Here is a 53,581-nt window from a genome sequence, read left to right as displayed (position 1 = left end):
AACGTGCCCATGCTCGTGGGTGCGACCCGCGACGAGCACAACAGCTTCGTCGGGCTGTTCCGGCCGGAGCCGATGTCCACTGAGGACTACTCACGGCTCGTGCGGGAGGCATTTCCCGACCGCGCGGCCGAGATCGAGCGCGAGTACCCGGCCGGCGCGTTCGCGTCGCCGAAGCAGGCGTGGGCGACGGTGCTGACGGATCGCGTGTGGGCACGTGCGACGTTCCGGCAGAACACGCTGTACGCGAAGAAGGCGCCCGTCTACGCGTTCGAGTTCGCTGACCGCAACGCGGCCACGAACCCGGAGTTCCCCAAGGAACTGCACGGCGCGAACCACTCGTCGGACATCGACTACCTGTTCCCTGACGAGGACTTCACGAAGGACCGCGGCCTGTCCGACCACATGATCAAGACGTGGACGGACTTCGCCCGCACCGGGACGCCGGGGTGGCCGCGGTTCTCGGAGGGGCAGTACGTGCAGTCACTGGCTCCGGGCGCGATCGGGCGCGTCGACTACGCGGCCGAGCACAGGCTGGCGTTCTGGCGCTAGGCGAGCGGTCTGTTTCATGCGGCTTCTCCCCCGTCCGCACGAGCCGGGAGCCGAGGTGGCTACCCTGGATCACGTGCCCGGCACCCGCAGCTCGCGAACCCGCGCGTATCTCGCGCGGGTTTTCGCCGTGCTCGCGCTGGTCGCCGGGATCGCGATGATGCAGGGCACGCCGTGCGAGACGGAGTTCGCCTGGACCGCGCAGTGCCCGACGTCGAGCACCCACGCGGTCGCCCACTCCGACCTGACCGACGACGGCGGGCTGGTCGAGGGCCTCCTCGTCGCCGGCGCCTGCCTGGTGGTGGCGCTCGCCGTGCTGATCGGGTTCGCCGTGTTGCGGCGGTCCGGCTCGTTCCAGGTGCTCTCGGTGCGCCTGCCTTCCGTCCTGTCTCCCCCTTCACGCCGGCTGGAAGTGCGGCTGACGCAGCTCTGCGTACTGCGCGCGTAGACCGAACCCGTTCTGCGGGTCCGTCTTCCTTCGCCACACGTGGAGTTCTGCCATGTCCAAGAACGCTCGTCTGTCCCTGATCATCGTCGCCGTCGTGGCGGTCGTGGTCGCCGGCTTCTTCCTGTTCAGCCGCAACGACACCACCGCGGCACCCCAGTCCGCCGACGGCAGGGTGACCGTCGTCGAGTACCTCGACCTCTCGTGCCCTGCCTGCGCCGCCACCTATCCCGGTGTGGAGAAGCTGCGGGCCGAGTACGGCGAGCGCGTGACGTTCGACGTGCGGCACTTCCCGATCCCCAGCCACCGCCACTCCGAACTGGCCGCCGTCGCGGTCGAGGCCGCGGGCGCGCAGGGCAAGCGGGACGACATGTTCCGGCTGATGTTCGACGCGCAGCAGGAGTGGGCCGGCCAGCAGACGTCGCAGCGCGCGGCGTTCACCGGCTTCGCCCAGCAACTCGGCCTCGACCAGGCCGCGTTCGACAAGGCCCTGGACGACCCGGCGCTGCGCGACCGCGTGCTCGCCCAGCGCGCCGAGGGCAGCAAGGCCGGCGTCACCGGCACGCCGACGTTCTTCATCAACGGCACCAAGTTCAAGGGCACGCCCTCCTACGACGGCCTGAAGGCCGCGATCGACAAGGCGCTTTCGTGAACCGGATCGTCGCCTGGGTCCTCGCGGTCGGCGGGTTCGTCGGCCTGGCCGCGTCGTTCGTGCTAACGCTCGAGAAGATCGCGCTGCTCAAGGACCCGTTCTACGTGCCGACGTGCAGCATCAACCCGGTGCTGAGCTGCGGCTCGATCATGAAGACCGCCCAGGCCGAGCTGTTCGGGTTCCCCAACCCGTTGCTCGGCATCGCGGGCTTCGCGGTGGTGACGACCCTGGGCGTGCTGCTGCTGGCCGGGGTGTCGCTGCCGTCGTGGGTGTGGATCGGGCTGCAGGTCGGTGTCACGTTCGGCGTGCTGTTCGTGCACTGGCTGATCGTCCAGTCGCTGTACGAGATCGGCGCGCTGTGCCCGTACTGCATGGTCGTGTGGGCCGCGATGATCCCGATCTTCTGGTACACGACGCTGCGCAACATCAGGCCTGGGTTCCAGTTCCACAGCGTGGTGCTGATCCTGTGGTACCTGGTGATCGTGGCCGGTGTGCTGCAGGCGTTCTGGTTCTACTGGTCGTCGCTCGTCTAGCACCGGCGGTCCCAGCCGGCGTTCGCGGAGAACGTCAGGCTGGGACCGCACTAGCCGTCCTTGGCGGCACCGAGCAGCGCGCGCAGCCCGTCGATCCCCGTGAAGTGGTGCCCGCGCATCCCGGCCAGCTCCGCGGCCCGCACGTTCTCCAGCCGGTCGTCCACGAACAGGATGTCGTCGTCGCCCAGCGCGTGGCGGCACCATTCGAAGGCCGCGCGGTCCGGCTTGGCGTGGCCGATCCGGCAGGAGAACGCGCGCAGCTCGAACAGGTCGAGCCACGCGTAGGTGCGCTCGAAGTTCCGGGCGTGGTCCTCGGGGATGTTGGACAGCAACGCGATGCGCCGGCCCGCGTTGTGCAGTTCGTGCAGCAGCGCGACCATCTCGTAGTCGACTCGGTTCCAGCTGGCCACGTCCTTCTCGACCAGCGGCGGGTGGCCCACGAGGGCCCAGTACTCGCTCGCCGTCACGTCGCCGCGGTCGTAGGCGGGGCGGTGGGCCCAGTAGGCGTCCCAGAACTCCGGCGCGGTGCTCATCGTGGCCATGACCTCGGGTGACTGGTCGCGGGCGATCACGCCGAACATGTCGAACAGCACGATCATGCCGTCACCACGGCGACGCCGGCGGCGGTGAGGCCCTCGGCGCTCTCCGCGTCGGTGACCACTGCGTCCAAAGAGGACACGGGTGCCACATGGGCCAGGGCGGTTCGGGTGAGTTTCGAGGCGTCCACGGCGGCGATGACGCGGCGGGCCGAGGTGATGGCGGCTCGTTTCACCGCGGCGTCCTCCAGGTCGAAGGCGGTCAGGCCGTGTTCGGCGGAGAGGCCGCAGCAGCCGATGACCGCGGTGTCGAAGCGCAACGACTGCAGCGAGGCCAGGGTCAGCGGGCCGGTGAGTGCCAGCTCGCCGAGGCGTGGGCGGCCGCCGGGGACGAGCAACGTCAGGGTCGAAGAAGAAGACAGGGCGTTCACGGCGTGCAGGGACAACGGCATGACGGTCAGGCGTCGGTCATGCAGCAGGCGGGCCACTTCGAGGCACGTGGTGCCGCTGTCCAGGACGACCGACTCGCCGTCCGCGATCAGGGCGGCCACGGCGGCGGCGATGCGGCGCTTGGCGGTCGTGTTCTCGTCCGAGCGCAGCGCGAACGGGGGTTCGGAACCGCGCAGGAGCAGGCTCCTCGCGCCGCCGCGGTAGCGTTCGAGGACGCCCTGAGCTGCGAGGACCTCCAGGTCGCGGCGGATGGTCATCTCGGAGGCGCCGGTCAGTGACGCCAGGTCCGCCACACCGAGCGAACCGGCGTCGCGGACCGCCTCGGTGATCTGCTTCAGTCGGGACACGATCGTGATTGAACAACAGTGATGTTCGAAACTCAAGCTTTCGAACACGCGAATCGTTCGTTAGCGTGAGGCAAGTGAACGCTCTCAAGGCCGCGCGGGTCGCCACCTTCACGTACTTCGCCCTCAACGGGTTCCTGCTCGGGCTGTGGCTCGTGCACATCCCGACGGTCGAGGACCGCACGGGCATCAACCACGCCGAGCTCGGCCGGTTGCTGCTCCTGCTCGGGCTGGGCGCGTTCGTCGGCATGCGGCTCGGCGGCAAGTTCACCGACCGCGTGGGAGTGAAGCTGGTCGTGCCGCTCGCCGGTGTCGTGTGCAGCGTGACGACGTTCTTGCCCGGTGCGGCGGTCAACCAGTGGACGCTCGGTGCGGCGCTGCTCATCTTCGGCATCGGCAACGGGCTGATCGACGTCAGCATGAACGCGCACGCCGTGGTGGTGGAGCGGCACTACCAGCGTCCGGTGATGTCGGCGTTCCACGCGACGTGGTCGCTCGGCGGTGTGGCCGCCGCGCTGACCGGTGCGCGCACGCTGAGCTGGGAGCTCTCCCCCGCCACGACGCTCGGCGCCGCGGCCGTGCTCGGCGTCGTCGTCAGCCTCGTGACCGCCCGGTTCCTGCTCGACGAGAAGGAGTCGCAGCACGCCACCGAGCAGACCGGCAAGCGCAAGGCCCCTCGCCGGATCTGGGTCATGGCGGTGCTCGCCCTGCTGGTGATGCTGAGCGAGGGTGCCGCGAACGACTGGAGCGTGCTGCACCTGCGCGACGTCCTCGACGCGTCCCCGCAGATCGCGGCGCTCGCCTACGGCGCGTTCGCCACGACGATGACCATCGGGCGGCTGCTCGCGGACCGGGTCTCCGCGAAGACCGGGCCGATGGCGGTGCTGCGCTGGGGTTCGGTGATCGGTGCCGCCGGCATCGCGACGGCCGCGCTCTCGCCGTGGATCTGGCTGGCGCTGGTGGGCTGGGCGATCGCCGGGATCGGCCTGTCGGGCACGGTTCCGCAGTTGTTCAGCGCGGCCGGGCACGCCGAACCGGGTGCCGCCGCCGCCAACGTCTCGCGCGTCGCGGGTCTGGGCTACCTCGGTGTGCTGGCCGGACCGGCGGTGATCGGCTGGCTGACCCACGTCGTGCCGCTCAACATCGCGTTCCTGCTCCCGGTGGCGCTGTGCCTGGTCGCGGCGCTGTCCGCGGGCGTGTTGCGCACCGATACCGCCGAGGAGAAGGTCTCGGCGTAAGAATTGCGAGCATGGATCTCGTCACTCTGGATCTCACCACCGCACACCTCGCCGACGCGTGCATCCGGGCGGACATCCCGGTCCGCACCGTCTCCCTGACACCGGTCATCCCTGGCGCGAAGACCAGCGGCCGCGTGCTGCCCGCCCGGCACGCGGGCAGTGTGGACGTCTTCCTGGAGGCCATCGAACGCAGTGAGCCCGGCGACGTGCTGGTCGTCGACAACGACGGCCGCACGGACGAGGCCTGCGTGGGCGACCTGATCGTGCTCGAAGCGCGGAAGGCGGGGCTCGCCGGCGTCGTCATCTGGGGCCTGCACCGCGACACCCAGGACATCAGGACGATCGGGCTGCCGGTGTTCAGCCTCGGCGCGAACCCGACGGGGCCGCTGAGCCTGCGTGACCGTGCGCCCGAGGCTCTCTCGACGGCCGAGATCGGCCAGTGGACCGTGACGTCCGACGACATCGTGTGCGGTGACGACGACGGCGTGCTGTTCGTGCCGGCGTCCGATGCCGGTGCGCTCATCGAGAAGGCGCGCGGCATCCGGGACGTCGAACGAGCGCAGGCGGAGCGCTTGCGGCAGGGTGAGTCCCTGCGCGGCCAGCTGCGGTTCAGTGAGTACCTGGAGAGCGGGCTGACGTTCCGCGAACACCTGCGCAAGATCGGCGGCGCCGTCGAGGAGTGAGGCCATGACATCGATTTCGGCGAGATACCGGGCTCGTGCGGAGGCGTTCGAGGCGAAGGTCGCCCACGTGAAATCCGACGCGTGGGACAACCCCTCACCGTGCGCGCAGTGGACGGCACTTGAGGTCGTGGACCACGTCATCGACATGCACGGCGTCATGCTCGGCCATCCGATCCCACGCACCGAGGACCCGCTCACGGACTTCCGCGAGGCCCGGCGCCAGGTCCAGGAAGCTTTGGACTCCGACCGCGCCCACAGCGAGGTCTCCACGCCTGCCGGCCCGATGACGCTGGAGGACCACGTCGACCAGGTCGTCAGCGACGACCTGGTGCTGCACGGCTGGGACCTCGCCCGCGCCACCGGCCAGGACGAGACGATCCCGGCGGCCGACGTGGAACGCCTCTGGGCAACGGCGACGTCGGTGCCCGCCGAGCTGATGGAACGCTTCCGCACACCCGGCGCGTTCGGTCCCGGCATCGAGGTCTACGGCGCCGAGATCCCGGTGCCCGGCGACGCTCCGTTGCAGGACCGGCTGCTCGGGTATGTGGGCCGGGACCCCATGTCGAAAAGTTCCTGAGCGCTTCGACGGGTGCGTGAAGGACAGCCGCTGAGAGGAATGACATGGACTGGACCCTGGAAGTCATCGTCGTACCGGTGTCGGACCTCGACCGCTCGAAGCGCTTCTACGAGGAGCAGCTCGGTTTCAAGGTCGACCACGACACGACGTTCAGCGAGGACGCGCGCGTCCTGCAGCTCACCCCGCCCGGCTCCGGCTGCTCGATCGTCATGGGCAAGGGCATCGTCAAGGGCGAGCCGGGGACGTTGAAGGGTGTACAACTCGTCGTGTCGGACCTGGAGAAGGCCCGCGCGCAGCTCGTGGAGCGCGGCGTCGAGGTCGGCGAGATCGTGCGCATGAACGAGGCGGACGGAGGGTCGTTCATCTTCTTCGACGACCCGGACGGCAACAGCTGGGCCGTGCAGGAGATCAAGGCCCGCGCTACCGGTGGGGAGTGGAAGTGAAGTACATGCTGGTCAGTTACGGCGGCAGCCAGGAGGACTGGGAGGGTCTCGCCGCCTGGTCCGACGAGGACATGCACCGCATGATCGCCTACATGCGCGACCTGGACGCCGAGCTGCGCGCGTCGGGTGAGCTGCTGCAGTCCGAGGGCCTGAGCGGTCCGGCGCGGGCGTTCGTGGTGCGGGGCAGCGACGCCGGGCCGGTCGTGGTCGACGGTCCGTTCGCGGAGTCCAAGGAGGTCATCGCCGGGTACTGGGTGGTCGACGTCGCCAGTGAGGAACGGCTGCTGGAGATCGCCCGCAAGGCCTCGGCGTGCCCTGGGCCGGGCGGGAAGCCGCTGAACCAGCCGATCGAGGTGCACCCGATCATGGGCGCGCCCGACGTGGACCAGGAAACGCTGGCGCCGTACCAGAAGTAGCGGTGAGGGGCCGGCGCGAACCGGCCCCTCACGCGGTCACCTCAGGTCGTACGCGCGGATGATCGTCTGCTGGACGTCACCGCCCGCGTCCGCCGCCCGAGCCTTGAACGACACGTTCTTGGCCCCGTGCGGGTGGATCAGTGTGACCTGCCAGCCCGCCCGCGTCTTGCGCAGCGGTACCGGCTTCCACGTCTTGCCCTCGTCGTAGGACACCTGCACCGCCGGGTCCTTGATGTCGGTGACGGTGCCCGTTCCGTTGCGCTCCACCGTGATCGGCACGGTGACGACGCGTCCGGCGCGGTTGTTCTCGTCCAGCGCGGGTGCGAACCGGACGGCCAGCAACGGCACCGGCTTGTACTCCTCGCCGGGGACGTTCTCCGAGTAGAACGACCAGTCGGCGCTGACCTGCGACGAGAACGAGTCGCGGGTCGCCTCGGTGTGGACGGTGTAGCGCTTCTTCTCCGCCGGCAGGTTCGGGAGGTAGGCATATCCGGGCGAGGGCTGCTCGGAGATGACCTTGCCGTCCAGCGTGACGGTGGTGCGGCCGGTGCTCGGGGAGGAGTACCCGTACATGCCCTGCGCGCTGTGCACGGGCAGGTCGAGGCGCAGCAGGTTGCCCGCGCGTCCGGCGAAGCGCACGGCTCCTGGGGAATGCGGCACGCCGGGGCCGTAGACGGCGCTGTTCCAGTGCTCGGTGGTGGTGCGGCCGAGCGTGAACACGCGCGGCGTGGCCGAGCCCTGGTAGCCGAGGCTGGGCCACTCGCCGAGCTTCGTGAACTCCGTCAGTGAACCGAACCACTCGACGCCCGGCGTGTAGAACTCCTTGAGCCGCAACGGCAGCGGGCCGGAGGCGCCGTTCTCGCGCTGGCCGATCGAGCCCGGCACGCGGGCGTGCGTGACGGAGTTGACGCGGGCCAGTTCGCGGTCCTTCACGGAACGCTGGAGGTTCGCCGGCACGCGGGTCTTCTCGCTGATCCGCACGTGGTACTGGTATGGGCTGCCGTCGAACTTGCCGCCTGCGTCCGGCTTGGCGAGCACGGACTCGGCGTAGAAGTCGAACTTCGGCCACGACGTCTTCGACGGGCGGACGCGGACCGAGTCGAAGTTGTTGAGGTGCCAGGTTCCGCCGGTCGCACCCCAGTTGGCCTGCATCAGGAAGCCGAGGCCCGCGGTCGCCGGCTTGGCCTCCTTCGGCTCGACCGCGATCACGGGCTGGATGCCCTGCCGTGCGTCGAACACGATCTCGGTGTTGCCGGTGACGTCCAGCGCCGGTTCCGTCAGCGTGGTGATCAGGCCGCCCTTGGTCGGGTCGGGGTCACGGGTGCTGATGGTGCCGTCGAGGAAGAACCTGCCCTTGGGCAGGCGCTGCACGAGCGTGCCGGACGGGTCGTGGCGGAAGTGCGCCTGCGCCTGGTCGACGTTGACGAACCGGTAGTTGTAGTACTGCGTCGCCGCGCCGTTGTGGTCGAGGAACGTGAGCTTCACGTCGTAGCTCTCGACCTCCTTCACGACGCCGATGGGCACCCGCACGCCGTCGGAGGACAGGACCACCGCGCCGTAGACGCCGTCCGCGATGGCGGCCTTGGTGTCGGCGGTGACCGTGGCGTCGGCCGTGCCACCGGCCGGGATGGTGAGCTTCGCCGGCGAGACGCTGAACAGGCCGGCTCCGGCGGGCTTGACCTCGGCGACGCTGAGGTCGATCGTCACGTCGGACGTGCCGTTGTTGCGGTAGGTCAGCTTCTGCGTGATGGGCTTGTCGTCGTCGTGCGGCCACTGCGCGGTGCCCAGCGAGACGCTGCCGTGGTTCGTGGAGACCTCGGCGGACGCGGCACGGCCGACGTCGAGACGTCCGGCGCCCTGGTCGTAGATGGTCAGCGACGGGTTGGGCTTGGCGCTGTTCATCAGCGCGGCCTTGATGTCCTCGGCCTTCCACGCCGGGTTCTTGGCCGCGAGGATCGCCGCGGCTCCCGCCACGTGCGGGGTGGCCATCGACGTGCCGGACAACGCGACGTGCCCGTCGCCGACCGGCGTGCCGATCTGGCCGTTCTTGGCCTTCGCGGCCACGATGTCGACGCCCGGCGCGGTGATGTCGGGCTTGACGGCGTTGTTCACCCAGCGCGGGCCGCGCGAGGAGAACTCGGCGAGGGTGTCGTCACGGTTCACGGCGCCGACGGTGAGGGCCGCGTCGGCGGATCCAGGTGAGCCGATGGTGCCACCGGAGTTGCCCGCGGCGACGACGAACAGCGCGCCGGTCTGTTCGGTGATGCGGTTGAGCGCGAGCGACATCGGGTCGGTGCCCTCGTCGGGCCACGAGCTGCCGAGGCTCATGTTGACGACCTTGGCCAAGGCCCCGGCCCACTCCATGCCGGCGATGATGTCGCTTTCCCGGCCGCCGCCGTGGTCGCCGAGCACCTTGCCGTTGATGAGCTTCGCGTCGGGCGCGATGCCCTTGTACTTGCCGTCGCCGGTGACGGTGGACGCGACGTGCGTGCCGTGGCCGACCCGGTCGTCGGTGGTGTCGCTGTCGGAGAAGTTCTTCGACTCCACGACGGCGCCCGCGAGGTCCGGGTGGGTCTCGTCGACGCCGGTGTCGAGGATGGCGACGGTGACGTCCTTGCCGGTGAAGCCCTTCTCCCACGCCTGGGGCGCGCCGACCTGCGCGGCGCTGCGGTCCAGTGACGCGGTGACCTTGCCGTCGAGCCAGATCCTGCCGGTGCCCGCCGCCCGGGCACCGGCCCAGAACGAGCCGTCCTTGCCGACCGTGATCGCGTGCGCGCCGATGCTCGGCAACGACTCGGCGTTCGCCGCGCTGATCCCCTGCCCCTGCACGATCAGCGGAATCGTCTTGCTCGCCGCGTCGTCGTAGCCGGATCTGGCGAGCAGCGAGACGTCGAACAGCCGCTCGTCCAGCTCGCCGGAGTTGAGCCTCGCCTGGGCGTCGAGCGGGACGACGTGCAGGTCGCCGCGCGGGTCCGTGAACGAGCGGAACCCGACGTTCTCCCTGCCCTTGGCGCCCCTGGCCTGGACCTTGCCGTTGTGGACGATGACCTCGTCACCGGTGACGAGCGTGACCTTCGTGGTCAGCCCGCCGGCACGCACCTGCTGTTCCTGCGGTGCCGCTGAAACAGGAACGGCTGCCGTGGCGGCAACCACGACAGCCGTCAGCCCTGCGGCGATGTGTGATCGTTTCAACGCGAACTCCCCTAGTTCACTGAAAGAGGAATAGCCCTCAGTGACTAAGACACTTCGTACGGTGGCCGAGTTGCGCCTGGATCACATCACTTGTTCACAGAGTTGTCTGGATCGCCCGTTCGACGGCCGCCCCGACATGCAGGCGGGTCGTCGGGAACACCGGAAGCGGCACGTCAGCCTGGGTGATCAGCAGTTCGATCTCGGTGCAGCCGAGGATGACGCCCTGCGCCCCGACGAAGCGTGCGATCACGTCTTGATAGGCGCGGCGGGACTCCTCGCGCACGACGCCGACGCACAGCTCGTCGTAGATGATCCGGTGCACGGTCGCGCGGTCCTCGGAGGACGGCAGCAGCACTTCCAGGCCGTGCGACTCCAGGCGTTCGCGGTAGAACGGCTGGTCCATGGTGAAGCCGGTGCCGAGCAGACCGACCGTCGTCAGCCCGGCCCGCTTGATCGCCAGGGCCGTCGTGTCGCCGAGGTGGATCACCGGGATGTCGACGGCGGCCTGCACCTGGTCGAACACCTTGTGCATGGTGTTGGTGCAGATCAGCAGGAAGTCGGCGCCGCCGGCCTGGACGTGTGCGGCGGCTTCGGCGAGCGCCTTGCCCGCGTCCTCCCACCGGCCCTCGACCTGCATGCGTTCGATCTCGGCGAAGTCGACGGAGTGCAGCACGACCTTCGCCGAGTGCAGCCCGCCGAGCCGTTCCCGTACGAGCACGTTCGCGAGCCGGTAGTACTCCGCGCTGCTCTCCCAGCTCATCCCGCCCAGCATCCCGATCGTCAGCATGGCGCCAGTCAAGCACTCCAGCGCGGGTCGCGGCCGGTGGTGGCCAGCAGCTGCTCGAACGGCGACGCGTCGGCCGGTGCCTCGGCGGATTCCTTGAAGACCTTCCACTCGACGGCCATCGGTCCCATCTGGGCCACGAGGCCGGCGACCTCGGCGAACACCTCGGGGTCGGGCTCGAAGCGCTGGCCGGTGGCCTGGGCGAGGTCGGAGGCGTGGACGGTGAGGTCGAGCAGCGCCATTCCGCCGACCGTCTGCGCGGGCATCTGCATGCTGCCGGAGATGCCCTCGGTCGCTCCGGGCTGAGCCCAGGCGTCGACGAGCTTCGCGGACTCGGCCGGGTACTGGCTGCGCCAGTCGGGGTAGGACGGGGTGTGGCTGAAGTCGGCGTCCTGCTTCGCGGCGAGCTTCTGGAACTCCACGATGACGTGCAGCAGGTGGTCGAGCAGGGCGCGGACGTCGTAGTCGGCACACGGGGTGGGCTTGGCCAGGTCGTCGTCGGTGATGTTGGCGATGACGGGCAGTGCGTGGTCGCGGGCTCGGTCGAGCAGAACACTGAGCTTCATGATTCGAGCCTATTTCCGGGCGACTCGTCCTTCTTGAAGAAACGCGCCAACTTAGGGCCGCGACCGGCAACCTTCGCCGCGTCTTCGACGCTCAGCAGGGCGCCTCGCGGCACCGGCCCCACGCCCACAGCCGACCAGGATGAGGACGTGGGGCCGGCACCACGATGCACCCGTCTGACCGCCGAATACGGGGCAAAGGCTGCCGGTCGCGGCCCTAGGATTCGCACTGTGCAGGGGCCACGTCGTGACACTCGGGGAATCGTGGACGCGCGCGAGCTGTTCGCCCGCGTCCGGTTCCGCCGTCGCATGCCTTGCTTGGAGTTGCGGCCGTACCTCGAGCACTACTGGCTGATCGACGGACAGCTCGATGCGCCGTACACCACGCACGTCGTGCCGCACCCGTCCGTGAACATCGTCTTCGAGCGTGGATTCGCCCAGCCGGAGATCGCGGGCGTGGGACTGGGGCTGTCCAGCCGGATGCTCGACGGGCGGATCCGGGTGGCGGGCGTGCAGTTCCGGCCCGGTGGGTTCCGGCCGTTCCGCGCCGAGCCGGTGTCGGAGTGGACCGGGCGGCATGTGTGCCTCGACGTCCCGTCGGCGCTGGTGCTGGACGTCGAGGACGAGGACGAGCGGGTGGCCGCGCTCGACGCGTTCCTGCTGGGGCTCGGTCCCGTGGCCGATGCCCAGGCGACGCTGGCGATGGAGCTGGTCCAACGGATCCGGGACGACCGGGAGATCCGGCGGGTGGCGGACTTCGCGCGGGACTGCGGTGTGGCGGTGCGGACGATGCAACGGTTGTTCGCGGATTACGTCGGGGTGAGCCCGAAGTGGGTCATCCTGCGGTACCGCATCCACGAGGCGCTGGAACGGGCCGAGGCGGACGTCGAGTGGGCGCATCTGGCCGCTGACCTCGGCTATAGCGACCAGGCCCATCTCGTTCGGGACTTCACGCAGACTGTCGGTGTCTCGCCCACGGCGTATGCGCGGGCTCTCACGTGAGGTACTCGCACAGTTCGATGAGGATGCCCTCGGGGCCGCGGACGTAGCAGGTCCTGAGGAGGTTCTCGTACGTCTCGACGTTCTTGACCAGCTCGGCGCCGTGCGGTTCGAGGCGGGCGAGGGTGTCGTCGAGGTCGTCGATGGTGAAGGCGATGTGCCGCAGGCCCAGGGCGTGGATCGGCGCGCGGGAGCTGCCGTCGATGCTCTGCGGGGCCCGGAACTCGCTGAACTCGATCCGGTACTGGCCGTCCGGGGTCTTCATCATCGCGATGTCGCTGTTCGAGCCCTCGAGTCCGATGACACCGTCGACGAACGCGCCCTCCATGTGGGCCTTGCCTTCGAGCTCCATGCCGAGCTCCTCGAAGAACTCGACGGCGGCCGCGAGGTCGGTGACGGTCATTCCGACGTGGTGCATGCTCTTGATGCTCATGCCCAGGGGACGGAGCCGCCGCCGGGTTCTCGACACCGGAAGTGGTCCAACTTCAAGAGCGATTTGTGGCTCTGTCAACTGGACCGGTTGCGCGGCAGAGTTCACCGCATGAGCCTCGCATTCCTGATCACGACGTTGATCGCGGTCGCCACTCCGGGCACCGGTGTGCTGTACACGCTGTCGGCCGGTCTCGCGCACGGGCGCAAGGCGAGCGTGATCGCCGCGTTCGGCTGCACGCTGGGGATCGTGCCGCACGTGCTGGCGACGGTGACGGGGCTGGCGGCGTTGCTGCACGCGAGCGCGCTGGCGTTCGAGATCGTGAAGTACCTGGGTGTCGCGTACCTCGTCTACCTGGCGTGGTCGACGTTGCGCGACAGGAGCGAACTGGTCGTGGACACCGCGGTGGCACCGGCGTCGGCGCGCAAGGTCGTGGTGTCGGCGGTGCTGATCAACCTGCTCAACCCGAAGCTGACGATCTTCTTCGTGGCGTTCCTGCCGCAGTTCGCGACCGGGTTCGGGCAGATGGTGACGCTGAGCGCGGTGTTCATGGCGCTGACGTTCGTGGTGTTCGCCGTGTACGGGGTGTTCGCGGCGTCGATGCGCGACCGGGTGCTGGCGCGGCCTCGGGTGATGGTGTGGCTGCGGCGGTTCTTCGCGGCCTCGTTCGCGGCGCTGGGCGTGAAGCTCGCGCTGACCTAACAGGCGGCGGCGCGTTGCAGCAGCAGGGTGCGTTCGCGTTCGTTGCGGGTGAGCGCGGCCGCCTTCTCGAACTCGGCCTTGGCCTCGGCGTTGCGCCCGAGCTTCATCAGGAAGTCGCCGCGCACGCTGGGCAGCAGGTGGTAGCCCTGCAACGCCTTCTCGCCCGCGATCTCGTCGACCAGCGCGAGGCCGGCGGCGGGCCCGAAGGCCATCGACAACGCCACGGCGCGGTTGAGTTCGACGATCGGGGACGGCGAGATGCTCGCGAGCACCTGGTAGAGGGTGGCGATGCGTTGCCAGTCGGTGTCCTCCGCCTTGCGCGCGCGGCCGTGACACGCGGCGAGGGCGGCCTGTACGTAGTAGGGGCCGGGTGGCTGGTTGAGGGCTTCGGCGCGTTCGAGGGCCTTGAGGCCACGGCCGATGAGCAGCCAGTCCCAGCGGCCCCGGTCCTGTTCGAGCAGCAGCACGGGTTCGCCGCCGGGGCCGGTGCGGGCCTTGGTGCGGGAGGCCTGGATCTCCATCAGCGCGACCAGGCCGTGGACCTCGGCCTCCTTGGGCGCGAGTTCGGCGAGTACGCGGCCGAGCCGCAGCGCTTCGGCGCAGAGTTCCGGGCGCAGCCAGTCGTCGCCCTGGGTGGCGGAGTAGCCCTCGTTGAAGATCAGGTAGATGACCTCCAGGACGCTGGCGAGCCGGGTGGCGAGTTCGGGGCCTTCTGGCACCTCGAACGGCACCCCGGCGTCGGCCAGTGCCTTCTTCGCGCGCACGATGCGCTGGGCCACGGTCGCGTCGCTGACCAGGAACGCGCGGGCGATCTCCTCGGTCTTGAGGCCGCCCAGCATCTTCAGCGTGAGCGCGACGCGTGCCTCGGTGCCCAGGACCGGGTGGCAGGCGGTGAACATGAGGCTCAGCAGGTCGTCGCCGATCTCGTCGTCGACGCCCTCGCTGGCGTCCGGCGTGGCCTCCTGGACGTCGCGGCCGATCTCCTCGACCTTGCGGTTGAAGTTCTCGCGCCGGCGGATCTGGTCGATCGAACGCCGCTTCGCCGTGGTCATCAGCCACGCGCCGGGGTTGCGTGGCACGCCTTCCGCCGGCCACTGCTCCAATGCCGCGACCAGCGCGTCCTGCGCCATCTCCTCGGCGAGCCCGACATCGCGGGTGTACCGGGCCAGGGCGGCGATGACCTTCGCCGACTCCATCCGCCAGACCGCGTCGATGGTGCGGTGCACCGAGGTAACCCCCATGGGGGAATCAGACCACAGCCACCTGACGTATTTCCACGACGCACGCCGGGAGCGCGATGCGCTTCATCCGCTCGACCGCTTCCTCACGGTCGCGCACGTCGATCAGCCAGTACCCCGACACCCCGCACGCGTCCGGGACGAGATCGCCCGCGTCGAGCAGCACCCCCGCGCGCAGCAGCGCGTCCCCGTGCAGTGCCGTCAACGGACTTGGGCTCCTGACCAACACCATGAACCGCATCGGACCTCCTCGTTCGCCGTCTACCAGGACGTCGAACGAGGAGGTGCCGAATCGACGCGGTGATCAGCCTCGGAAGTCCGCCGCGTGATCACGCGCCCACTGCGCGAAGCTCCGGTACGGCCTGCCCGTGAGCTTCTCGTAGTCCGGCGACACGACGAACTCGTAGTCGGTGAAGTCGTCGGGGTCCCCGCCCTCGTAGCCGCCGAGGCCGAGGATGTAGCGCGCGATCTCCTCGGGCCAGCCGACGCTCACGTAGTAGGCGAGCGCCTCCTCCACGGTGACGTCCTGGAACGTCAACGAGCGGCCGATCGCGGCACCGATGTCACGCGCCATGTCCCGCTGGGTGAGCTGCGGCGGGCCGGACAGGTTGTAGGCCTTGCCCGCGTGGCCGTCCTCCTGCAGCACCTTGATCGCCACGTCGGCGATGTCGGCCTCGTGGATCGGCTGCCCGAACGCGTCCGGTTCGGGGTGCACGATCGTGCCGTCCGCGCGGATCGACGGGCCCCAGAGGTCGATCTTGTTGACCGCGAACTCGCCCGGCCGCAGGTGGGTCCACTCGGCACCGGACGCCTCGACGGCCTGCTCGACCGGTAGGTGGTGGCTGGTGTCGTAGCCGTAGGTCACCGCGCCCGAGGACAACGTGACGATCCTGCGCACGCCTGCCCGCACCGCGCGGTCGACCACCTCCTGCGCGGTCGGCGGGTGCACGAACAGGTAGAGCTTCTCCACGCCGTCGAACGGAATGCTGTCCGGGTCGTCGAGGTCTGCCTTCACCGTCTCCACGTGGGCGGGGAAGCCGGCCTTGGCCGGGTCGCGGGTGATCGCCCGCACCTGACCGCCCAGACCCCGCACCACCAACCGGCCGACGTTGCCCGTCGCGCCCGTGACCAGCGTTGTCATCGCATGCCCCCTTCGATGCCGTCCAGCAACCTGTCGAGCCCGTAGTTCCATGAGTGGTGCATGTTCTGCGCGAGCGTGCCCTCGGTGTCGTAGGCGCCGGCGTTCCACAGCGCCGTCATCGCCGGGTAGCGCTCGACGTCGAAGTAGTCGTCCCAGAACACCTGCCGCGCGCCCCACCACGAGTCACCCGACTCGCCGGTCGACGCCGCGAGCTGTTGATCGTCCACTTCGGACGCCGCGGCGCCGTGCACGAAGCCCTCGACCGCGACGTGCGCGACGGTCACCTGTCTCGGTTCCAGCCCGGAGTCGGCGAGTGCGGCCAGCAGGAACTCCTGGCCGTCCATGAGTCCCGGCCCGAGCGGCGGCCGCACCATCGACACGTCCCGCATCCACGGATGTGCCTGGTAGACCGCACGCGTGCGGTCGGCGTAGTGCTTGACGCGCTCACGCCAGGTGCCCTCGGGCGTGAGTTCGCGTTCCTGCAGCACCGCGTCGGTCATGAGGTCGATCAACTCGGCCTTGCCGGGCACGTGCGTGTAGAGCGACATCGTGCCGACGCTCAGTTCCTGCGCGATGCGGGCCATCGACATCGCGCCGAGCCCCTCGCGGTCGGCCACCGCGATCGCCGCGGTGACGATCTGGTCGACGCTCACCTTGGGCTTCCTGCCGACCGGCTTCGGCTCCTGCGGCGTGCGCCAGAGCAGCGCGAGCGTCCTGGCCGGGTCTCCCCCGCCGCTGCGTTCGGCGGCCATCCGTCCACCCCATTTCCGTAGGCCATACGGAAACAATACCGTATGACGTACGGAAATGGGCGCTAGTTGACGTACCAGGTCACTTCGACCGTGTCGGCGGAGATCGTCTTCGGCTCCGCGCACACCTCGTGCGTGAACACGACTCCGACCTCCCGGCACATCCGCTCCGGCGTCCGGGCCGTGTACCCCCGGGATTCGAGGTGCCCGCGCACGACCTCGGGCGCGCGGTCCCCGGTCATGGTCACCTCGCGCGAGCAGTTGCCGGAACCGCAGTAGCCGGGACCCTCGACCACCTGCAGCCCAGGCGGCCCTGGAAGCACACCCTCGTCACGGGGCTTGGCCTCCAGCTCGTCGAACAGGACGACCCCGGTGATGAAGAAGCCCATTCCGACCATCGCGAACAGCCACCCGGCACCGGCCAGGAGCCGGCGTTGGACGGCCAGGCCGACGGCGCAGACGAACGCCGTGACCAGCGCGTAGAGCCAGAACCTCTCGACGTACGAGGGCACCCACGGCCCGGACCACCCCAGCTGACGCGGCACGACGAACCACACGTGCAAGGCCGCCAGGGTCATTCCTACGGCCAACCCCGTTCGCCAGGTGCGGGCGAGCAAGCACCACAGCACGATCGGGACCATTCCGAACAGGCTGATGCCCGACGCCAGCACGCTCACCGACAGCCCCGCGACGAACGGCATGATCCGCCACCAGTGCGCCCCCCAAGTCGACATGCCGCCAGTAAAGCGGAAACGCCGCCCCGAAGATCGGGACGGCGTTTCCCTGTGGTGGGAGCGGGGTCTTCTAAGCGCGCAAAGCGAGCAAGGCGAGCATCTCCTTGCCGCGTTCGGCGCTGCGCGGGTGGCTGAGCACGTCGTAGCGGCCGGCCACGAGCTGGGTGACCGAGGCGAAGTCGCGGCGGCCGCGCGTGGCGGCGTACCGGGTGGCGGCGCTGGCCAGGCCGAAGACCGTACCGACGACGAGACCCGTGATGATCGGGGCGAGGGCGCCGCCGGTCGAGAACAGGCCCAGCAGCAGACCGACGAACAGACCGAACCAGGCACCGGACGCGGCGCCTCCGCCCAGGACGCGGCCCCAGGTCAGACGACCGGTGACGCGTTCGACGATCATCGGGTCGACGCCGACGATGGTGACGTCCGCGACCGGGAAGTCGTTGTCCGCCAGGTGGTCCACGGCTCGCTGGGCCTCTTCGTAGGTCCCGTAGGACCCGATGGGCCAGCCCGTGGGCGGGGTGGGCAGTGCGTTGGCGCCCGTGGAATTCGTTCCCGTGGCGAACGGAGTCGCGGTGGTCATTTCCAACACCTCCGAATTGCTGTCCCTACACCAGGTATTACGAACGCGCTCCCACCTTTGTTCCCAAAGTTGAGCTGATGTGACTCAGCTCCCTGCCGGTAAGTGTGATGTCCAGCGATTCCAGAGTTTTCCCGAGGTCTTCTACCTGAGAATTCTCAGGTTTCTCCCCTGGGCGTTCGACGGTGAACTGCGTGCCGACAAGACGGCGGCTCAGACCCGGTTCGAGACGCATGACGACGAGCTGGCGGCTGAACGGCGACCGTTCGTGCGTGGCGACGTAGTAGTTGGCGGCCAGATAGTCGACGGGGCGCTGCTCGATGCCGGTCTCGAACGCGTGCTGCAGGTCCCAGCCGTCCGCCGACTGCTTCTCCAGCACCCAGCGGCCGTCCTCGCGGCGCAGGCGGTACGGCCATCCGGCCTGGTCCACGATCGCGCCGTCGGCCAGCGGCATCGGGTGCAGCATTCCGGCGCCGAACCCGACGTCGACGAGCTGGTCGTCGACGATGGACATGAAGTGCGTGCGCGGCCCGGTCATCACACGGCTCATCTGCCTGCTGACGGTGTGGCCCAGGCGTTCCAGCACGGCCGTGAACAGCAGTTGGTGCTCGTAGCAATAGCCGCCGCGACGCCGTCCGAGCATCTTGTCCTGGATGTCGCCGAGGTCGAGTGACGGCACGCGGCCGAGCATCACGTCGATGTTCTCGAACGGAATGGCGCGCACATGCGCTTCGTGTAACTCCGTCAGCGAACTCGACGCCGACGCCCCCGTACGCGCGAAGTACGCGCCTAAGTCAACTGATTCCGTCTGCCACATGCCGTTCCCCCTGGGCTCGCTGCCATTCCTCCTTTGTCAGCGCGTACTCGACCTCTCCGTATTCCGTGCCGGGCAGCGGATCGGGAAAGTCGGCGTGGAACGTGCGGACGTGGCGCAGCCCGCACTTCTCCATCACGCGCCGCGATCCGGCGTTGACGAACATCGTGGTGGCGACGACCCGCTGGACATCACCGGCGGTGAAACCACGTTCGATCAGGGCTTTCCCGCCCTCGGTGGCGTAGCCGAGGCCCCAGAACGCGCGGTGCAGCCGGTAGCCGAGCTCGACCTCGGTCGTGCCCTTGAACTCGAACCAGCCGGCGAACCGGCCGGTCGCCTTCTCGACGGCCGCGTGGAAGCCGTCGCCGAGGTAGTTCTCGACCGGTGCCGGGTCGAGGTACCGCATGACCTCGGGGTCGGCGTGCAGCGCGCGCAATGAGTCCTCGTCGGACCGGCCGATGGGCCGCAGCGTCAGGCGTTCGGTTTCCACGAGAAGATCCTGACGCTGCCGTCCACCGCTTTACCGCTGCCCGGCCTGGTTACGACGGGTTCTGCGGTGTGATCGTCTCCAGGACGGTCCCGGTGGCGTCCCGCACGACCACGCGGGCGTCGGGATGCCGGTCGGACAGCCGCGCTGCCAGCACGAACGTGCCGTTGCCCATGGTGGCGGGCACGTCCGCAGCGCCGGGGCTGGTGTAGGTGACCGACGCCGCGCGGGGGTCGAGGACCAGGCCTACCGCCGCGGCACTGGTGCTGCCGCCCTCGTAGTACTCCCCCTGCTCGTTGACCTTGAACGGCTTGAAGTCGTAGAACACCGACATCGCCGCGACGGTCGTGCCGCGGATCTCCGTCAGGTCGTCGAGGTCGTACACCGATCCGGGCGTCGGGTCGTTGTCCGCCTCGCGGCAGTAGAGCAGCAGGTCGCCGAAGCGGCCGGTGATGATCGTGTCGGTGGCGCTGACCTTGGCGGTGAGGCCGTGCGCGAACTGGTCGGCGTCGGGGACCGCCCGGTTTTTCAGGCAGGCGCCGAACCGCGCGGTCTCGGGTGTGTCGCGGGCGGCGGGCGGCAGTGGCCGGTCGACGACGGACGCGGTGGGCCTCGGCACGCCCCGCACGGCGGACTCCTCGCCGTTGACGAGCGCCTTCGTGCCGTTCTCCGCCTTCTGGAACCCGCTGGGCGCCAGGAACAGGCCGTCCACCAGCGCGGGCATTGTGTTGCTCAGCCCGGAGTCGGCGATCTGGGACAGGCTCAGGAACCTGACGTCCGGCGAGACCAGGCCGGCCAACGTGCCGGACGGCGTGGTGAACAGGATCTTCACCTTGCGGCGGCCGTCCTCGATCCGGACCGGGTCGGGCGCGGAGATCGTCGTGGTGGTCGCGGTGTTCGCGCAGAAGAACACACCGGCCGGAGCGCGGAACGCGGTGAGCACCGTGCCGTTCTTGTTGCCGGTCGCGATCGGCCGCCACTGTTCGGCGGGCGGGTGCTCCTTCGCGGCTGCGACGCAGCGGGCCAGCGCCTCCGGGGCGACCTTGCCGGTTTCGATGTGGTTGACGAGCTTGCGGTCCTTGCCGACGAACTCGCCGTTGTACTGCATCGGCGGGGCCGCCGTGTCGGCCGAACTGCCGAGGAGGGCCTGGCTCGCGAAGACCGCTCCGGCGGCGAGCATGCTGACGCCGGCGGCGATCAGGATCGGCCTGCCGGTGCGGGCGGGCGGGCTCATGCCCTCGGACAGGCGCCGGCGGGCCCGCATGCGGACGTCGTCGGGCATGGTGCGGTGTTCGGGCAGCTGGTCGATCATCCGTTGTCCTCGGGGGTCAGGTCGCGCAGCCGGGCGCGGGTGCGGGAGACGCGGGCGCGGACGCTCGACTCGGCGATGCCGAGGAGCGCCGCGGCGTCGGCGGTGGACATGTCGCCGAGCAGGCAGAGCTGGGCGATCTCGCGTTCGGAGGCGGGCAGCTTCACGATGGCGGCCACCACCTCGGCGAGTCTGCGCTGGGCGTCGGTGCGGGCGGCGACCTCGTCGGCGTGGTCGCGTTCGTCCTGCGGGGTCAGCTTTGTGACCAGCCGCAACGCTCTGCGCGAGGCCCGCCATTCGGTGCGGGCGCGGTTCGCGGTCACCGTGTAGAGCCACGGCAGCGCCGAGTCGCGCACCAGCTGGGCGTCGCCGCGCTTGCGCCAGGCCGTCAAGAACGTCGCGGAGAGCAGGTCTTCGGCCTGCGACCAGGACGCGGTCAGGCGGTAGGCGTAGTTCCAGACCGCTTCGGCGTGGCGTTCGAACAGCTCGGTGAACGCGGCGTGGTCGCCTTTCGCGATCTGTTCCCAGAGGCGCGTGTCGGGCGGCCCGACGTTCGCGCGCTCGGTCGTCTCAGTCATCACACTCCGCCTGGGGCCGTCACAGGCCAGTGTGCTGCGTGACGCGCGTCACCCGACGGGGAGGGAGCCGCCCCTCATTCGAGGCGTGAATGGCGCCGATGGCAAGATCTTCGGCGTGCCGATCGAGCAGAAGCAGCCCGGCAATGTCGAGGCGGAGACCCAGGTGTTCGCGAGGATCACGATCCCGGAGCAGGACGCGGCGACGATCCCGGGAGTTTCCCCGGTGACACCCGCACCCGCGGCGGCCACTCCACCAGCACCCGCACCAGCACCCGCTCCCGCGACGACTTCCGCGGCCGCGGAGAGCAAGAGCAAGTCGCTGACCCGGCGGTTGGCCCGCCGGATCCTCGGCCCGACCTTGATGACGAAGAAATAGGCCCTGCGACAGCTATCGGTCCGGGACCTGCCCCAAGCCTCCGCAGACCCGGCAGGCGGACCGATCCTCGTTGAGCCCAGAACCAAGGCAACGGCTGCACTCCTTCACAGAAGAAAAGTGTCCGCTTCTACTCCAAGTGGCGGCATCCGCCAAGCAGGGACCCTCCCGGCAATAATGGGTGACCCCCATCGTTCACGCTCGGTGATCAGGCCTGGGTGGACGGACCGGCCGGAATCTCGTTGGCGCGTGCGACATTGCCTGCGACGATGCCTCTGCTCTCCCCGTGCGGGAGCTTCCACCAGCCGGAGCATCCGCGCGGGCACGGGTGCGACATCTCGTGCAGCACAAGGCCATCGGGACCGGGAACGGGTTGCTGCCACGACATGGTTCCGGACCCCGCGCACAGCAGGCAGGTGTCCTCTTCGCACTCCACACCTGTAAGTACTCCACACGGGACACTTCAGGCAATCGCTGGATCGAGGGGAGATCACCGATGGCAGTCGCGGTCGTGACGGGAGCGGGTTCCGGGGTGGGGCGCGCGGCGGCGCGAACCCTGCTGGGGGCGGGGTTCCAGGTGGCGCTGGCGGGCCGGCGCGAGGACGCGTTGATCGAGACCGGAGAGGGCTTTCCCGACTCGGCTCTCGTGGTGCCGGCCGATGTGTCGCGTGAGGACTCGGTCGTCGCGCTGTTCGAGGCGGTCGTCGCGCGCTTCGGCCGTGTCGACGTGTTGTTCAACAACGCCGGCATGAACGTGCGCGCGACACCGATCGAGGAGTTCAGCCTCAGCGCGTGGGAGAAGGTCGTCGGGGTGAACCTGACTGGCGCCTTCTTGTGCGCCCGCGAGGCGTTCAAGGTGATGAAGACGTACGGCGGTGGCCGGATCATCAACAACGGCTCGATCTCGGCGTCGGTGCCGCGCCCGCACGCGGTGGCGTACAACGCGACCAAGCACGCGATGACGGGCCTGACCAAGTCGTTGTCGCTGGAGGGCCGCGCGTTCGGCATCGCGTGCGGGCAGATCGACATCGGCAACGCCGCGACGGAGATGACCGAGCGGATGGGCGCGGGCGTGCTGCAGGCGAACTTCGAGGTCGAGCCGGAGCCTACGTTCGACGTGCGGCACGTGGCCGACGCCGTGCTGTACCAGGCTCAGCTGCCGTTGAACGCCAACGTGCAGTTCATGACCGTGATGGCGACGACGATGCCCTACATCGGCAGGGGTTGACGCGTCGCCCCCCGCGAGTGGTGTGAGATCGCCGGGCCGGGCCGGTTCCTCTTCGACCAGCCCGGCGTCGCGGCGCTTGCTCAGCGCGGTGCCGCCGTCCACCCGTTTTCAGCGGGCAGCGGCCCCCTGCCACTCCTCGCTCATCGGCCCACCAGCCCTTCGGCCATGACGTCGCCGAGGTAGCCCTCGAAGTCCGGAGTGTCCGGTTCCAGCACGTGCCGCACCCACGCCGTGCGTTCGTGGGCGAGCGGCGGGAGCTCCCAGACGCAGCCGATGAGGTCCTTCGGGATGACGGTGAAGTGGGTGAGGTCCGGGTCGGTCGAGCCGAGGAACGGCTGGTCGCCGGACACGGCGGTGCGGCAGTGCAGGACGTTGTCCCAGACCCAGTTGTAGGCGTTGAGGTACATGCCCGCCGCGCTGCGGTGCAGGACCGTCACGGTCGCGGGCGGGGTCGGGTCCTCGAAGTCCGGGTAGATCTTCGGCAGGAACGCGTAGGCGGCGTCGCGGATGTCGTCGGTGATCTCCAGCCCCGGGGTGACCACCTCGTAGCGCTTGACGTGTCTGCCGGCGACGACCAGCGGTTCCTTGACCGCCAGTTCCTTCTCGTAGAAAGCCATGGGTCGAACGTATGAACTAACCCTGACAGGGTGTGTCAGTGTGGGCCGCGTGCGCGCGAGTCGATTGGTGTCGTTGTTGCTCCTGCTGCAGAGCAAGGGGCGGATGACGGCGCAGGCGCTGGCCGACGAGCTGGAGGTGTCGGTCCGCACGATCTACCGGGACGTGGAGTCGCTGCACGGCGCCGGGGTGCCGCTGTACGGCGACGCGGGCCCGTCCGGCGGCTACCAGCTGCTCGACGGCTACCGCACCCGGCTGACCGGCCTGACCGAGCAGGAGGCGGAGTCGCTGTTCCTGGCCGGCCTGCCGGGACCGGCGGCGGAGCTGGGCCTCGGGGACGCCGTCGCGGCGACGCAGCTCAAGCTGATGGCGGCGCTGCCGTCGCCGATGCGCGACCGGGCCTCGCGGATGGCCACGCGGTTCCACCTCGACGCCCCCGCCTGGTACTACGACCCGGAGCGTTCGCCGTTCCTGGGAGTCGTGGCGGACGCGGTGTGGCGGGAGCGGCTGCTGGAGGTCAGCTACCGGCGGTGGCGCGCGCCCGAGGACGTGACGCGCGTGCTGCGGCCGCTGGGACTCGTGCTCAAGGCCGGGCGCTGGTACCTGGTCGCGCAGGGGTCCACGCGGATCTCCACGTACCGGGTGTCGCAGATCCAGGCGGCCACCGTGTCGGAGGAGTCGTTCTCACGGCCGGAGGGGTTCGACCTGGCGGCGCACTGGACGGCGTCACTGGAGGACTTCCAGGCGCGGCAGTACACGGGTTCGGCGGTGATCAGGCTGTCGCCCGCCGGCTGGGAGGCGTTCGGGTCGCACGTGCTGCCGGTCGTGGCGCGGGCGGCGGAGGAGTCCGTCGTGGACGACGACGGCTTCTTCGTGGCGACGATCCCGATCGAGTCGGTGGCGCACGCGACCGGGATGTTGCTGCGCCTGGGCGGGGAGGTCGAGGTGCTGGAGCCCGAGGAGCTGCGGGAGCAGATCGCGGACGCGGTGCGCCGGCTGGCGTCGATCTATCTATGAACTGAGATTCACGGGGTTACTTCCGCGGAGAAGAGGGTGAGCGTCGAAGCCGGGTGGCAGCGGCCACGACCGGGCTGAGCGCGGCGGTGGCCAGGGCGCCGAGGGTGGTGTCGGTGGCCAGGATCAGCCGGACGGTCTTCATGGCCGCGGTGAGGACCTCGCCGCCGCGCTGACGCAGCTGTGCTTCGTAGCGGCCCATCGCGTCGGTGATGGCCGTGGTGGTGCCGTCGGGGAGGGCGTCGAGCCGGGCGAGCAGGTCGGCGGCGTCCTGGATGGCCGCGCCGGCGCCCATGCCCGCGGTGGGTGGTGTGGCGTGCACGGCGTCACCGAGCGCGGTGATGCGGCCCGCGGTCCAGGGTGCGAGGTCGGTGGCGCGGGTGGACGCGGCGTTGAACCGGAACGCGGCGACGCTGCCGGGATCGGTGCGCGCGATGACCTCCAGCGTGTGGCCGGCCCACCGGTGATCTCGGAACCGGTCGAGCAGAGCGGTGCGCAGTGCGGTGCCGTGCAGGTCCCGCAGGAAGTCGGTGCGGGCGAATTCGGGGAACATCGCTCCCCAGATGTAGGTCGGGCCGGTGGTGATCGACGTGCTCAGCTCGGGGGCGTCGAGCGCGGCGTTGCCGACCGGGTCGAGGAACCCGACGTAGAGCGCGGCGCCCCGCGGGCCGATCGCCATCGACGAGCGTGTTCCGAGCCGGTGCCGTTCGGCGACGGTGAGGTCGGCCCGCAGGGTGCGGCCGGAGAATCCGATGATGCCGGCGGGGTGGCTGGTCGGGCCTGCCGCGAGGTGGCGGGCCACGACCGAGTGGGTTCCGTCGGCGCCGACCACCAGGTCCGCGGTGACCGGCGTGCCGTCGGCGAACATGACCTGCGGCATGCCGTGTTCGTCGGTGCCGACGCCCGACACGGCCCGCCCGAGGTGGAGGTCCTCGCCGACGGCCTCCGCGAGCAGCGTGCGCAGGGTGATGCGGTCGACGTCGATGCTCGCGCTGCCGGACAGGTCCGGGCCGTGTCCGAGCACCCGGCCGCGGTAGTCCCAGAACATGTCACGGTCCCGCAGGCGCAGCGCCGAACTCGAAGCCAGCAGCCGGCGCATGATCTCCGGCGCCACCAGCCGCCGCAGCGCCGACTGGGCACGCTCGTCGAGGGTGATGTGGTAGCCGCCGGTCGCGGCGACGTCGGTGTCGCGGTCGAACACCGTCACCTCATGGCCGCTCCGGCGCGCTCCCGCCGCCAGAGAGAGTCCGCCGATCCCTCCACCTACCACGACCACGCGCATGCTCAACTGCCTTTCCGCCACCCTTTGCTGGTGACGCAGACGGTGCCAGCGGTAGTGGACACCGGATGGCCAGTACTGCTGGCACGATGAGGCAATGGCGAGTACGTCACACCGGGCGCTGCAACTGCTGTCCCTGCTCGGCTCGCGCCGGACGTGGCGGTTGCGGGATCTCGCCGCCCGCCTCACGGTCAGCGAACGCACCGTGCGACGCGACCTGGACACCTTGCGCGAACTCGGATACCCGGTCCTGACCGTCCGCGGCCCGGACGGCGGTTACCGGCTCGGCACCGGACACGCCCTGCCGCCCCTGCTGTTCGACCACGACCAGGCACTCGCGATCGCCATCGCGCTGCAGACCGCGCCCAGTTCGGTGTTCGGCCTGCAGGACGACTCCGCCAGAGCGCTGGCCACCGTGCAGCAGGCCATGCCCGACACGCTCCGTGCCGCCATGGAATCCCTGCGCCTGACCAGGCTGCGCAACTACTGGGAGTTCCCCGCGCCCCCGATCGACCCCGCCGCACTCACCACCGTGGGCACCGCCGTGCGCCTGCGCCGTGTTCTCGTCACCGAGGTCCTGCGCCCTGACGGGACGCGCGCCGCCCCCGGCGAGGCGGACTTCGCGGCAGCTCGCCGGCTCGAGCCCCACCATCTCGTGGTGTGGGCGGGACGGTGGTACCTCGTCGCCTACGACCTCGAGGACCGGAACTGGCGGGTACTTCGGGTGGACCGGCTGCACCCGCACCCCACCACCCGCGCTTTCGCACCCCGCGAACCCCCTGGTGACGACCTCGCGCACTTCGTCATGAGCAGCCACGACCGCGGCGACACCCCTGCGGCCTGGCAGTGCACCGGCAGCGCCCGCCTCAACCTGCCCGCGCACGTCGTGGCCCGCTGGGCACCCGGCGGCTCCGTCGTCGAACACCTCGACGCCGGCCACTGCCGACTCACCCTCGGCGCCTGGTCCTGGGCCGGCATCGCCGGAATCCTCGCCACCTTCGACACCGACCTCACCGACCTGCACCCACCGGAACTCCTGCAGGCCTGCCGTCACATCGCTCGTCGCTATGCCGGCATCCGGACGGCGGAAGTTCGACAGTCCTCACGCGACTGACTAAGGCGTGCGGTAGTCCGCGTGGCGCAGCAGGTCCCGGGAGACCAATGCGCCACCGCCTGCTCAACGCTCACGCGCGAGCTCGCGGTCGTGCACCCGCCTCAGCACCAACTGCGCGACCAACGCTCCCAGCAGCGCCATGAACATGTCCCACTGCGTGTCCCACACGTCGCCCTGGGTGCCGAGGAACTCGTCCGCGCCCGAGCCGGCGACCACGGCCGCCAGCCACTCGCCCAGTTCGTAGGTCGCGCTGAAGGCCAGGCACACGCAGAGGACAAGGAAGAACAGCCACCCGCCCGGACGCAGCGGTGTCCGGCGCAGCAGGATCTCGCGGGCGAGCACAGCGGGCACGAACCCCTGCACGAAGTGGGCGAACCGGTCGTAGTGGTTGCGCGCGAGGTCGAACCAGTCCTGCACCCAGAACCCGGCCGGCACCCGCGCGTAGGTGTAGTGGCCGCCCAGGATGAGCACGAGCGCGTGCAGGAAGATCAGCCGGTACAGCAGCGGGGTCAGGGGGAACCGCCGGTAGGTCGCCACCAGCAGCGCCCCGCCGAGGACGACCGGGGCGACTTCGAGGTACCAGGTGGCGCGGTCGTGGGGGCCGATGCCCGACGCGACCAGGGCGGCGACGGTCAGTTCCAGCAGGACCAGCGGTTCGAGAAGGCGTTTGTCATGGCTCACCCTTCGAAAGTGCCCGAACGCAGCAGTGCGCGTGCGCGGGACGCGGCGATCTCCATCAGTGCCACGATGTCCGCCGCCTCGAAGCCAGGTGGCGGCTCGACCGCGAGCACCACAGGTGTGGTGGTCGGGAGCGGAGGACGAGGGGGCAGCTGACCTGCTGGTTCGACGGAAACCACCACAGGTGTTCTGGTGCCGACGGGACCGGCGACGCGCCGGCGCAGGGCGTCGAGGAGTTCCTGTTCCGGTTTTCCCTTGAGCAGCAGCAGGACGAACGGGTCGGCGTCGAGCAGCCAGCCGACCTGCAGGGCGAGGGCGGCGGCGTGGCGGCACGGGAGTTCCCAGCCGTCGCAGTCGCACTCGGGTTCGAGGTCGCCGATGCCGGGCAGCAGGTCCACTCCGGACTCTTCGGCGGCGAGGACGAGGTCGCGTGGCATGTCGTTGTCCAGCAGGGCGGCGATGTGGCCGGCGTGTTCGGCGACGCGGTCGAGGAACCGTCCCCATTGGACCTCCGAGAGCACCGGGAGGCTGACGGTGGTGCTGTAGACGGTGTCGTCGTCGTGGACCTGGGCGTGCAGGCGGCCGGGGCTGACGGTGATCGGACCGACGACGCCGGCGTGGGCGTAGCGGCGGCCGAGGCGGATCAGGCCGCTGTCGAGTGCGGTGTCGGACAAAGCCTTCACCCAGGCCTTGCCCCACCAGGTGCCGGCGACGCGGCGCGTCACCTTGGGGAACGCGGCGAATCCGCGGGCGGTCACTGTGCGCTCCTGAGTTGGACGAGCTCGGCCAGTTCGGCGTCGGTGAGTTCGGTGAACGCGGACTCTCCCCCGTGCAGCACGGCGTCGGCGAGGTCGCGCTTGTCCTGCAGGAGCGCGGCGATGCGTTCCTCGACGGTGCCCTCGGTGACGAGCTTGTGCACCTGCACGGGTCTGGTCTGGCCGATGCGGTAGGCGCGGTCGGTGGCCTGGTCCTCGACGGCGGGGTTCCACCAGCGGTCGAAGTGGATGACGTGGTCGGCGCGGGTGAGGTTGAGTCCGGTGCCGGCGGCCTTGAGCGACAGAAGGAACACCGGTGCGCGGCCGTTCTGGAAGTCGTCGACCATCTTTTCGCGCTGGGGCACGGGGGTGCCGCCGTGCAGGAACCGCGTGGGCTGCGTGATGTGCTGCTCCAGCAACCGGGCCATGCCGACGTACTGGGTGAAGATCAGCGCCGAGCCGTCCTCGGCGACGATCGTGGCGAGCAGTTCGTCGAGCAGGTCGAGCTTGCCGGAGGTGCCCTGCAGCGACGGGTGGCCGAGGTACTGCGACGGGTGGTTGCAGATCTGCTTGAGCCCGGTCAGCAGCTTGAGCACGAGGCCGCGCCGGGCCATGCCGTCGCTCGACGCGATCTGGTCGAGCGTCTCCCTGGTCAGCGCCTCGTACAACGCCGCCTGCTCCACGCTCAGCGAGACGTACCGGTCGGTCTCGGTCTTGGCGGGCAGTTCGGGGGCGACGCCGGGGTCGGACTTGCGGCGGCGCAGCAGGAACGGCCGCACGACCTTGGCGAGCGTGTCGTCGGGTTCGGGCCAGCGGGTGCGGAACGCGCGGTGCGTGCCGAGCAGGCCCGGTGTCGTCCAGTCCAGAATGGACCACAGTTCCGACAGCGAGTTCTCGACCGGGGTGCCCGACAACGCGACGCGCGCGCCGGCGGGGATCGAGCGCAGTGCCTTGGCGGTGCCGGAGTGCGGGTTCTTGACGTGCTGGGCCTCGTCGGCGACGACCATGCCCCACGAGTGCGCGCGCAACGCCTCGGCGTCCAGGCGCATGGTGCCGTAGGTCGTGAGCACCACGCCCTCGGAGGCGAGGGTCCGTTGTGGACCGTGGTAGCGGGTGACGGGTGTGCCGGGGGCGAAGCGGTGGATCTCGCGTTCCCAGTTGCCCAGCAGCGAGGCCGGGCAGACGACGAGCGTCGGCTGGTCGTGGCGGCGGTGCAGGTGCAGGGCGATGAGCGTGATGGTCTTGCCCAGGCCCATGTCGTCGGCGAGGCAGGCACCGAGTCCGAGTCCGGTCATGTGGGCGAGCCAGCGCAGTCCGTGCAGCTGGTAGTCCCGCAGCCGCGCCTGCAACGCCGCGGGCTGCGGGAACTGCGGGATGGTCGTGACGGCCGTGGTGAGGCTGTGCGGGGCGACCTCGACGTGTTCGCCGCCGATGATCGCCACGCCGGTGAGGGCGGCGGTGACGGCCTGGGCCGCGGTGATGGGTTCGAGTCGCTGCCGGGCCTTGCGGCGCAGCTTCGGGTCGATCAGCACCCACTGGTCGCGCAGCTTCACGATCGGCCGGGACGCCTCGGCGACGAGGTCCATCTCGGCGTCGGTGAGCTCCGAGTCGCCGAGCGCGATCCGCCAGTCGAACGAGAGCAGGTCGCCTGCCTGCAGAGGGCCGCCCGGTTCGCCGATGACGGCCTTCGCGGACAGGTTCGTGGCGAGGTCGCGCGGCCAGTGGACCTCGATGCCGGTGCCGAGGAGTTCGCCGACCTCGTCGTCGGTGAGGTCGGCCTGGTCGAGCAGGCGTTGCAGCGGCGGCCAGTCGACGCGGGCCATCGCGCGGATGGCGTCGAGCTCACGGCCGGAGCCGCGCACGTCGCGCGGGTAGGGGTCGGTGACGGCGCGGACCTGCACGATCGCGCGGAACCGCAGGTCGTCGGTGGTCTCGATGCGCAACGACAGGGTGATCTGCTCGTCGGCCCACGTCTTGAGCCCGGAGACGTCACAGGCGTCGGTGCCGGCGAACGGCCCTGTGCCGGTGCGGGGCAGCGTGTCGGCGACGGCGTCGAGGAACTGGCGGAGCAGGTCGTAGTCGCCGTGCGCGGCGAGCTGGCGCAGGTGCAGCTCGTCGGCGTGGTCGAGCGGTCCGACGCGCCAGGTGTCGTGGCCCCCGCCCGTCACGCCGGGCACGATCCGGCCGCGGGCGACGAGGGTGAGCGCGGTCGCGGCGGCCACCGACCAGTAACCGTCGCCGGACAGCACCTCGGGTAAGGCTTCGAGCAGGGGTTTTCCGTGAAGCTGGCCGAATCTGGGCGGGTCGGCAGGCACGAACATACTCTGTACCGTACACCATACGGTACGGTAGTGTCGGGTTCGTGATCGAACACACGGGCAGCGGTGACCCGGCACGGACGCTGGCGTTGCTGTGGCGCACCCAGGAACGCGTGTCGCGCAAGGGCAAGCCGGATCTGAGCGTGGACCGCATCGTGCAGGCGGGCATCGCGCTGGCTGACGCCGACGGGCTCAAGGCGTTGTCGATGCGGCGCGTGGCGGAGTCGCTGGGCGTGGGGACGATGTCGCTCTACACCTATGTGCCGGGCAAGGGCGAGCTGATCGACGTCATGGTCGACACGGTGCAGGCCGCGACCGGGCGGGAACCCGCCGAGGGCTGGCGCGCGCACCTCGCCTACGTGGCGCGGGAGAACCTGGCGCTGTACCGGCGGCATCCGTGGTTGCTGCAGGTGGCGCCGTCGCGCACGGTGCTGGGCCCGCAGGTGGCGGCGAAGTACGACTTCGAGCTGCGCGGGCTGGACGGCGTCGGCCTGTCGGACGTGGAGATGGACTCGGTGCTCGAACTGGTGCTCGGGCACGTGCAGAACTCGGCGCGCGGGCTGACGGCGGCCGCGGTGACCGAGAAGGAGACCGGGCTGACCGACCAGCAGTGGTGGGACGCGGCGGCGCCGGTCCTGATGACCGTGTTCGACCCGGCCCGCTACCCGGTGGCGGCCCGCGTGGGCGGCGCCGTCGGGCAGGCGCACCAGAGCGCGTTCAGCCCGGAGCACTCGTTCGAGTTCGGCCTGGAGATGATCCTGGACGGGGTCGATCGGCTGATCGAGTCGCGTGCGCGGTAACTCCTGAGTGACACCTGCCGGGATGCGTCGTTAATTCCCACGCGGTGCCGTTCAGGTGCCTACAGTTACGCCACGCCGATCAACTTCACCGCTGGGAGGCCCGCTCGTGGTGATCGACTCCCGTCCCCGGCAGGCGCTGGTGCGCCGGTTCACCGGCCTGGCGCGGTCGACCCCTGGGCGGCTGAGCCTGATCGTCGTGGTGCTGGTCGTGGCGAGCCTGGCGAGCGGCTGGCTGACGACGTGGAGCGTGAACCGCCAGGAGCGGGCGCTGGAGGACCTGGCGACGCGCTCGGAGCCCCTGGCGCACGCGGCGCAGGAGGTCTACCGGGCGTTGCAGGACGCGGACGCGACGGCGGCGAGCGCGTTCCTGTCCGGCGGGCTGGAGCCCTCCCAGCTGCGGGAACGCTACGAGGCGGACATCGCGCAGGCGCAGGCGGCGCTGTCGGTCGCGACGGCCTCCTCCCCCGATCTCACGGCGACGCTCGCGGCGCAGCTGCCGGTCTACACGGGCCTGATCGAGACGGCGCGCTCGAACAACCGGCAGGGTTTCCCGGTGGGCGCGGCGTATCTGCGTGAGGCGTCGGGGCTGATGCGCACGCAGCTGCTGCCGGCGGCGCGGGAGCTGTACCGGGCGGAGACCGACCGGGTGGCCCGCGCGCAGGACGAGGCGAACTTCCCGGTCGTGCCGGTGCTGGTGGCGCTGGCGTTCGTGATCGGGCTGGTGCTGATCCAGCGGTACCTGACCCGCAGGACGAACCGGCTGCTCAACGTCGGCCTGCTGGTGGCGACCGGGGCCGCCACGCTGTCGTTGTTGTGGGTGACGACGGTGTCGGTGCTGGTCATGAACGACGTGGCGGACTCGCGCGACGCCTCGGAGAAGGTCGACGTGCTGGCGCAGGCGCGGATCGCGACGCTGACCGCCCGCGGCGAGGAGACGCTGACGCTGGTCGCGCGGGGCGCGGGCCAGTCCTACGAGAACAACTTCGTCGAGGTCTCCGAACGCCTCGAAGGCCTGCTGGAGCGCGCGAAAGCCCTGGAGAGCACCGAGGCCGCCGATCAGGCGATGCGGGAGTTCCGGCAGTGGCAGCAGGTCCACCAGCGCATCCGCGAGGCCGACGACGCGGGGCAGTACAACGACGCGGTGGCGCTGATCGGCAACCCGTACTTCGACTCGCTCGACCAGGCCCTGGTGCGGGGGATCGGGCAGGCGCGGCAGGAGTTCAGCGACGAGATGGCGGTGGCGCGGGCGTCGCTGGCGGGCACCGCGGTCGGGATGCTGGTGCTCGCGCTGATCAGCGCGGCGGGATCGACGATGGGGCTGTGGCAGCGCCTGAAGGAGTATCGATGAGGCGACTGGCGCTGGCGGCGGTGCTGCTGCTCGGTGCGTGTTCGGCGGGACCGGCGCCCAGCGAGGTGGTGCCGCGCAGTGCCGCGGCTCCGCAGCCGGCGAACGCGAGCACGGTCTCCGCGGCGCCCAGCAGTTCGACGGGTGAGGAGCCGGCGTGCGACGCGACGGCGAGCCTGCGGCCGGGCCCGTTGCCCCAGGCCGGTCAGATGCCCGCGGGATCGACGATGGCGAAGATCGCGCAGCGCGGCCGGTTGATCGCCGGGGTGGACCAGAACTCGTTCCTGATGGGGTTCCGCAACTCCTTCACCGGCGAGATCGAGGGCTTCGACGTCGACGTGGCCCGCCAGATCGCGAAGGCCGTGTTCGGCGACGAGAAGAAGGTGCAGTTCAGGGTCGTGACGGCGGCCGAGCGGATCCCGATGCTGCAGAGCGGCGCGGTCGACGTCGTGGTCCGCACGATGACGATCACGTGCGACCGGCTGCGGGACGTGGACTTCTCGCAGGTCTACTACCAGGCCGGGCAGCGGGTGCTGGTGCGCCGCAACTCCGGGATCGCCGGGGTGGAGGGGCTCGCGGACAAGCGGGTGTGCGTGGCGTCGGGGTCGACGTCGCTGGGCAACGTGGTGAACCGGGCGAAGACGACGGTGAGCGTGCCGAACTGGACGGACTGCCTGGTGATGCTGCAGCAGGGGCAGACCGACGCGATCTCGACCGACGACACGATCCTGGCGGGGCTGGCGGCGCAGGACCCGTACACCGAGGTCGTGGGGGCGCGGTTCACCGACGAGTCCTACGGCGTCGGGGTGCCCAAGGGCCAGGAGGACCTGGTCCGGTTCGTCAACGGCGTGCTGGAGCGGATGCGCGCCGACGGCACGTGGAGCGCGATCTACGGGCGGTGGCTGACGCCGCTGGGGCCGGCACCTACGCCGCCGGTCGCGCGTTATCGGGACTAGGAGGGGTCCGCCGATGAGTGATGAGCTGGATCTGCCCGGGACCGGGCCGTCGACGGCGCCGGGCACGGCACCCTGGTCGGTGTCGCAGGAGATGTCGCGGTCGAACTCGGGACGCACGCGCCGCGGCAGTGCCCGGTCGATGAGCCGCGGCCGGCTGGGTGCCGGGCTGGTCGAGGTGCCGCGGGTGCCGTACCGGGATCCGAAGACCGCGGTGCTGCAGAACCCGGAGGTTCCGGAGGCCAAGCGGTTCTGCTCGAAGTGCGGCAAGAAGGTCGGGCGGCGCAAGGACGGCAAGCCGGGCCGGGTGGAGGGGTTCTGCCCGCAGTGCGGGCACGCGTACTCGTTCACGCCGAAGCTCGCGCCGGGCGAGGTGCTGCACGACCAGTACGAGGTGCTGGGCTGCCTGGCGCACGGCGGCCTGGGGTGGTTGTACCTGGCGCTCGACCACGCGGTGAGCGACCGGTGGGTGGTGCTCAAGGGCCTGCTCGACTCCGGTGACGCCGACGCGATGGCGGCGGCGCTCGCGGAACGCCGGTTCCTGGCCGAGGTCGAGCACCCGAACATCGTGAAGATCCACAACTTCATCCGCCACGAGGGCAGCGAGAGCGGCAAGCTCGTCGAGTACATCGTGATGGAGTACGTCGGCGGCGAGTCGATCAAGGACATGATCACGTCCCGGCGCCGCGACGGCCGCGGCGACGAGGCGTTGCCGCTGGCGCAGGCCATCGCATACGTGCTGGAGATCCTGCCCGCGCTCGGCTACCTGCACGGTGTCGGGCTGTTGTACTGCGACTTCAAGCCGGACAACATGATCCACACGGAGGAGCAGCTCAAGCTGATCGACCTGGGCGCGGTGCGGCGCATCGACGACCACCACTCCCCCATCTACGGCACGATCGGCTACCAGGCGCCGGAGATCGGCACGATCGGCCCGTCGGTGTTCTCCGACATCTACACGGTCGGGCGCGCGCTGGCGGTGATGAGCTTCCCGTTCGACTTCCGCGGCCGCGGCAAGGACCGGCTGCCCACGGTGGCCGAGCAGCCGCTGCTGGGCCGGTTCTCCTCGTTCCACCGGCTGCTGCTGCGCGCCACGAACCCGAATCCGGAGCTGCGGTTCTCCTCGGCGGAGGACATGGCGGAGCAGCTCACGGGCGTGCTGCGCGAGGTGCTGGCGATCGAGGACGGTGTGCCGCGGCCGGGTCCGTCGCGGCAGTTCACGCCGGAACGCCGCCGCTTCGGCGTGGAGGGCGCGCTGGACCTGTCCGAGGTGGCGCTGGCGTTGCCGGCGCCGAGTGTGAGCACCTCGGACGCGGCCGCGTCGTGGCTGGCGACGGCGACGGCGCCGGATCCGGAGGGGCTGCGCAAGGCACCGGAGGTCACGGTGGAGGTGCGGCTGCGGATCGTGCGGGTGCTGATCGAGTCCGGTGACACCGAGGCGGCGATGCGTGAGCTGGAGTCGCTGACGGCGCCGTCGATGTTCGACGAGCCCGAGCTCGACCCGGCGGAGGACTGGCGCCCGGACTGGTACCGGGGCCTGGCGGCACTGGTCGACCGGCGGCCGCAGGACGCGCTGCGGTTGTTCGACGCGGTGTGCTCGGCGGTGCCGGGTGAGGCGGCCCCGAAGCTGGCGCTGGGCGTGTGCGCGGAGGCCGTCGGCGATCTCGAGGGCGCGGCGGGCTGGTACGAGCTGGTGTGGCGCACGGATCACTCGTACGTGTCGGCGGCGTTCGGGCTGGCGCGGGTGCTGCTGGCGCGCGGTGACCGAGCCAGGGCCGTCGAGGTGCTGCTGTCGGTGCCGGACACGTCGTCGCAACACCTGGCGGCGCAGATCGCGGCGGTCCGCGCGCAGCTCGGGGACTGCGGCGCGGAGGACCTCGTCGCGGCCGGGGAACGGTTGCACGCCTTGGACATCGACGTCCACTCGCACACTCAGCTCTCGGCGGAGGTGCTGGAGGCGGCGTACGACTACGTGACCCGCAATCAGGCCGCCGAGGGCAGGGTGCTGGACTGTGCACTCTCCGAACACGAGCTTCGGCTGGGTCTCGAGCGGCGCTACCGCACGCTGGCCCGGTTCGCGGCGACGGCGGAGGAACGGATCGCATTGGTGGACCGCGCGAACGCGGTAAGGCCTAGGACGTTGGTTTGATGGACACCCTGAAGTGCCCGGAGTGCTTCGCGCCCGTCGCGGCGGAGGACCGGTTCTGCGAGGCGTGCGGACGCAACCTGCTGGTGCGCCGCACGCCGCTGGGCGGACCGACCGGTCCCGCGCAGGCCTCGTGCATCCTGTGCGGGTCGCCCGACATCGACGACGAGGACTACTGCACCCAGTGCGGCCGGCACCAGCCCTCGGCGCGGGACCGGGTCGAGTACACGCTGGGCGCGGTGTCGGGTGTGTCGGACCGCGGCAAGCGGCGGGCGCGCAACGAGGACTCGATGGCGTTCGGCCACGTCGCGGGCAAGGGTGTCGCCGCTGTCGTCTGCGACGGTGTGGCCTCGTCCGAACGCGCGGAGCAGGCCTCGCAGGCCGCCGCCGACGCCGCGGTGGACGTGCTGCTCAACGCGCTGATCGACACCGCGGACGCCGAGCAGGCGATGGTCGACGCGGTCGCGGCGTCGTGCTTCGCGGTGGAGCAGCTGGTGGAGAACGAGCCCATGGAGCCGGGTGCGCGGGGTGTCGCGCCGTCGTGCACGTTCGTGTCCGCGCTGGTCACGGGTTCGTCGGTGACGATCGGCTGGGTCGGTGACTCGCGGGCGTACTGGTTGTCCGACGCGGGCTCCAAGCAGCTCACGTCGGACGACACGTGGGCGGCGCAGCTGGTCGCGGAGGGCGTGCTGACCGAGGAGCAGGCGCGCACGGACCGTCGCGCGCATGTGCTGTCGCGGTGGATCGGCGCGGACGCCGGGCGGGTCGAGCCGCAGGTCGTGACGCTGAAGCCGACTTCGCCGGGGGTGTTCCTGCTGTGTTCGGACGGGCTGCACAACTACCGGCCGGAGCCCGAGGACCTGCAGCCGCTGCTGCCGTGCGGGCCGGAGGAGTTCGTGAAGGTCGCGCTGGACGCGGGCGGGCACGACAACATCACCGTGGTGCTGGTGCCGTTCGCACCGGAGCCGTAGAAGTTCACTCTTTGCGGTGATTTACCGCTGGCTAACCGGGAGCGGCGACTGTCGCGGCGTGAGATTCGTTTCTGTCGCGGCGGTGGCCGCTTTCGTGTTGGCGGGGTTGTCCTCGGGGGTGGCGCACGCGGAGTCGGCGCCCGGTTGTGGACCGGTGACCCAGATCGGGAGCACCGCCTACATCCAGACCGGCACGAGCCCGAGTTCGATCGTGGCGTCGGTGAAGCAGTTCAAGGGCTGCGGGAAGAACTGGGCGTACGTGTGGGTGTGGGACTCGTGGATCAGCAAGGGCCGCTCGTTCGAGGTGGGCACGGCGATCTACCCGGACGGCGCGAACCCGGCGGGGTATGTGCGGGCGCGTAACCAGCAGGCGAACTGGTCGAGGGGCACGGACACGCTGTCGAAGTGCACGCGGGCGTCGGGCACGTTCGTCGACCTGGTCGGTGACCCGAGTTTCGGCTATCAGGAGTTCACCGACAAGCGCTGCTGACCGGTCATCATGGTCCGATGAGGAGGGCGGTGTTGATCGCGTTGGCGGTGGTTGTCACCATCGTCGCCGTGGTCTTCACCTTCCAGCGCAAGCTCGTGTACTTTCCCTCCCCCGGTCCGCTGCCCAGCGCGGACGAGGTGCTGCCCGGCGGGCGTGACGTCCGGCTGGTGACGGCGGACGGCCTGATGCTGGGCGGCTGGCACTTCGAGCTGCCCGAGGCGCCCGTGACGGTGGTGGTGTTCCCGGGCAACGGCGGCAACCGGGAGGGCCGGGTGTCGCTGGCGCGGGCGCTGACGTCGCGTGGGTTGTCGGTGCTGCTGTTCGACTACCGCGGCTACGGCGGCAACCCGGGCAAGCCCACCGAGGAGGGCCTGACCTTCGACGCGCGGGCGGCGCTGGACCTGATCGACGGGCCGGTCGTCTACTTCGGTGAGTCGCTGGGCGCGGCGGTGGCCGCGGAGCTCGCGACGTTCCGCGTTCCTAAGGGCATGGTGCTGCGTTCGCCGTTCACGTCGCTGGCGGCGGCCGGGTCGCACCACTATCCGTGGCTGCCGGTGAGGATGCTGTTGCAGGACAAGTATCCGGTGGCCGAGCGGGTGTCCGCGTTGGACGTTCCGACCGTGGTGCTGCTGGGGACGAAGGACTCGGTGGTGCCGCCCGCGCAGAGCCGTGAGGTGGCGACGGCGGCACGGGCCCGGCTCGTCGAGATCGACGGCGCGGACCACAACGACGAGGTGCTGCTGTCGGGGCCGCAGGTGATCGACGCGGTGCTGTCGGTCAGCTGAGCGGCGCGATCTCGCCGGAGCCGCGGGGCACGAGGGCGGCGGGGACGACGGCGTGCACGGGCGGTGAGGTGTCGCCGTCGATGCGGGCGAGGATGAGCTCGGCGGCCTTGCGGCCGATGCCGGGTACGTCCTGGCGCACGACGGTGACGGCGGGGTCGAGCAGGTCGGCGAGCGGGAAGTCGTCGAAGCCGATGACGGCGACGCGCCGGTGCAGGTCACGGGCGCGCAGCACGCGCATGGCGCCGACGGTGACGAGGTTCTGGGCGGTGAACAGCGCCGTGGGCGGCCGGTCGAGGCCGAACAGCGCGGCGGCGGCGGTCTCGGCGACGTCGGCGCCGTGCAGGCCGGTGCGCACGAGCTCCTCGCGCAGCGTCAGACCCGCCTGGGCGAGGCCTTCGAGGTAGCCGGTGTAGCGCTCCTGGCTGGTCCACAGGGTGCGGCGGTCGCCGAGGAACGCGATGTCGCGGTGCCCCAGGGCGGCGAGTGTGAGCACGGCGGCGCGGGAGCTGTCGCGGTTGGTGGTGGTGACGCAGTCGGTGCCGCCGAAGGTGGGCGGCCGGTCGACGAGCACCATCGGGGTGCCGCGTTCGCGTTCGTGCTGCAGGGCGTCCTGGTGGCCGCCGGCGGCCATGACGACGACGCCGTCGACGCGGCGCGCGGACAGCGACAGGAGCAGTTCGCGTTGCAGGGTGTGGTCGTCCTCGGTGCTGGCGGCGAGCACGAGGACGCCGCTGCGGCGGGCGTGGTCCTCGACGGCGCGCAGCAGGGCGGCGTCGAAGGGGTTGGAGAGGTCTTCGAACAGCACGCCGATGGTGGCGCTGCGGCGGTCGGCGCGGCGCAGGCTGCTGGCGGTGAGGTTGGGCCGGTAGCCGAGGGTGCGGGCGGCGGCGCGGACGCGGTCGGTGACCTCCGTCCCGGCGCCGGGCAGGCCGTTGATGACCCGCGAGACGGTCTTGATGCTGACCTTGGCCAGCGCCGCGACGTCGCGCATCGTGGGTTCGCGTCTCTCGCCGGCTTGATCCATGCCCCGCCCCGCTCACGTCCTAGGACTCTTGCGTCAACGATGACGTAACGGTATACCCGATTCACATCAAAACGTAGCCGCTTCACCGCAACTCGCGGTGGGTCTGCGGAGGGCCGGTTACGTCAACGTTGACGTAGGAGTTGTCATGCGCAGAACGGTCGGAGTTGTCGGCGCAGCCGCGTTGCTCGTGTTCGCCACCGCGTGCGGAGGCGGTGGATCCTCCGGCGGTGCGGCGACGCTGGTGGGCCTGGTGACGAAGACGGACACGAACCCGTTCTTCGTGAAGATGAAGGAGGGCGCGCAACAGGCGGCGACCTCGTCCGGGGTGACGGTGCAGTCGTTCGCGGGCAAGCAGGACGGCGACAACCAGTCGCAGGTCGACGCGATCGAGAACCTGATCGCCTCGGGCGCGAAGGGCATTCTGATCACGCCGAGCGATTCGAAGGCGATCGTGCCGTCGGTGGACAAGGCGCGGGCGGCGGGCCTGCTGGTGATCGCGCTGGACACGCAGCTGGAGCCGGCGAACGCCGCCGACGCGACGTTCGCGACCGACAACTACAAGGCCGGTCTGCTGATCGGGCAGTGGGCGAAGGCGAAGTTCGCCAAGGACGGCAAGCAGGCCAAGATCGCGTTGCTGGACCTCAACCCCAACCAGGTGTCGGTGGACGTGCAGCGCGACCAGGGGTTCCTGGAGGGCTTCGGCGTCGACGTGAAGGACAAGGGCCGCATCGGCGACGAGTCCGATCCGCGGATCGTGGGCCATGACGTGACCGACGGCGCGCCGGAGGGCGGCCGCACGGCGATGGAGAACCTGCTGCAGCGCGACCCCGGGATCAACCTGGTCTACACGATCAACGAGCCCGCGGCGGCGGGTGCCTACGAGGCGCTCAAGGCGGCGGGCAAGGAGAAGGACGTCGTCATCGTCTCGGTCGACGGCGGCTGTCCCGGTGTGGACAACGTCAAGGCGGGCGTGATCGGCGCGACCTCGCAGCAGTACCCGCTCAAGATGGCGCAGCTGGGCGTGGAGGCGGTATCGAAGTTCGCCAAGGACGGCTCGAAGCCGCAGGACACCGACACGGGCGTCACGCTGATCACCGACCAGCCGGCCGAGGGCGTGGAGTCGAAGGACTCGGCGTTCGGCCTGCAGAACTGCTGGGGCTGAGCCATGACGGCGGTGGTGGAGCAGCGGGACCGGTCGCTGCTCACGCGCGTGCAGCACGTGTTGCACGCGCAGGCGACGATCGGGCCGGCGGTGGTGCTGCTGGCGTCGGTGATCGTGTTCGCGTTGCTCTCGGAGCGGTTCCTGACGCCGGGCAACATCTCGCTGATCCTGCAGCAGGTCGCGGTGGTGGGCACGCTCGCGGTGGGACAGACGATCGTGATCCTGACGGCGGGCATCGACCTGTCGTGCGGGGCGATCATGGTGCTGACCTCGATCGTGATGGCGAAGTTCGCGGCGGAGACCGGCCTGCCGGGACTGCCCGCGCTGCTGCTGGGGTTCCTGGTGGGCACGCTGTGCGGCCTGCTCAACGGGCTGCTGGTGACGCGGCTGAAGCTGCCGCCGTTCATCGTCACGCTGGGCACGTTGAACGTGTTCTTCGCGTTGAACCTCTGGTATTCGGGCAGTGCCACGATCCGCGGCTCGGACATGCCGTCGCTGCTGCTGTGGACCGGGCAGACGTTCACCGTGGGCGGCACGCGCATCACCTACGGCTCGATCCTGCTGGTGGTGCTGGTGGCGGCGATGGCGTTCGTGCTGAAGAACACCGCGTGGGGCCGGCACGTCTATTCCACGGGTGACGACCTGGAGGCGTCGCGCCTGTCGGGCATCCGCACCGCACGGGTGTTGCTTTCGGTGTACGCGACGGCGGGGCTGATCTACGCGGTGGCGGCGTGGACGCTGATCGGCCGGATCGCGTCGGCGAGCCCGCAGGCGGGGCAGACCGACAACCTGGACTCGATCACGGCGGTGGTGATCGGCGGGACGTCGCTGTTCGGTGGCCGTGGCGCGGTGGTGGGGTCGCTGATCGGCGCGTTGATCGTCGGCGTGTTCCGCAACGGCCTCGCGCTGGCCGGCGTGGACGTGTTGTGGCAGACGATGGCGGTCGGTGTGCTGATCATCGTGGCGGTGTCGCTGGACCAGTGGATCAGGAAGGTGAAGGCATGACCACCCCGATCCTGCAGGCGACGGGCCTGGTCAAGCGGTACGGGAGGGTGACGGCGCTGGCGGGCTCGGACCTGGAGCTGCTGCCGGGCGAGATCCTCGCGGTGATCGGCGACAACGGCGCGGGCAAGTCGTCGCTGATCAAGGCCCTGTCCGGGGCGGTGGTGCCGGACGAGGGCGAGGTCCTGCTCGACGGCGAGCCGGTGTCGTTCTCCACACCGCTGGACGCGCGCAACGCGGGCATCGAGACGGTGCACCAGTCACTCGCGGTCTCTCCGTCGCTCGACATCGCCGCGAACCTGTTCCTGGGCCGCGAACTGCGCCGCAAGGGCGTGCTGGGATCGGTGTTTCGGATGCTCGACCGAGCCGGCATGCGGGAGGAGGCACGCCGCCAGCTCGACGCGCTGGGGATCATGACGATCCAGAACCCCGGCCAGGCGGTGGAGACCCTCTCGGGCGGCCAGCGCCAAGCCGTGGCGGTGGCGCGGGCGGCGGCGTTCGGCAGCCGTGTCGTGATCATGGACGAGCCGACGGCGGCGCTGGGCGTGCGGGAGTCCCGAGCGGTGCTGGACCTGATCCTGCAGGTCCGCGACCGGGGCCTGCCGGTGATCCTGATCAGCCACAACATGCCGCACGTGTTCGAGGTCGCCGACCGCATCCACATCCAGCGCCTGGGCCGCCGCAAGGCGGTGGTGGACCCGAAGTCGGTGTCGATGTCGGACGCGGTGGCGATCATGACCGGCGCCATGGAACCGCCTAGCTGACGCCGAAGGGGTTGTCGATCACGTACCGCCACCGGCCGTCCGCGCCTTCGCGTGCGACGTCGGTGGCGGTGCCGTGCACGTCGCCGATGGTCCAGTCGACGATGAGCAGCGCGATGCCGTCGTGTTCGTAGACGTGCCGCGGACGGACGTCGATGGGCAGGCCGAGCCCGAGGAACCGCTGGTTGGCCGCCTGCCGCGCGGCCCCGGTGACGGTGGTGCCGGGTTCGGGCACGAACAGGCCGCCGGGTTCGTAGACGGCGTCGACGGCGCGCGGGTCGCGGGAGTTGAACGCGGCGGCGAACTCGTGGGCCACACTGGCGGGGTGGATGGTCATGCTGTGAGCGTCGCGTTCGCCGGTGTGGGTCACCAAACGGTGACCTGGGACCGGCCGTCGTCGGACTGCCCGGTGGAGGTGGCGCTGGCGGCGATCAGCGGCCGGTGGGCGACGCTGGTACTGCGCGATCTGATGCACGGCCCGCGGTCGTTCTCGGCGTTGCGGGCGGGACTGCCGTCGCTGAGCGCGAAGGTGCTGACCGAGCGACTGGAGTCGTTGGTGGCGCAGGGTCTGGTGTCGTGCTCGCGCTCCCCCGGTTTCCCGGTGCGGACGTCGTACGAGCTGACGTCCGCCGGGTTGCTGCTGCGGCCGTTGCTGGTGGAGCTGCACCGCACGGGCGAGGCACTACTGGGCGAGCTCGCGGATGACTGACTCCAGCGGCGCGATGACGTTGCGGGACCGCATGAGGCCTTCGGAGATCTCCACCAGGTCCGGCTTCAGGCGCTTCCAGCGCTGATCCTCGCCGGGGACCTGGAACAGGCTGAGCGCGAACACCGGCGTGCGGCCCAGTTCCTGTTCCAGGTCGGCGAGGTCGTCACGCAGCGCGTCGTCGAACCTGGCTCGGGTGTCGTCGTGCGCGTTCGGCGCGTCGCCGCTGATGTGGACGACCCACTTGGAATCCCCAGAAGTGTTCATGCTCCACGGTAAGGGCAGGGCCCCGCCCTCCCAAGGCTCGTGAGCGGCTCCACCCCGAGCAGGGCCGCGGTCTTGGTGTAGACGGCGTGGGCGAGGGCATCGTCCAGAGCCAGGCGCGAAGGGGTGTCCGGCCGGGACTCACTGAAGAAGCCGCCGCTGGGACGCGGTGCGGGCGAGGCGGTGGCGAGCAGGACGGGGGTCTGCACACCTTCGTCCGGGGTGATCGCGAACGGGCGGAACAGCGGGGCGGTGAGCCGCATCAGGCCGCCGGCGTTGCTGTTCATCGCGGTGCCTTTGACCATTCCGGGATTGGCGTTGTAGACGCTCATGCCCTCGGGCAGGCGGCGCGCGAGTTCTCGCGTGGCCAGGAGGCTGACGAGCTTGCTCGTCGCGTAGACGTTGATCTGGTTGTAGAAGCGGTTGCTCCATGATGTTCCCGCTACGTCCGGATCGGCGGTGTCGAGCTTGCCGCGCTTTTCCACGAACGAGGACATGTTGATGATCCGCGCCTGGGGCGTGAGCGCTCCTTCGGCCAGCAGGGCGTGGGTGAGCAGGAACGGGGCGTGGTGGTTGAGCGCGTAGGTGCGTTCCACGCCGTCCGGTGTCTGCTCGTATCGGGGGAACGCCGCCCCTGCGTTGTTGATGAGGACGTGCACCGGGTGGTTGTCGGCGGCCAGTTCCGCTGCCAGTGCCCGTACTTGCGACCACTGTTCCAGGTCAGCGGTGTACGTCCTGGGCGGTGCCGCGTCACTGCCCGCAGGAGCCAGGCCGCGCAGGCTGTCGGAGGCGGCCTGGGTGCGCGTCGCGTCCCGGCCGACGAGTACGACGCTCTGACCGGCCTTGATCAGGTGGCGTGCCGTCACCAGGCCCAGACCGGAGGCTCCGCCCGTGATGACCGCGATCTTGCTGCTCATCGCTGCTCTCTTTTCGCGGTGTCCTTGACGATGGCGGCGGCCTCACCTGTCGAGCCGGTGCCATCGATCACTTCGCGGAGAAGCGTGTGCAGGCGCAGCCTGCTCTCATGGTCGAGGCGGGCGAAGGGTGAGTGCTCGGTGGTGTGCTGGATGACGCGATCGCGCAACGCGCATCCCTCGGGGGTGAGCTGGATGACTTTCACGCGGCGGTCGGTGGGGTGGGGCACACGGCGGACCAGGCCGTGCTTCTCCAGCCGGTCGATCATCGACGTGGCGGTGGAGGCGTCGCACTGCAGGAGGTCGGCCAGGCGACGCGCGGTCATCTCCCGGCCGCGGCTCAGCCTCCACAGGGCATCGGTCTGGGCGTCGGTCAGCCCCGCGTCGCGAGCCAGGTCCTTGAGCTCGGCATGTACCTCGCCGCGGATCGCGAACAGGCAGTCGTGAAGCTCTTCGGTCAGCTGCCGATCATCCATGACCGCCACATTACATGGAAAATCCAATAGTTGGAAACTCCATGTATTCTGCGACTTACAACGGCACGGCGTCGAGTGCCTTGTAGATGCGCTTGTCGCTGACCGTGTACCGGGTCTTGATGGTCTGGGCGAAGTAGGACAGGCGCAGTTCCTCGATCATCCAGCGGATCTCGTCGAGTTCGGGGGCGGGTTCGTCGGCCGGGGTCTGCGCGCGCAGTTCGCGGTACTCGGCGTGGACCTGGTGGACCTGGTTGGTCCAGTCGAGGTCGCGGCGCGGGTTCTCGGGCAGTTTCTCGATGCGCCGCGCGATGCCTTTGAGGTAGCGCACGAGGTCGGGCAGCCGGTCGTAGCCGGTGTGGGTGACGAATCCCTTGTACACCAGCGAGTTGAGGTGTGCGCGGATGTCGTTGGCCGAGTCCGGGGCGCCTTTGAGGCCGGTCAGTGCCAGTTCGGCCTCGTGGGCGGCTTCGAGGACCTTGCGGACCTCCTGCACGACGACCCAGGTGGTGTCGTTCAGCGCGGCCTGGACCTTTTTGAGCTGGGCGGCGTAGGACTTGGCGTCCCAGGCGGGCTCGCCCATGAGCCGGTCGACGGCGGCCATGATGCAGTCCGACAGCAGCGCGGCGACGCCGCCGTGGGGGTTGCGGGTGAGCGCGAGTTTGGCGGCGTTGTCGAGGTGGCGCTGCAGGTGCTTGACGGGCGAGTTGATGCCGAGCAGCAGGAGCCTGCGCACGCCGCGGCGGTGCGCGAAGGCCTGCCGTCCGGGCGTGTCGAGGACCTTGATCGCGACGCTCTCGCCCATGTCGAGCAGTGACGGGTAGGCGGTGACGGTGATGCCGGACTGCCGTTGCTCGATGGTCTTCGGCAGCGCGTCGAAGTCCCAGGTCGTGAGCCCGGCGCGTTCGAGGTGCCCGGCGGCCTGGCTGAGCGATTCGCGGACCTCGTCGCGCAGCTTCTCCTTGAGCACCGCGATGTCCTTGCCCTCGGCGAGGGTGCGGTTGTGCTCGTCGACGACCTGGAAGGTGAGCTTGAGGTGGTCGGGGACGGCGTCGAACTGCCAGTCCTCACGGTGCACGGTGACACCGGTGAGTGCTTTGAGTTCGCGTTCGACGCCGCTGAGCAGGCTGGACTCGCTGGGTTTGATGCGCGCGAGCACGGCGGTGGCGACGTCGGGGACGGGCACGAAGTTGCGGCGGATCTGCTTGGGCAGCGAGCGGATGAGCGCGACGACGAGGTCGTGGCGCAGGCCGGGGATCTGCCAGGAGAACGCGTCGTCGTCCAGGGCGGTGAGCGCGGGAAGCGGGAGTTGGACGGTGACGCCGTCGTTCTTCGTGCCGGGCTCGAAGTGGTAGCTCAGCGGCAGCGTGAGCTCGCCCTGGCGCCACTGGTCGGGATACGCGTCGGGGGTGACGTCGGCGCGGTCGTTGACCAGCATGTCCTTGGTGAAGGTGAGCTGGTTCTTGTCCTTCTGCTTCTTCCACCACGAGTCGAAGTGCCGCGCGGACACGACCTCGGCGGCGACGCGTTTGTCGTAGAACTCGAACAGCGTCTCCTCGTCCACGACGATGTCGCGGCGCCGTGCCCGGTTCTCCAGTTCGCCGACCTCGTCGAGCAGCGCGCGGTTGGTGTGGAAGAACCGGTGGTGCGTGGTCCACTCCCCCTGCACGAGCGCGTGGCGGATGAACAGCTCACGGGAGAGTGCGGGGTCGATGCGGCCGTAGCTGACCTTGCGGCCGGCGACGATCGGCACCCCGTAGAGCGTGACCTTCTCCAGGGCGACGACGCTGCCGCGTTTGCTCTCCCAGTGCGGTTCGCTGTACTGGCGTTTGACGACGTGTTCGCCGAGACGTTCGGCCCATTCGGGTTCGATCTTGGCGGCGATGCGGCCCCACAGGCGGCTGGTCTCGACCAGTTCGGCGGCCATCACCCACTGCGGTGGTTTCTTCGCGAGCGCGGAGCCGGGGAAGATCGCGAACTTGGCGTTGCGGGCGCCGAGGAACTCGGTGAGGGGGCGCCGTTTCTCGCCGGGGGCCTGCTTCTTGAGGACGTCCTTGACGCCGATGTGGCTGAGCAGCCCGGACAGCAGCGCGATGTGGATGTTGCGCGGGTCGCCGGGCTGGTCGCCCGGGTGCATGCCGATCTGCTTGGCGACCTGGCGCAGCTGCAGGTAGATGTCCTGCCATTCGCGCACGCGCAGGTAGTTGAGGAACTCGGCCTTGCAGCGCTTGCGGAACTGGTTGCCGCTCAGTTCCTTCTGCTGTTCTTTGAGGTACTGCCACAGGTTGAGGAACGTGACGAAGTCGGATTCGGCGTCCACGAACCTGGCGTGCTGCTGGGTCGCGGCTTCCTGCTGGTCGGCGGGGCGTTCGCGGGGGTCCTGGATGGACAGTGCCGCGGCGATGATCATGACCTCGGTGAGGCAGCCGGTGGTGTCGGCTTCGAGGACCATGCGGCCCAGCCGCGGGTCGACGGGGAGCGCGGCGAGTTTGCGGCCGGTCGCGGTGAGCTTCTTCTCGGCGGCGTTGATCGCACCGAGCTCCTGGAGCAGGCCGATGCCGTCGTTGATGTTGCGGGCGTCGGGCGGGTCGATGAACGGGAACTTCGCGACGTCACCCAGGCCGATGTTGGTCATCTGCAGGATGACGCTGGCGAGGTTGGTGCGCAGGATCTCCGCGTCGGTGAACTCCGGGCGGGCCTCGAAGTCCTCTTCGGAGTACAGGCGGATGCAGATGCCTTCGCTGACGCGGCCGCAGCGGCCCTTGCGCTGGTTCGCGGACGCCTGGCTGATGGGTTCGATCGGCAGGCGCTGGACCTTGAGGCGGTGGCTGTAGCGGGAGATGCGGGCGTTGCCGGGGTCCACGACGTACTTGATGCCCGGCACGGTGAGGCTGGTCTCGGCGACGTTGGTGGCGAGCACGACGCGCCGGCCGGTGTGCCGCTGGAAAACCCGATGCTGCTCGCCCACCGAGAGGCGCGCGTAGAGCGGGAGGATCTCGGTGTTGCGGAGGTCCTCTTGCTTGAGGGCTTCGGCGGTGTCGCGGATCTCGCGTTCGCCGGACAGGAACACCAGGACGTCGCCGGGGCCTTCGGCCTGCAGTTCGCGGACGGCGTTGATGATGCCCTGGGTCTGGTCGTCGTCCTCCTCCAGCGGCCGGTAGCGGGTCTCGACGGGGTAGGTGCGGCCGGAGACCTCGATGACCGGGGCGTCGCCGAAGTGCTGGCTGAAGCGCTGCGGGTCGATCGTGGCGGAGGTGATGATGATCTTGAGGTCGGGGCGGCGCGGCAGGAGCTGCTTGAGGTAGCCGAGCAGGAAGTCGACGTTGAGGCTGCGTTCGTGGGCCTCGTCGATGATGATCGTGTCGTAGCGCGACAGGGTGGCGTCGGTCTGGATCTCGGCGAGCAGGATGCCGTCGGTCATGAGCTTGACCAGCGTCTCGTCACCGGACTGGTCGGTGAACCGCACCTTGTAGCCGATCGTGTCACCGAGCTTGGTGCCCAGCTCCTCCGCGACGCGTTCGGCGACGGTGCGCGCGGCGATGCGGCGCGGCTGGGTGTGACCGATCTGGCCGGTGATGCCGCGGCCGAGTTCCAGGCAGATCTTGGGCAGCTGCGTGGTCTTGCCGGACCCGGTCTCGCCGGCGACGATCACGACCTGGTTGTGCTCGATCAGGTCCTTGATGTCGTCCTTGCGCTGGCTGACCGGCAGCTCGGCCGGATAGCTGATCTTGGGAACGGACTCCCGGCGCAGCGCGACCTTGAGCGCGGCCTCGTCTATCTGGGCGGCGATCTCCTCGGTGATCTTCTTGCGCGCCAGAGGGTCTTTGACCTTGCGTGCGCTGTCGAGGCGCCTGGCGAGTCGGCGTTGATCACGCGGCATGAGCTCGGGCAGGCGTTTGTGCAGTTCAGCGTGCGGGGTGTCCATTTGGGTTCAAGGATAGACAGGGCGTGCGGGTTCGCTCGCGTCAATAACCGTCAGACCCCGCCGCCGGCACGTGAGATCGCCTACTTCGCGATGCCGTGGCGCCGCCGGGGCCCGTGGCCGGACGCGGCATTCCGCAGCTGCCGGAGTTGTCCGGAAAAAGCCGCGGGACAGCTTTCCCGGTGCTCCGTCCGGCGGGTGCCGCGAATTGTCAGACCCCTTCGATAACGTCATGGGTATGGATCTCGACGTCTTCTGGGCACTGCTCGACCAGTCGGCTTCTGCCTCCTCTGACCAGCATGAACGCCGCGTGTGGCTGACGTCGCGGCTGGCTTTGCTGCCGCCGGGTGACATTTGCGGTTTCGAGACTTTGCTGAGTGCTTCACGCGGTCGCGTGAACACGTTCTTACACTGGCACGCGGCTTATGTCGTGTGTGATGGATTGTGTTCCGCCGACAGTTTCTTCGAGTTCCAGTCGTGGGTGATCGGGCTGGGCCGCGAGGTGCTGGCCTCGGTGGCGGCCTCACCGGACGCGCTGGCCGAAGTGCCGGCGGTGCGGACGCTGCTGGCGGTCGGGGCGCAGTCGTGGCCGGACGCGGCGTGGCCGTTGTGGGAGGGGCTGTCCGGGGTGGCGCGTGAGGCGTTCTTCCTGGCGACGGGGCGGTCGCTGGACAACGCGCTGGCGATCCTGGGCCACGTGCCGGTGACGGACGCGGGCCCGTTCACCGGTGAGGTGTGGGATCTGGACTCGCCGGTGGAGGCGGCGGTGCGGCTGCCCCGGCTGTGGGAGCTGTCCGGCGGGCTGGAGGAGGCGGCGTGAGGCCAGCCGGTCCGCGACCTCGACGCGGGCACGGTCGCCGGAGCGCTGCCGGCGAGGCGCCGCTCGCGGTCCAGGACCTGGCACGTTCGGCATCCCCTCACCTGCCGTCCGATAGCCCATCCGTCCGGCATCGTGCGGCCTGTGACCTGCACTGATGCCGAGGCTTCAAAAATTGTCAGACCCTCTCGCTAGCGTTCCCGGCATGGACCTGAACGCGTTCTGGGGCCCGGCCGAGTCGTCCGGTGTGGCGGCCTCCGATCAGGACGGCCGGCTGGAGCGGCGCACCGCCGCCCTGGCCGCGGTGCGCGCGGTGGCTCCGGTGGATGAGTCGTGGGATCGCGGTGGCTCCGGTGGAGGTCGCCGCGCGGGTTCCGCGGACGAGTGCGTTGTTCGGGAAGGTGGCGTGATGGCCGTGCCCAGGGCTGTTCCGGTCGACGTGGTGGTGTGGCGGGCTCCTGGTCCGGCGTCCTTCCCGGAGGCGGCGGCCCGCTATGCGGAGTTGCGGTCCTCGCCGTTGGGGGCGTTCGAGCCGGCGGTGGCGGCGTTCGTGCGGGAGTTACGGCGCACGTCGCCGGATCCCGCGTCGCCGGTGTCGTGGGACGAGGCGCTGACGGTGGGGGTGGACGCGGTGATCGTGCACGTGGTGTGGCCGGGGCAGCGTCAGGTGCTGGATCTGGTGGCGTTGCTGGCGTCGCGGCACGGGCTGGTGTGTTTCGAGCCGGCCCGCCAGGCCGCGATGTCCTGACGCAGCGAGGTCTTCGTGTCCTCCGGCGCGAAGGACGCGTCGACGGCGTTGGTGGCGATGCGCGCGAGGGCGTCGTCGCCGAAGCCGAGGTGTTCGCGCAGCAGGCGGTATTCGTCGGTGAGCGTGGTGCCGGTGGAGGCGGGGATGTCGGTGCTGAGCGTGACGGTCAGCCCGGCGTCGATGAGCAGTGGCAGCGGATGAGAGGAGAGGGATTCGACCAGTCCCAGCGCGACGTTCGACGACGGGCAGGCTTCGAGCGGTATGGCGCGGTCCCGCAGCAGCGCGACGACTTCCGGATCGTCGAGCGCCCGGAACCCGTGCCCGATCCGGTCGGCGAGCCCGACGGTCACGGCTTCGGCGACACTGGGCGCTCCGCAGCACTCCCCGGCGTGGTGCACGAGTCCGACCCCGCCGTCTCGCGCGGCACGGAAGACGCCGGCGAACGGGGTGAGCGGGTAGTCCTCCGCTCCGGCCGTCCCGATCGCCACGACCTGTGGGTGTGCCGTCGCGAGCCGCAGTGAGTCGCGCAGTCGCGCTACCGATCGCTTCCTGGGGTGGTCCACGATCACACGGCATTCGATGCCGTGGGCGGCCTGTCCTGCGGCGAGCCCGGACAACACCGCCTCGAGCGGCATGTCCGGATCACCGAGCCGTTCTCCGTGCGCTGCCGCGGTGAACGTCACCTCGGCGTACCGGGTCCCCTGCGCTGCTTCCTCGGCGCAGAACTCGTACGCGATCCGGCGGAAGTCCTCGGCTCGCCGCAGGCAGTCCCGCACTGCCCCGTTGTGGGCGGCGAACTGCGCGAAGCCGTCGAACGCCCCGGTCTGCACGGCGGGGACGTCGACGCCGTGGTGCTCGGCGAGTTCCGCGAGGGTGTCCGCGCGCACGGTGCTTTCGAGGTGCACGTGCAGGTGGGCTTTGGGCAACGTCGCGAGGTCACGCATGTGGCGCGACGCTACCCAAGGCCGGTCGGCGGGCGCCCGGCATTTTCGCGGGCGTCATCCGGCGAGGAACGTCACCGCGCATCTGGGTTGACCGCGTTGACGGGACTCACCTCCTCCGGCCGATCGCGTGCGCCGAGCCTGGCGCCCGGTGATCACCGGGCGCGCGCGGGTATTCGGCGCGACATCGGGCGGGTGCCGCTACTAGGTTCCGGTGCCATGCCTGATGTTGTGCGGACGCGCCACGGCGCGACGGTGCTGATGTGCGCCGAGGACGGTCCCCCGATCACCGACGAGCAGTCCGCTGTGGACCTGATCGGCACGTTGTGGGGTCAGGACGTGCGGTGGCTGGTGTTGCCGGTGGCGCGGTTGTCCGAGGACTTCCTGGTGTTGCGCACACGGGTGGCGGGTGCGGTGGTGCAGAAGTTCCAGCAGTACGGCTTCGCGGTCGCGGTGGTCGGCGACATCACGGAGCAGGTCGCGGCGAGCACGGCGTTGCGGGACTTCGTGTACGAGTCGAACCGGGGCCGGCAGCTGTGGTTCGTGGCGGATGAGGCGGAACTGGACGCACGGCTGAGCGCGGCGGCCTGACCACGCCGAACAGCTCTATTGCACATGGCTGGCAATAGGTAGTGTCGCGGGTATGGACATCCGTCGTTCGCTCTCGCAGCACAGTGGCCCGCGCAGATCGCCGCACGAGGTCCTCCGCCGTCTCACCGAGCAGGTCACGCCCCGGACGCGGCCGGAGGACCCGGTGCGGGAACTGGAGGAACGGGTCGCAGGCCTGCTGGGCAAGCCCGAGGCCTTGTTCTTCCCGTCGGGAACGATGGCGCAGCAGGTGGCGTTGCGGGTGCACGCCGACAGGACGGGCCGCCGGTCGTTCGCGGGGCATCCCCAGACGCACCTGCACGTGTGGGAGAACCAGGGCTACAACGCGCTGCACGGCCTGCGGTTCCATCCCGTGGGCGACCGCAACGAACTGTTCGGCCTCGACGATCTGAAGGCGGTGCGCGAACCGCTCGCGGCGGTGGTGTTCGAACTGCCGCAACGCGACATCGGCGGCGTGCTGCCCGCGTTCGCCGACCTGGCGGCGCAGACGGCGTGGGCGAGACGGTCGGGTGCGGCCGCGCACTGCGACGGCGCGCGGCTGTGGGAGGCGCAGACCGGCTACGACGCCACGTTCGCCGAGATCTCCGCGTTGTTCGACACGGTGTACGTGTCGCTCTACAAAGGACTCGAAGGTGTGCGGGGCGCGGTGCTCGCCGGCGACGGCGAGACGATCGGGCAGGCGGCGGTGTGGCGGCGCCGGATGGGCGGGGCGATCGCCGACGCGTGGCCGCTGGCCGCGATCGCGTTGATGGGCATGGACGTGAACCTGCCGAGGATGGCCGAGTTCCGCGACCACGCCCAGGCCCTCGCACGGGCGATCAACGAGGACGGGTTCGCGCACACGACACCGGACGTGCCCGCCACTCCCCTGTTCCACGTCCACCTGCCGTTGTCGCGCCACGACGCGCAGCGGGCCGCTGAGCACCTGCTGCGGGAGACGGGGATCAGGCTGTTCCTGTACACGCGGTCGAATCCGGATCCGCGCCGGTGCAGCTTCGAGGTGAGCGTGGGGATCAGCGGCCTGGAGTTCACGCCGCGCGAGGTGGTGGAGTTGATCAGAGGGCTACCATCGCGGGTGTGAGCCTGCCCGAACCCGTCCAGCACGCGCTGGTCAGGGTCTCGCACTCGGTCCTGATCGACGTCGACGCGCTCGCGGGCGTGCGCGAGAGGTTCGACGACGAGCAGGCGGCCTCGCTGGCCGGGTACCTGCGCAGCGCGCAGTCGCCGAACACGGTGCGGGCGTACCGGTCGGACTGGATCGCGTGGGCCGGGTGGTGCCAGGCGGAGGGCCGTCAGGCGTTGCCGGCCGATCCGCTGGACGTGGCGGTCTATCTGGCGGTCGCGGCGGACACGGTGAAACCGGACGGGTCGCCGGCGTTCGGGGCCTCGACGCTGGAACGCAAGTCGGCGGCGATCTCGGCGGTGCACGCGGCGAACGGCCTGCCGAGCCCGACGCGCAGCGACGTCGTACGGCTGACGCTGCGCGGTGTGCGGCGCACCCGCAAGTCGCAGCCCCGGCGCAAACGGCCGGTGCTGCTCGACACCCTCGAAGCGCTGCTGAACGAACGACCGCAGGCGGGCCCGGCGCGCGCGAGAGACGCGTTGCTGCTGCTGGTGGGGTTCGCCGGCGCGTTGCGGCGCAGCGAGCTGGCACAGATCGAGTTCTCCGACGTCACGGTGGACATGGATCCGCGCACGCACGAGCCGTTGCTGCTGATCCGGCTGGGCACGACGAAGACCGACCAGACGGGCAAGCACCAGCAGCAGGTGGTGCTGCCACGCGGGAGCAGGCGGCCGACCTGCCCGGTGTGCGCGTTCGCGGACTGGGCCGACGTGCTCGGCGGCAAGGAGCTCTCCGAGACCGGCCTGCACCGCTGCCACGGCTTCGAGGCGGTCGTCCGGCAGGGCCCGGTGTTCCCGGTGGTGAACCGGCACGGCGGTATCGGCACCAAGGCCATGTCGGGGCGCGCGGTCGCGGAGCTGGTGAAGCGGTACGCGGTGCGGGCGGGCCTGGATCCGGCGTTGTTCGGCGGGCACTCGCTGCGGGCGGGGTTCGCGACGCAGGCGGCGCTGGGCGGGGCGAGCGACCGGGAGATCATGCGGCAGGGCCGGTGGACCAACCCGCGCACGGTGCACCGCTACATCCGGACCGCGAATCCCCTCGAGGACAACGCCGTGACCCGCCTGGGCCTGTGAATCTGTGACCCAGCTCTC

At 70.0% G+C, this 53,581-nt stretch carries 59 protein-coding genes (1 of these 59 running past the window's edge); 31 read left to right on the top strand and 28 right to left on the bottom strand.

The window, feature by feature from the left end; genetic code table 11:
• The 4 genes in view from IG04_RS0104375 to IG04_RS0104360 are tightly spaced (at most 55 nt apart) and all read left to right on the top strand, a layout consistent with a single transcriptional unit that may run on beyond the window.
• Nucleotides 1-549, top strand: partial view of a carboxylesterase/lipase family protein gene (locus tag IG04_RS0104375; protein WP_030475211.1) — the 3' end only. It extends 870 nt beyond the left edge of the window; the window shows 549 of its 1,419 coding nt (coding positions 871-1,419); its start codon lies off the left edge, out of view; the stop codon is at nt 547-549.
• A gap of 55 nt (nt 550-604) precedes the next feature.
• Nucleotides 605-994, top strand: coding sequence for a hypothetical protein (locus IG04_RS0104370; RefSeq protein WP_144065258.1), 390 nt, complete (start codon nt 605-607; stop codon nt 992-994).
• 52 nt (nt 995-1,046) lie between these two features.
• Nucleotides 1,047-1,643 carry a DsbA family protein gene (locus IG04_RS0104365; protein ID WP_030475209.1) on the top strand — a complete coding sequence of 199 codons (597 nt, stop codon included), beginning with the start codon at nt 1,047-1,049 and terminating at the stop codon, nt 1,641-1,643.
• Nucleotides 1,640-2,176 (top strand): vitamin K epoxide reductase family protein, encoded by a 537-nt coding sequence (locus IG04_RS0104360; RefSeq protein WP_036013670.1) that lies wholly within the window; start codon nt 1,640-1,642, stop codon nt 2,174-2,176. The genes IG04_RS0104365 and IG04_RS0104360 overlap by 4 nt, the downstream gene beginning before the upstream one ends.
• A gap of 50 nt (nt 2,177-2,226) precedes the next feature.
• On the opposite strand, the gene IG04_RS0104355 is transcribed toward IG04_RS0104360, so the two are convergent.
• Nucleotides 2,227-2,775: an HAD family hydrolase gene (locus tag IG04_RS0104355; RefSeq protein WP_030475207.1), complete on the bottom strand. Its 549-nt coding sequence runs from the start codon at nt 2,773-2,775 to the stop codon at nt 2,227-2,229.
• Entirely contained in the window at nt 2,772-3,509 is a 738-nt protein-coding gene (locus tag IG04_RS0104350) for a DeoR/GlpR family DNA-binding transcription regulator (protein ID WP_245816013.1), read from the bottom strand. Before IG04_RS0104350 ends, IG04_RS0104355 begins: the two co-directional genes overlap by 4 nt.
• Nucleotides 3,510-3,583: 74 nt before the next feature.
• Here IG04_RS0104350 and IG04_RS0104345 point away from each other — a divergent pair, with 74 nt between their 5' ends.
• Genes IG04_RS0104345 through IG04_RS0104325 form a run of 5 tightly spaced genes read left to right on the top strand, consistent with a single transcriptional unit; the run spans nt 3,584 to nt 6,863 of the window.
• On the top strand, nt 3,584-4,744 hold the full coding sequence (locus IG04_RS0104345) for an MFS transporter (RefSeq protein ID WP_030475205.1): 1,161 nt from the start codon (nt 3,584-3,586) through the stop codon (nt 4,742-4,744).
• Between the two features lie 11 nt (nt 4,745-4,755).
• On the top strand, nt 4,756-5,427 hold the full coding sequence (locus IG04_RS0104340; RefSeq protein WP_030475204.1) for an RraA family protein: 672 nt from the start codon (nt 4,756-4,758) through the stop codon (nt 5,425-5,427).
• A gap of 4 nt (nt 5,428-5,431) precedes the next feature.
• The gene (locus tag IG04_RS0104335; RefSeq protein ID WP_030475203.1) at nt 5,432-6,004 is read left to right on the top strand and encodes a TIGR03086 family metal-binding protein; all 573 of its coding nucleotides are present in this window, start codon (nt 5,432-5,434) and stop codon (nt 6,002-6,004) included.
• Between the two features lie 44 nt (nt 6,005-6,048).
• The gene (locus tag IG04_RS0104330; RefSeq protein WP_030475202.1) at nt 6,049-6,447 is read left to right on the top strand and encodes a VOC family protein; all 399 of its coding nucleotides are present in this window, start codon (nt 6,049-6,051) and stop codon (nt 6,445-6,447) included.
• A gap of 5 nt (nt 6,448-6,452) precedes the next feature.
• On the top strand, nt 6,453-6,863 hold the full coding sequence (locus IG04_RS0104325) for a YciI family protein (protein WP_144065280.1): 411 nt from the start codon (nt 6,453-6,455) through the stop codon (nt 6,861-6,863).
• Nucleotides 6,864-6,899: 36 nt separating this feature from the next.
• Here the strand turns inward: IG04_RS0104325 and IG04_RS0104320 are convergent, their stop codons facing one another.
• The 3 genes from IG04_RS0104320 to IG04_RS0104310 all read right to left on the bottom strand — a co-directional run bounded on the left by IG04_RS0104320 (nt 6,900) and on the right by IG04_RS0104310 (nt 11,405).
• Nucleotides 6,900-10,055 (bottom strand): S8 family serine peptidase, encoded by a 3,156-nt coding sequence (locus IG04_RS0104320; RefSeq protein ID WP_063758208.1) that lies wholly within the window; start codon nt 10,053-10,055, stop codon nt 6,900-6,902.
• A 94-nt stretch (nt 10,056-10,149) separates the two neighbouring features.
• Nucleotides 10,150-10,842: an aspartate/glutamate racemase family protein gene (locus tag IG04_RS0104315; protein ID WP_030475199.1), complete on the bottom strand. Its 693-nt coding sequence runs from the start codon at nt 10,840-10,842 to the stop codon at nt 10,150-10,152.
• An 8-nt stretch (nt 10,843-10,850) separates the two neighbouring features.
• Entirely contained in the window at nt 10,851-11,405 is a 555-nt protein-coding gene (locus IG04_RS0104310) for a TIGR03086 family metal-binding protein (RefSeq protein WP_030475198.1), read from the bottom strand.
• A 261-nt stretch (nt 11,406-11,666) separates the two neighbouring features.
• Between IG04_RS0104310 and IG04_RS0104305 the strand changes: the two genes are divergently transcribed.
• The gene (locus IG04_RS0104305; protein WP_211257667.1) at nt 11,667-12,404 is read left to right on the top strand and encodes a helix-turn-helix domain-containing protein; all 738 of its coding nucleotides are present in this window, start codon (nt 11,667-11,669) and stop codon (nt 12,402-12,404) included.
• On the opposite strand, the gene IG04_RS0104300 is transcribed toward IG04_RS0104305, so the two are convergent.
• Nucleotides 12,397-12,819, bottom strand: a complete 423-nt coding sequence (locus tag IG04_RS0104300) for a VOC family protein (protein WP_245816015.1) — start codon at nt 12,817-12,819, stop codon at nt 12,397-12,399. The two genes, IG04_RS0104305 and IG04_RS0104300, sit on opposite strands and share 8 nt — an antisense overlap.
• 123 nt (nt 12,820-12,942) lie before the next feature.
• Here IG04_RS0104300 and IG04_RS0104295 point away from each other — a divergent pair, with 123 nt between their 5' ends.
• A complete protein-coding gene (locus IG04_RS0104295; protein WP_030475195.1) occupies nt 12,943-13,533 on the top strand; it encodes a LysE family translocator in 591 nt (196 codons plus the stop codon).
• On the opposite strand, the gene IG04_RS0104290 is transcribed toward IG04_RS0104295, so the two are convergent.
• The 10 genes from IG04_RS0104290 to IG04_RS0104245 all read right to left on the bottom strand — a co-directional run bounded on the left by IG04_RS0104290 (nt 13,530) and on the right by IG04_RS0104245 (nt 21,160).
• The gene (locus IG04_RS0104290; protein ID WP_030475194.1) at nt 13,530-14,774 is read right to left on the bottom strand and encodes an RNA polymerase sigma factor; all 1,245 of its coding nucleotides are present in this window, start codon (nt 14,772-14,774) and stop codon (nt 13,530-13,532) included. The genes IG04_RS0104295 and IG04_RS0104290 overlap by 4 nt on opposite strands.
• A 7-nt stretch (nt 14,775-14,781) precedes the next feature.
• The gene (locus tag IG04_RS0104285) at nt 14,782-15,012 is read right to left on the bottom strand and encodes a YciI family protein (RefSeq protein WP_030475193.1); all 231 of its coding nucleotides are present in this window, start codon (nt 15,010-15,012) and stop codon (nt 14,782-14,784) included.
• A 63-nt stretch (nt 15,013-15,075) separates the two neighbouring features.
• Nucleotides 15,076-15,912 carry an NAD(P)H-binding protein gene (locus IG04_RS0104280; protein ID WP_030475192.1) on the bottom strand — a complete coding sequence of 279 codons (837 nt, stop codon included), beginning with the start codon at nt 15,910-15,912 and terminating at the stop codon, nt 15,076-15,078.
• On the bottom strand, nt 15,909-16,664 hold the full coding sequence (locus tag IG04_RS0104275) for a TetR/AcrR family transcriptional regulator (protein ID WP_030475191.1): 756 nt from the start codon (nt 16,662-16,664) through the stop codon (nt 15,909-15,911). Before IG04_RS0104275 ends, IG04_RS0104280 begins: the two co-directional genes overlap by 4 nt.
• A gap of 62 nt (nt 16,665-16,726) precedes the next feature.
• Nucleotides 16,727-17,395 (bottom strand): hypothetical protein, encoded by a 669-nt coding sequence (locus tag IG04_RS0104270; protein ID WP_030475190.1) that lies wholly within the window; start codon nt 17,393-17,395, stop codon nt 16,727-16,729.
• Between the two features lie 70 nt (nt 17,396-17,465).
• Nucleotides 17,466-17,975 carry a YflT domain-containing protein gene (locus IG04_RS0104265; RefSeq protein WP_030475189.1) on the bottom strand — a complete coding sequence of 170 codons (510 nt, stop codon included), beginning with the start codon at nt 17,973-17,975 and terminating at the stop codon, nt 17,466-17,468.
• A gap of 37 nt (nt 17,976-18,012) precedes the next feature.
• On the bottom strand, nt 18,013-18,789 hold the full coding sequence (locus IG04_RS0104260) for an arylamine N-acetyltransferase family protein (protein ID WP_036013667.1): 777 nt from the start codon (nt 18,787-18,789) through the stop codon (nt 18,013-18,015).
• Nucleotides 18,767-19,276 carry a GNAT family N-acetyltransferase gene (locus IG04_RS0104255; RefSeq protein WP_030475187.1) on the bottom strand — a complete coding sequence of 170 codons (510 nt, stop codon included), beginning with the start codon at nt 19,274-19,276 and terminating at the stop codon, nt 18,767-18,769. The genes IG04_RS0104260 and IG04_RS0104255 overlap by 23 nt, the downstream gene beginning before the upstream one ends.
• Nucleotides 19,277-19,325: 49 nt before the next feature.
• Complete coding sequence (locus IG04_RS0104250; protein ID WP_030475186.1) at nt 19,326-20,585, bottom strand: hypothetical protein; 1,260 nt, start codon at nt 20,583-20,585, stop codon at nt 19,326-19,328.
• Nucleotides 20,582-21,160 (bottom strand): RNA polymerase sigma factor, encoded by a 579-nt coding sequence (locus IG04_RS0104245; RefSeq protein WP_030475185.1) that lies wholly within the window; start codon nt 21,158-21,160, stop codon nt 20,582-20,584. The genes IG04_RS0104250 and IG04_RS0104245 overlap by 4 nt, the downstream gene beginning before the upstream one ends.
• A gap of 85 nt (nt 21,161-21,245) precedes the next feature.
• Here IG04_RS0104245 and IG04_RS0104240 point away from each other — a divergent pair, with 85 nt between their 5' ends.
• Together IG04_RS0104240 and IG04_RS0104235 are read left to right on the top strand one after the other, a co-directional pair.
• Nucleotides 21,246-21,536, top strand: coding sequence for a hypothetical protein (locus tag IG04_RS0104240; protein ID WP_030475184.1), 291 nt, complete (start codon nt 21,246-21,248; stop codon nt 21,534-21,536).
• A 493-nt stretch (nt 21,537-22,029) separates the two neighbouring features.
• Nucleotides 22,030-22,761 (top strand): SDR family oxidoreductase, encoded by a 732-nt coding sequence (locus IG04_RS0104235; RefSeq protein WP_030475183.1) that lies wholly within the window; start codon nt 22,030-22,032, stop codon nt 22,759-22,761.
• 140 nt (nt 22,762-22,901) lie between these two features.
• Here IG04_RS0104235 and IG04_RS0104230 read toward each other — a convergent pair whose 3' ends face one another.
• Entirely contained in the window at nt 22,902-23,378 is a 477-nt protein-coding gene (locus tag IG04_RS0104230) for a hypothetical protein (protein WP_030475182.1), read from the bottom strand.
• A 49-nt stretch (nt 23,379-23,427) separates the two neighbouring features.
• On the opposite strand from IG04_RS0104230, the gene IG04_RS0104225 reads away from it, so the two are divergent.
• On the top strand, nt 23,428-24,393 hold the full coding sequence (locus IG04_RS0104225) for a helix-turn-helix transcriptional regulator (RefSeq protein ID WP_030475181.1): 966 nt from the start codon (nt 23,428-23,430) through the stop codon (nt 24,391-24,393).
• 16 nt (nt 24,394-24,409) lie between these two features.
• Here the strand turns inward: IG04_RS0104225 and IG04_RS0104220 are convergent, their stop codons facing one another.
• Nucleotides 24,410-25,858, bottom strand: a complete 1,449-nt coding sequence (locus tag IG04_RS0104220; protein ID WP_338043488.1) for an FAD-dependent oxidoreductase — start codon at nt 25,856-25,858, stop codon at nt 24,410-24,412.
• Here IG04_RS0104220 and IG04_RS0104215 point away from each other — a divergent pair.
• Nucleotides 25,767-26,783, top strand: coding sequence for a helix-turn-helix transcriptional regulator (locus IG04_RS0104215; protein WP_030475451.1), 1,017 nt, complete (start codon nt 25,767-25,769; stop codon nt 26,781-26,783). The two genes, IG04_RS0104220 and IG04_RS0104215, sit on opposite strands and share 92 nt — an antisense overlap.
• Nucleotides 26,784-26,846: 63 nt before the next feature.
• Here the strand turns inward: IG04_RS0104215 and IG04_RS0104210 are convergent, their stop codons facing one another.
• Genes IG04_RS0104210 through IG04_RS0104200 form a run of 3 tightly spaced genes read right to left on the bottom strand, consistent with a single transcriptional unit; the run spans nt 26,847 to nt 30,537 of the window.
• Nucleotides 26,847-27,464, bottom strand: coding sequence for a DUF2238 domain-containing protein (locus IG04_RS0104210; RefSeq protein ID WP_030475179.1), 618 nt, complete (start codon nt 27,462-27,464; stop codon nt 26,847-26,849).
• Nucleotides 27,461-28,219 carry an SWIM zinc finger family protein gene (locus IG04_RS0104205; RefSeq protein WP_063758207.1) on the bottom strand — a complete coding sequence of 253 codons (759 nt, stop codon included), beginning with the start codon at nt 28,217-28,219 and terminating at the stop codon, nt 27,461-27,463. The genes IG04_RS0104210 and IG04_RS0104205 overlap by 4 nt, the downstream gene beginning before the upstream one ends.
• On the bottom strand, nt 28,216-30,537 hold the full coding sequence (locus IG04_RS0104200) for a DEAD/DEAH box helicase (RefSeq protein WP_051768873.1): 2,322 nt from the start codon (nt 30,535-30,537) through the stop codon (nt 28,216-28,218). The genes IG04_RS0104205 and IG04_RS0104200 overlap by 4 nt, the downstream gene beginning before the upstream one ends.
• A 41-nt stretch (nt 30,538-30,578) precedes the next feature.
• Here IG04_RS0104200 and IG04_RS0104195 point away from each other — a divergent pair, with 41 nt between their 5' ends.
• From IG04_RS0104195 to IG04_RS0104165, 7 genes are all read left to right on the top strand, one after another.
• Nucleotides 30,579-31,334: a TetR/AcrR family transcriptional regulator gene (locus tag IG04_RS0104195; protein WP_030475176.1), complete on the top strand. Its 756-nt coding sequence runs from the start codon at nt 30,579-30,581 to the stop codon at nt 31,332-31,334.
• A gap of 106 nt (nt 31,335-31,440) precedes the next feature.
• On the top strand, nt 31,441-32,682 hold the full coding sequence (locus IG04_RS0104190) for a hypothetical protein (protein ID WP_051768871.1): 1,242 nt from the start codon (nt 31,441-31,443) through the stop codon (nt 32,680-32,682).
• Nucleotides 32,679-33,635 (top strand): glutamate ABC transporter substrate-binding protein, encoded by a 957-nt coding sequence (locus IG04_RS0104185; protein WP_030475174.1) that lies wholly within the window; start codon nt 32,679-32,681, stop codon nt 33,633-33,635. The genes IG04_RS0104190 and IG04_RS0104185 overlap by 4 nt, the downstream gene beginning before the upstream one ends.
• A 13-nt stretch (nt 33,636-33,648) precedes the next feature.
• Nucleotides 33,649-35,781, top strand: coding sequence for a serine/threonine-protein kinase (locus tag IG04_RS0104180; protein WP_051768869.1), 2,133 nt, complete (start codon nt 33,649-33,651; stop codon nt 35,779-35,781).
• On the top strand, nt 35,781-36,749 hold the full coding sequence (locus IG04_RS0104175; protein WP_036013656.1) for a PP2C family protein-serine/threonine phosphatase: 969 nt from the start codon (nt 35,781-35,783) through the stop codon (nt 36,747-36,749). The genes IG04_RS0104180 and IG04_RS0104175 overlap by 1 nt, the downstream gene beginning before the upstream one ends.
• 58 nt (nt 36,750-36,807) lie before the next feature.
• Nucleotides 36,808-37,239, top strand: coding sequence for a hypothetical protein (locus IG04_RS43705; protein ID WP_144065259.1), 432 nt, complete (start codon nt 36,808-36,810; stop codon nt 37,237-37,239).
• A 17-nt stretch (nt 37,240-37,256) separates the two neighbouring features.
• The gene (locus IG04_RS0104165) at nt 37,257-38,024 is read left to right on the top strand and encodes an alpha/beta hydrolase (protein WP_030475170.1); all 768 of its coding nucleotides are present in this window, start codon (nt 37,257-37,259) and stop codon (nt 38,022-38,024) included.
• On the opposite strand, the gene IG04_RS0104160 is transcribed toward IG04_RS0104165, so the two are convergent.
• On the bottom strand, nt 38,017-39,048 hold the full coding sequence (locus tag IG04_RS0104160) for a LacI family DNA-binding transcriptional regulator (RefSeq protein WP_030475169.1): 1,032 nt from the start codon (nt 39,046-39,048) through the stop codon (nt 38,017-38,019). The two genes, IG04_RS0104165 and IG04_RS0104160, sit on opposite strands and share 8 nt — an antisense overlap.
• Nucleotides 39,049-39,193: 145 nt before the next feature.
• On the opposite strand from IG04_RS0104160, the gene IG04_RS0104155 reads away from it, so the two are divergent.
• Genes IG04_RS0104155 through IG04_RS0104145 form a run of 3 tightly spaced genes read left to right on the top strand, consistent with a single transcriptional unit; the run spans nt 39,194 to nt 41,976 of the window.
• Nucleotides 39,194-40,210, top strand: a complete 1,017-nt coding sequence (locus IG04_RS0104155) for a sugar ABC transporter substrate-binding protein (protein ID WP_030475168.1) — start codon at nt 39,194-39,196, stop codon at nt 40,208-40,210.
• A gap of 3 nt (nt 40,211-40,213) precedes the next feature.
• Nucleotides 40,214-41,215 (top strand): ABC transporter permease, encoded by a 1,002-nt coding sequence (locus IG04_RS0104150; RefSeq protein ID WP_030475167.1) that lies wholly within the window; start codon nt 40,214-40,216, stop codon nt 41,213-41,215.
• On the top strand, nt 41,212-41,976 hold the full coding sequence (locus IG04_RS0104145; protein WP_030475166.1) for an ATP-binding cassette domain-containing protein: 765 nt from the start codon (nt 41,212-41,214) through the stop codon (nt 41,974-41,976). The genes IG04_RS0104150 and IG04_RS0104145 overlap by 4 nt, the downstream gene beginning before the upstream one ends.
• Here IG04_RS0104145 and IG04_RS0104140 read toward each other — a convergent pair.
• Nucleotides 41,969-42,310, bottom strand: a complete 342-nt coding sequence (locus IG04_RS0104140; protein WP_030475165.1) for a YybH family protein — start codon at nt 42,308-42,310, stop codon at nt 41,969-41,971. The genes IG04_RS0104145 and IG04_RS0104140 overlap by 8 nt on opposite strands.
• Before the next feature lie 3 nt (nt 42,311-42,313).
• On the opposite strand from IG04_RS0104140, the gene IG04_RS0104135 reads away from it, so the two are divergent.
• Complete coding sequence (locus IG04_RS0104135) at nt 42,314-42,682, top strand: winged helix-turn-helix transcriptional regulator (protein WP_245816019.1); 369 nt, start codon at nt 42,314-42,316, stop codon at nt 42,680-42,682.
• Here the strand turns inward: IG04_RS0104135 and IG04_RS0104130 are convergent.
• The 4 genes from IG04_RS0104130 to hrpA are packed head-to-tail and all read right to left on the bottom strand — an operon-like array spanning nt 42,656 to nt 48,255.
• Nucleotides 42,656-42,946, bottom strand: a complete 291-nt coding sequence (locus IG04_RS0104130; RefSeq protein WP_030475163.1) for a hypothetical protein — start codon at nt 42,944-42,946, stop codon at nt 42,656-42,658. The genes IG04_RS0104135 and IG04_RS0104130 overlap by 27 nt on opposite strands.
• A complete protein-coding gene (locus IG04_RS0104125; RefSeq protein WP_051768864.1) occupies nt 42,943-43,860 on the bottom strand; it encodes an SDR family NAD(P)-dependent oxidoreductase in 918 nt (305 codons plus the stop codon). Before IG04_RS0104125 ends, IG04_RS0104130 begins: the two co-directional genes overlap by 4 nt.
• Entirely contained in the window at nt 43,857-44,333 is a 477-nt protein-coding gene (locus IG04_RS0104120) for a MarR family winged helix-turn-helix transcriptional regulator (RefSeq protein ID WP_051768862.1), read from the bottom strand. Before IG04_RS0104120 ends, IG04_RS0104125 begins: the two co-directional genes overlap by 4 nt.
• Nucleotides 44,334-44,388: 55 nt before the next feature.
• Nucleotides 44,389-48,255: an ATP-dependent RNA helicase HrpA gene (gene hrpA / locus IG04_RS0104115; RefSeq protein ID WP_030475160.1), complete on the bottom strand. Its 3,867-nt coding sequence runs from the start codon at nt 48,253-48,255 to the stop codon at nt 44,389-44,391.
• A 235-nt stretch (nt 48,256-48,490) separates the two neighbouring features.
• Here hrpA and IG04_RS0104110 point away from each other — a divergent pair, with 235 nt between their 5' ends.
• Nucleotides 48,491-49,072: a DUF4240 domain-containing protein gene (locus IG04_RS0104110; RefSeq protein ID WP_051768860.1), complete on the top strand. Its 582-nt coding sequence runs from the start codon at nt 48,491-48,493 to the stop codon at nt 49,070-49,072.
• A 202-nt stretch (nt 49,073-49,274) separates the two neighbouring features.
• Nucleotides 49,275-49,817: a hypothetical protein gene (locus IG04_RS48560; RefSeq protein WP_084401008.1), complete on the top strand. Its 543-nt coding sequence runs from the start codon at nt 49,275-49,277 to the stop codon at nt 49,815-49,817.
• Here IG04_RS48560 and add read toward each other — a convergent pair.
• Nucleotides 49,733-50,761: an adenosine deaminase gene (add, locus tag IG04_RS0104105; protein WP_051768858.1), complete on the bottom strand. Its 1,029-nt coding sequence runs from the start codon at nt 50,759-50,761 to the stop codon at nt 49,733-49,735. The two genes, IG04_RS48560 and add, sit on opposite strands and share 85 nt — an antisense overlap.
• A 216-nt stretch (nt 50,762-50,977) precedes the next feature.
• Here add and IG04_RS0104100 point away from each other — a divergent pair, with 216 nt between their 5' ends.
• The 3 genes from IG04_RS0104100 to IG04_RS0104090 are packed head-to-tail and all read left to right on the top strand — an operon-like array spanning nt 50,978 to nt 53,563.
• The gene (locus tag IG04_RS0104100) at nt 50,978-51,349 is read left to right on the top strand and encodes a DUF4180 domain-containing protein (protein ID WP_030475157.1); all 372 of its coding nucleotides are present in this window, start codon (nt 50,978-50,980) and stop codon (nt 51,347-51,349) included.
• A 52-nt stretch (nt 51,350-51,401) separates the two neighbouring features.
• Nucleotides 51,402-52,448 carry a threonine aldolase family protein gene (locus IG04_RS0104095; RefSeq protein ID WP_036013651.1) on the top strand — a complete coding sequence of 349 codons (1,047 nt, stop codon included), beginning with the start codon at nt 51,402-51,404 and terminating at the stop codon, nt 52,446-52,448.
• A complete protein-coding gene (locus IG04_RS0104090) occupies nt 52,445-53,563 on the top strand; it encodes a site-specific integrase (RefSeq protein ID WP_245816021.1) in 1,119 nt (372 codons plus the stop codon). The genes IG04_RS0104095 and IG04_RS0104090 overlap by 4 nt, the downstream gene beginning before the upstream one ends.
• Nucleotides 53,564-53,581 lie beyond the last annotated feature (18 nt).

It is taken from the genome of Lentzea albidocapillata (genome assembly GCF_000719115.1).
Taxonomy (GTDB): Bacteria; Actinomycetota; Actinomycetes; order Mycobacteriales; family Pseudonocardiaceae; genus Lentzea; species Lentzea albidocapillata.
This window is presented reverse-complemented; position numbering and strand designations above follow the sequence as displayed.

Coding starts and splice junctions, on each gene's coding strand:
- IG04_RS0104280 (WP_030475192.1), bottom strand. CDS start 15,912: ATGACAACGCTGGTCACGGGCGCGACGGGCAACGTCGGCCGGTTGGTG.
- IG04_RS48560 (WP_084401008.1), top strand. CDS start 49,275: ATGGACCTGAACGCGTTCTGGGGCCCGGCCGAGTCGTCCGGTGTGGCG.
- IG04_RS0104260 (WP_036013667.1), bottom strand. CDS start 18,789: ATGTGGCAGACGGAATCAGTTGACTTAGGCGCGTACTTCGCGCGTACG.
- IG04_RS0104100 (WP_030475157.1), top strand. CDS start 50,978: ATGCCTGATGTTGTGCGGACGCGCCACGGCGCGACGGTGCTGATGTGC.
- IG04_RS0104300 (WP_245816015.1), bottom strand. CDS start 12,819: ATGCACCACGTCGGAATGACCGTCACCGACCTCGCGGCCGCCGTCGAG.
- IG04_RS0104335 (WP_030475203.1), top strand. CDS start 5,432: ATGACATCGATTTCGGCGAGATACCGGGCTCGTGCGGAGGCGTTCGAG.
- IG04_RS0104290 (WP_030475194.1), bottom strand. CDS start 14,774: ATGGGGGTTACCTCGGTGCACCGCACCATCGACGCGGTCTGGCGGATG.
- IG04_RS0104180 (WP_051768869.1), top strand. CDS start 33,649: ATGAGTGATGAGCTGGATCTGCCCGGGACCGGGCCGTCGACGGCGCCG.
- IG04_RS0104140 (WP_030475165.1), bottom strand. CDS start 42,310: ATGACCATCCACCCCGCCAGTGTGGCCCACGAGTTCGCCGCCGCGTTC.
- IG04_RS0104355 (WP_030475207.1), bottom strand. CDS start 2,775: ATGATCGTGCTGTTCGACATGTTCGGCGTGATCGCCCGCGACCAGTCA.
- IG04_RS0104145 (WP_030475166.1), top strand. CDS start 41,212: ATGACCACCCCGATCCTGCAGGCGACGGGCCTGGTCAAGCGGTACGGG.
- IG04_RS0104215 (WP_030475451.1), top strand. CDS start 25,767: ATGGCGAGTACGTCACACCGGGCGCTGCAACTGCTGTCCCTGCTCGGC.
- IG04_RS0104310 (WP_030475198.1), bottom strand. CDS start 11,405: ATGAAGCTCAGTGTTCTGCTCGACCGAGCCCGCGACCACGCACTGCCC.
- IG04_RS0104265 (WP_030475189.1), bottom strand. CDS start 17,975: ATGACCACCGCGACTCCGTTCGCCACGGGAACGAATTCCACGGGCGCC.
- IG04_RS0104235 (WP_030475183.1), top strand. CDS start 22,030: ATGGCAGTCGCGGTCGTGACGGGAGCGGGTTCCGGGGTGGGGCGCGCG.
- IG04_RS0104325 (WP_144065280.1), top strand. CDS start 6,453: ATGCTGGTCAGTTACGGCGGCAGCCAGGAGGACTGGGAGGGTCTCGCC.
- IG04_RS0104295 (WP_030475195.1), top strand. CDS start 12,943: ATGAGCCTCGCATTCCTGATCACGACGTTGATCGCGGTCGCCACTCCG.
- IG04_RS0104340 (WP_030475204.1), top strand. CDS start 4,756: ATGGATCTCGTCACTCTGGATCTCACCACCGCACACCTCGCCGACGCG.
- IG04_RS0104095 (WP_036013651.1), top strand. CDS start 51,402: ATGGACATCCGTCGTTCGCTCTCGCAGCACAGTGGCCCGCGCAGATCG.
- add (WP_051768858.1), bottom strand. CDS start 50,761: ATGCGTGACCTCGCGACGTTGCCCAAAGCCCACCTGCACGTGCACCTC.
- IG04_RS0104110 (WP_051768860.1), top strand. CDS start 48,491: ATGGATCTCGACGTCTTCTGGGCACTGCTCGACCAGTCGGCTTCTGCC.
- IG04_RS0104330 (WP_030475202.1), top strand. CDS start 6,049: ATGGACTGGACCCTGGAAGTCATCGTCGTACCGGTGTCGGACCTCGAC.
- IG04_RS0104275 (WP_030475191.1), bottom strand. CDS start 16,664: ATGGCCGCCGAACGCAGCGGCGGGGGAGACCCGGCCAGGACGCTCGCG.
- IG04_RS0104365 (WP_030475209.1), top strand. CDS start 1,047: ATGTCCAAGAACGCTCGTCTGTCCCTGATCATCGTCGCCGTCGTGGCG.
- IG04_RS0104125 (WP_051768864.1), bottom strand. CDS start 43,860: ATGAGCAGCAAGATCGCGGTCATCACGGGCGGAGCCTCCGGTCTGGGC.
- IG04_RS0104245 (WP_030475185.1), bottom strand. CDS start 21,160: ATGACTGAGACGACCGAGCGCGCGAACGTCGGGCCGCCCGACACGCGC.
- IG04_RS0104165 (WP_030475170.1), top strand. CDS start 37,257: ATGAGGAGGGCGGTGTTGATCGCGTTGGCGGTGGTTGTCACCATCGTC.
- IG04_RS0104230 (WP_030475182.1), bottom strand. CDS start 23,378: ATGGCTTTCTACGAGAAGGAACTGGCGGTCAAGGAACCGCTGGTCGTC.
- IG04_RS0104160 (WP_030475169.1), bottom strand. CDS start 39,048: ATGGATCAAGCCGGCGAGAGACGCGAACCCACGATGCGCGACGTCGCG.
- IG04_RS0104155 (WP_030475168.1), top strand. CDS start 39,194: ATGCGCAGAACGGTCGGAGTTGTCGGCGCAGCCGCGTTGCTCGTGTTC.
- IG04_RS0104150 (WP_030475167.1), top strand. CDS start 40,214: ATGACGGCGGTGGTGGAGCAGCGGGACCGGTCGCTGCTCACGCGCGTG.
- IG04_RS0104130 (WP_030475163.1), bottom strand. CDS start 42,946: ATGAACACTTCTGGGGATTCCAAGTGGGTCGTCCACATCAGCGGCGAC.
- hrpA (WP_030475160.1), bottom strand. CDS start 48,255: ATGGACACCCCGCACGCTGAACTGCACAAACGCCTGCCCGAGCTCATG.
- IG04_RS0104120 (WP_051768862.1), bottom strand. CDS start 44,333: ATGGATGATCGGCAGCTGACCGAAGAGCTTCACGACTGCCTGTTCGCG.
- IG04_RS0104175 (WP_036013656.1), top strand. CDS start 35,781: ATGGACACCCTGAAGTGCCCGGAGTGCTTCGCGCCCGTCGCGGCGGAG.
- IG04_RS0104315 (WP_030475199.1), bottom strand. CDS start 10,842: ATGCTGACGATCGGGATGCTGGGCGGGATGAGCTGGGAGAGCAGCGCG.
- IG04_RS0104200 (WP_051768873.1), bottom strand. CDS start 30,537: ATGTTCGTGCCTGCCGACCCGCCCAGATTCGGCCAGCTTCACGGAAAA.
- IG04_RS0104270 (WP_030475190.1), bottom strand. CDS start 17,395: ATGTCGACTTGGGGGGCGCACTGGTGGCGGATCATGCCGTTCGTCGCG.
- IG04_RS0104285 (WP_030475193.1), bottom strand. CDS start 15,012: ATGCGGTTCATGGTGTTGGTCAGGAGCCCAAGTCCGTTGACGGCACTG.
- IG04_RS0104185 (WP_030475174.1), top strand. CDS start 32,679: ATGAGGCGACTGGCGCTGGCGGCGGTGCTGCTGCTCGGTGCGTGTTCG.
- IG04_RS0104250 (WP_030475186.1), bottom strand. CDS start 20,585: ATGATCGACCAGCTGCCCGAACACCGCACCATGCCCGACGACGTCCGC.